Origin of the sequence: Actinophytocola oryzae (assembly GCF_004364325.1) — a bacterium.
Taxonomy (GTDB): Bacteria; Actinomycetota; Actinomycetes; order Mycobacteriales; family Pseudonocardiaceae; genus Actinophytocola; species Actinophytocola oryzae.
In genome coordinates, this window is sequence record NZ_SOCP01000002.1 from 1 (window position 1) to 57,671 (window position 57,671).

Here is a 57,671-nt window from a genome sequence, read left to right on the forward strand (position 1 = left end):
CCGCCGATCAACAGGCACCGCGCCAGCTCCCGACCCTCCATCCGGTGGCGACCTCGTAGTTTTGTAGTACGTGGATGGCTTTGGCGAGGCGGCCGATGCGGCGTGGGCTGACTCGGACTTTGTGCAGGATGCGCCAGTACTTGAGCTGGGCGTTCGCGCGCTCACCCGGCCCGCGGAGCCGAGCGTGGGTCCGGTTGGCGTCCTTCTGGGACTGGGGTTTGTTCTTGCCCTTGCAGGGAGTGATCACTCGTTCCCGAGTCTGGTCGTACCCGTGGTATCCCTTGTCGCTCAACGCGATCAGGTCGACGTCCTCAAGTGCGGCGAGGATGTTCCAGATCCGGGCTGCGGCGGTGTCGTGCGTGCTGCCGGGCAACTCGCCGGAAACCCCGAGGATCGTCCCGTCCGGGGAGGCGATGACCTGCAGGTTTACCCCCGTGGCGCTTGTGTTTGCCGGAATAGAACGGTCGGTCGGCGGCGATCCGATCGATCGGGATCAGCGTGCCGTCGATGATCACGTAAGCCAGCCCGTCACGCTTGGCCTGGCACAGTGCGGTCCGCAGCTTCGGCGCTTGCCTGGCGAGTAGTTCGACGGTCTCGGTCACAAACCGCCAGCACGTCGTGGTCGAGACCCCGAACCCAGCGCCGACCTGCGCGAACGGTTCACCTTTACGCAGGTAGACCAGCGTCAGGAGAGCCTGCTGGCCAGGGTCGAGCGCCCGCCACACCGAACCGATCTCCCGACGGTGGGCACGGACCAGGCCGGACACGAACGTGAGGGTCTGATGTGACAACGGCAGCGCGGCACGGTAGAACAACACCTGAAGCCCCTGGGATCGGCAGAACGATCTTGGTCGAAAGTCCTGCTACCAGGGGCTTCGCCACGTCCGGGCACCGACACGCCGACGATCATCAAGCTGTGATCAACGAGAAGCCCCGCCTGCCAATCCATCCAGACCAGGATGAAAAGGCTCAATGAAGAGATGACCGAGCATCTCGGCCACGAGAAGAACCAGGCTGAGCCCGAGCGCGACTCGACGAATGTGCGGAACGGCAGCCGGTCGAAGACCGTAATTCGGACGCCGCGGGCGAGGTCGAGATCAACGTTCCCCGTGACCGGGAGAGCACGTTCGAGGGCGGCCCGCGGCACGTTGGGCCGCACCATGCATGGGGTTCGACGTGGTGAGCCGAGCACCCTCTCTCGCGCGTGGAGCCTCGACAGAGTATGTTCAGCGCTGTACTACTTGGGTGGTTGCGTTCAGCCTGTGGAGGAGTCGTCGGCATGCGCGGAGAAGCTGGCGAGGATCTTCTCGCAGAGCAACCGCAGCTGGTCCTGTTCGGCGGGCGTCAGTGGGCCGATTACGTGCTCGCGGACGACGCGGGTGAACTCGGGGCGCGCGATCTCCATGGCGTCGACACCCAGGTCGGTGAGTGTGGCGGTGCTGCCGCGCCCGTCGGTGGGGTGGCCGTCTCGGGTGATCCAGCCCGCTCGTTCGAGTCGGTTCACGGCGTGGGTGATGCGGCTGGGCTTGCTGCCGGTCAGTGCTGCGAGCTCGCTCATCCGCAGTTGCCTGCCGGGTGCGTGCCGCAGCCGGCGCAGCAGCTCGAAGTAGCTGGGCGGCATGCCGGAACTGTCCTGCACCCGCCGTTCCAGCGTGTCGCGCACGCGGTCACCCGCGTGGGAGAACGCCTCCCAGACCGCGTGATCGTCCGGGGCGAAGCACGAGCCGTCGGCCGGGGAGGCCGACGGCGGGGCCTGCGACCAGGTGGCCAGGGCGTCGATCGCGGGGCGCAGGCCCTCGCCGTGCGCGGTCAGGGTGTAGTGGCCGTCGGTGCGGGTGACCAGGCCGGCGTCCTGGAGTTCGGTGAGCCGTTCGGTGAGGACGCGGTGCGACAGGCCGGGCAGGGCGGCGACCAGGTGGCCGAACCGTGCGGGTCCCTGGAGAAGCAGGTCGACGATCTGCCCGTTCCACCGCTTGCCCAGCAGCGCGAACACGGTCCCGGTCCGTGGGCCGCACGGGCAGGCGTCCGCGAGATGAGACATGCCGTCAGCCTACGTGCCCGCCGCGCATCGCCCAGCCGCGTCGCGTATCGCCTAATTGAGTTGGAAATAGTAACCCTGACGGAGTTGTTACTCAAGCGTGGACGTAGGGCCGAGCAGACTGGCTTGTCGACGCTGGGCACGCTCGACCGCCTCGTGAACGGGCAACCTGGAAGTGGTGGCGACGCTGGCCGCGCGGCCGGTTGCGACGAGCTGATCCTGTTACCCCGCGACCGGACATCGGGCAGGTCGCGCCGATCGCCCAGGCAGCCGGGCTCCACTGACCACGCGAAAGGACTGTCATGTCGTTCACCGACATCGAGATCGAGTACCTGTCCGGCCAGCGGCTGGGCCGGTTGGCCACCACGCAGCCCGACGGGACGCTGCAGGCCAGTCCGGTCGGCTTCCTCTACAACGAGGAGACCGGCACGATCGACATCGCCGGTCACGGGATGGCGAGGAGCCGGAAGTTCCGCAACGTGGCGGAGAATGGCCGGGCCGCGTTCGTGGTCGACGACCTGGCTTCGATCCAGCCGTGGCGGCCGCGGTGCGTGGAGATCCGCGGTACGGCGGAGGCCATCGCCGCGCCCATCGACTCGGCATGGGCGTCCGCGATCGGGCAGTTGGGGTTCGACGGAGCGATCATCCGCATCCACCCGAAGCGGATCATCAGCTTCGGCATCGGCGAGACCACCGACGACGTCCGCGAATTCAAGATCAACAAGCGGACCGTTGGCTGACACGGGTCCAGGCCGGACGAGTGTGTCGTCCTGGTCACTGCGGGTCGGCCGCCGACCGGTTCGTTCTCGGTGCGCTCAGCCGGGGGAACCCGTCGACCACCCGTTCTCATCGCGGCACACTTCTCCGACAGGAACAACATGAGTTTCAACACCCCCAACGGCACTCGTGGTGCTCGGCAGCCCAAAGCCGGCCGGCTGATGACGTGGCTCAACAACCGGAACGCGAAGAAGATCCGCCGCAGGGGTGGCAAGATCATGGGCTTCGACGCCCTGGTCCTGACGACCACCGGGGCCAGGAGTGGCGCTGAACGCACCACACCGGTCGGCTGGTTCCCCGCGGACGACGACGACAGCTGGCTGGTCGTCGCGTCCGCGGCGGGCGCGGCGAAGAACCCGGCCTGGTACCACAACATCGCCGCCCACCCCGACAAGGTCACCATCGAGATGGCCGGCCGAAGGATTCCCGTCACCGCCGAGCAGTTGCACGGGTCGGAACGCGCGGACGCGTGGCACCGGATCACCGAGGCCGCACCCCGTTTCGGCCAGTACGGGAACAAGACCGACCGCGAACTGCCGATCATCAAACTGACCCGGCGGGTCGGCTGAGGAACGGGCCGCATTCATCTGCATGGTCGGTGTGGCGTGATGCGAATCCCGGCGGGGGCCTTGCGGCGGCGGTGATCGCGATCAGATTCGCGGTGAGGGCCTCGAGCTGATGGGCGCGGGCGGCCGCGGTGGACACCGCGCATGCCGGGGATGGAAGCCGGTCGGCCGGCGACGTCGGCAACTCGTCATGGCCGGCCCACGGCACCGCCACCAGCACGACGGTCGCCGCGGCGCGTGTTCTGGTTGTCCGTGCCGGTGACGCCCAGGTCGGCTGCGGCCGATCGGCGCTCCGGGACCGCGGACCGGCGGGGTGCCGCGGGCGTGCTCAGGTGTCTGCCCTGCTCCCGTCTGCGACGAGCCGGGCGGCGATGTCACGCAGCTTGACGTTGCTCTGCTGGGACCGGGTGACGAGCCGTGCGAACGCCTCGTCGGCGTTGATCTGGTTGACGACCATGAGCATCCCCTTGGCCTGGTTGATCACGGCTCGCGACTCGAGTGCGGTGCGCAGTTGTTCGATCTGTTCCCGGCTCTTCAGATACCGGCGTGCGTTGCCCAGCGCCCCCTCCGCAGCGGTGGTGTACAGCTCGAGCAGGGCGGCGTCCAGCCTGCGGAAGCCGTGGGCCTGGTCACCGTAGAGGCTGAGGGAACCGTGGTACTCCTTGTCCACGTACAACGGCGCCGACAGGTAGCTGGTCACCCCGCGCTGTGCGGCCGCCTCCGCGAAGTCCGGCCATCGGCCGCGCACATCGGTCACTGTCACCCGCACCACCTCGCCCCTCTTGGCGGCTTCCAGACACGGGCCCTCCCCGGCCCGGCACTGCGCGTGGTCGATCTCCGCGGCCAGCTCGTGGGTCGTGGCCGCCGTGTGCGGCTCCTCACCACGCAGCAGCGTCACACTGGCCGCGTCCGCCTCCGGAATCGCGTGCACCGCCTGCAGACAGGCCCGGTGCAAGATCGCACTGAGGTCCTCCTCCTGGCTCATGATCCGGGACAGCTCGTCCAACGCGGCCGTCACGTCATCGAGTTGGCGGATGAGGTCGTCGGTCACGGTGTCGGCTACCTGCTGGCGGCCAGGCTGCTGCTCCATCGAGCCGGGATGCCCTCTGACGTCGGATTCATGCACGCGACGACGAGCAGGCTCGGCTGCGCGCACGTAGGGTGTCGGCGTTCGTGGGGAACTCGGGTGCTGGAGGGCGCGATGCGACGACACCGATACACGACGTGGGGCCTGGGTGCGCTGTCCATAGCGGCGCTGAGCGGCTGGCTCGTGCGTCGGGGTGCGGCACGCGCGCACCTCACGGGTGCCGCGAAACTGGCTCCGCAACCGCCGAGCAGGGATCCGGCGAAGTTCGTTTCCGAGGTCGGCACCCACGCCGGCGCGGCAGGCGTGAACCCGGTCCTGGTGATGGCGATCCTGTACAACGAGTCGTACAAACCGCACGCCCCGCTGCTGGAACGGGCCTGGCAGGCACTCCACCGCGACTCGGCCTTCGGGGTCGCCAACATGCACCGGGTCACCTACGAGCGCACCAGACGCGGACGCTGTTTCGCGGAACGCTCGTGGAAGGAGTTGCCCCACGACCCCGACCTGGCCATCCAGGCAGCGGCATGGCACCTCCACGACCTCCGGACCCGACTGCCTGCCGCCACCACGAACTCCTTCACAACCGACGAGCTCCTCGCCATGGGGTACAACGCGGGTGTGCGCAACATGCTCAGGTTCGCCAGGGGGAGGCAACCCGGTCCCCTGGCCCGTGCCTACGTCGAGCGCCTCCGCGAACACTGGACACCGGCCGAAGACGCCCTTCGCCCGGGCTGAGTGGGACCTCGCTGCGGAACAGTCGAGGACACCAAGGACCGAAGACCCGGGGCTGCAGCGCTTTCGGTGATGGCGTCTGCGGTCGGCGGGGCGCCTCCACCGAGGTCACCGTTAGACTCTGTCGCGATCGAACCACCACCGTGCCGTGCACACCGGGACAACTCGCCGCCGTGTGCCGCGACCACAACGGCTTCGTCCTGGCATGGGGCCGCGCGTCCCTGGCCGGTTTCCTCCTGCCCCGGACGCCGCGCAACTGGCCGTCGCGGCGGAGTCCCATGTCATGCCGTAGCGGCCGCGTCACGAGCGCCGGACGCGGAACACCGGCCGACCCGTCAGCGCCCGGCGGGCAACGGCCGGCCGATGTCGAGTTGGGCGATGTCGGCGAGCAGCCGTGCGGCGAGGCTGGCCGACGCCGTCGTGGTCGCACCGATGGTGTCGGCGGCGAGCCGGGTGACGTCGACGACCCGTGGGTCGGTCTGCCACCGCGGGTCGGACACGCGGCAGTGCCGTGTCCGGTCCGCCTGCCGTATCGACAGGTTCGCGATCTCGCCGTCGAAGATCTGGAGCAGGACGTTGGCGGAGAGGAGCGAACCGCGCACGTTGCGTGACTCGGCGCCGTGCCGGTCGACCGCGGTCACCGCCAGGTCCGGCCAGCCGGCCACGGTGTCGGATCGGATCAGGAACCCGCTGCGTGCCACGGAATCCTCGGCACCGAGGGCGTACCTCGTCCACGGTGCCAACGCGTCGGCGGCGAGCAGGTCGGTGACCAGGCCGCGGTCCAGCTCGAAGTCGCCCGGTGTGCCCCGGCCGATGCTGAGTGCGCCGTCCAGCAGGCACGCGACCCAGCCGCGGTGCAGTGAGAAGAACCGCAGCGACTCGACGGGGAGCATGTCCTCGGCCGGTACCAGGTAGTTGAACGGGACGTCGTGGAGCAGGGCCAGGTCGTCGAGCCAGGACAGCAGCTCCTCCGGCACGGCGAGCCGCGCCGTGTCCCCTGACTTGTGGCGGCGGGCGCGTGCTCGTTTCCACCGGAACAGACCGGCCGCGAACGGCTTGTCACGCAACGCGAGCAGGCGGCCGAGCGTCCACGCGGCGGCGAGGCTCGCGTCGTTCCCGACAGCCAGCTCGGTCGCCGCGCGGGCGGGCAGTGCCGGTCGGTCGGACGTCGGGACCGGCACCAGCGGACCGTGGTAGCCGACCGTGCTGACCGCGCCGTCCTCGGTCGTGTGGCGTGTCGGGCGCGCCCCGCCGATGGGCGCGCTGTTGGTCCTGACCCTGCCGAACAGCCGGGTCAGGTCGTGGTCGGAGTCGATGGCCGTGAACCGCCAGCTCGTCAGGCTGACGAGGCGCACCGGCCCGGTGCCGGTGAACCCGGCGGCGGTGTACCTGCCGCGGACCGAGACCAGGTGTGCGACGTGCCGCGCGCCGGGTCGGGGCAGCCGGTTGCCGACGACCACCGCGCGTTCGGTGCCGTCCGCGTCGCGGCGGACGTGTGCCAGCAGTGCCAGGTCACCTCTGCCGCCGGAGGTCTGCGGTGGGAGGAGCGCCGTGGACGGGAGGTCGATGATCGTGACCTTCTCGTCGTCCGGCTGGCTCTTGTCCAGGGTGTCGGCCGGGAAGCCCACGCCCCGCAGCTCGGCAGGCAGCGTGGCCGGATCACGCAGCTGGCCGACGGTGACCACGTGGGGGACCGGCAGGTCCGGTTCGTCGAACAGCAGCAGCGCCAACCCCGCCACGGTCTCCTGCGCGGGGTCGGCGGTCTCCTGCCACGGCAGCGTGCTGCTGTCGAGGATGATGTGCGGCAGGTCGGTGCGGTAGTCGCCGAGCGCGCCGTCGGGTGGGTAGACGGCGTAGATGTCGCCTGCCGTCAGCGACGCCCGCGCGCCGGAGACCACGAAGTCCCCGGTCGCGGTGAACCGCTGCGCCGGGATCCTCTTCGTGCCACCGGCCTCGTCGGTGGTCACGTCCTGGACGAGGTCGAGCCGGTAGGTGCCACCGGCGAGGCGCGGCAGGTGGTACTGCAGCAGTTCGAGCCCGCCGGAGGCGGCCCGGTCGGTGCCCTCGTCCGGGATGCCGTTCGGCCGGATCTCGAAACCGACCAGCACGTCACGTGCCAGGGCCGGTGCGTTCGGGTCGGGTCGCAGGCTCGTGCCCAGCTCACCCCACATCCCGGCCGGGAGGTGCGCGAGCACCGGCACGAACGCGAAGTGGTGCTCGACCGGCAGCGTGCCGTCCTTCGTGATCGTGATGCGCACGGTCGAGGTCAGGTGCGGTCCGGTGTGCTCGGGCAGCGCGATCGCCATCGGACCGACCGCGACGGCGCCTGCCGGCCGGTGTTGGCCGGTCGGTGTCTGCGCCGGGACGCCGGTGGGCGTGGCCGCGACGAACGGGGCGTAGGTCACCTCGTCGTCCTCGACGGTGTAGTAGAGCGTGCCGACGGGGAGGTCACCCCGGATGTGCGCGCCGGTCGACGGGATCACGGTGTGGGTCGCCAGCGCGAGTCGTTGCGGGTCGAGCACGCCGAGGTCCGTCCTGGCGCCGGTGTTCCTGCGGATGAGCCCGTCCGTGACCGCGACGGCGCAGCGGTCGGCGTCCGGCAGGAACGAGGCGCTGAAGGTCGGCCAGTCCACCGGCGTGGGGCCGGGGTTGCCCTGCGGTCCGAACGTGACGTCGAAGGAGAACACCAGCAGCGTGATGTGTGCGGTGCCGGCGAACTCGGGGCCCCAGATGTGCAGGCTGGCGCCGACGTCCACGGAGATCTGGCAGCCGAGGAACCGGTAGGAGGCGTTGACGTCGACGTAGGCGGACGCGTCGTAGTGGTAGGGCTTCCACGCGACGATGAAGTCCGCGCCGACGACGAACGCCGCACGCACGTCGTCGCTGGACCACACTGCTTCCAGGTGTCCGCCTGCCATCAGCGACACCGGGGTCAGCGCGTAGTAGGCGTTCCCCTTGACCACCAGCTGCGGGTCGACCTGCCAGTTGAAGCCCAGCGCCGGCACCTTCGGGTAGTGCGGCGGCGCGGTGAAGCTCGGGTGGTAGCCGCCGACGGTGAGCGCGAAGTCGCCGTCGTGCTCGCCCGCGAACCACGAGTAGAACGCGAACCCGCCGGTGAGGTGGCAGTCGCGGGAGAACAGGAAGGACGCCGCGGTCAGCTGCGCACTCACGCCGAGGAAGCCGTCGTCGGGCACGAAGCTCGCCTTCACGGCCAGCTGGATCTCGGCGAGCGGGCTGATCTCCCTGCCCACCTCGGGGGTCGGCGCCACCACGGTGGACAGGCCGAGCAGGTTCAGTTCGAAGCGCCTGCCGAAGCTCGCGACCAGCAGGGCGAACGAGTCGATGATCCGGAACGACAGGAACTTCACGCCGACCGCGAGGAAGACGCTCCCCGCCGAGGGTGGCACGGCTGCGCGCATGGTGGCCAGGGTGGTGCCGAGGAGGTCCTTCGGGCTGGCCGTGCCGGTGACGGGTTGCGGGCTCTTGGCCGCGGTGATCAGCGGGAAGTCGGCGACCTTGTCGACGGTCGGCACCACGATCGCGCGGTTGTAGCCGAAACCGGCGGCGAGGCCGGTGACGAAGAAGAACGGCGGACCGCCGATCGCCCTGTCCAGCACGGCGTAGACGAACAGCGACGGCGCGCCGTCCAGGTAGGCGTAGGACCCGAGCGCCGCGATGCTCATGGCCTCGGTCCGGATCAGCGCGGCGCCGTCGTACTCGTCGTAGGCGGTGCCGCCCGCCGGGGTGACGGTGCTGCGCAGCAGTGCGCCGCCGATCTCGACCGGACCGTCGCGGTAGTCGACGCCGACGCCACGCAGGTCGAAGGTCGGTGCGAAGTGGTCGATCGACGAGCCGAACGCGAGCCCGTCCAGCGACAGGGTCAGCCCGGCGACGGACAGCGCTGCGTCCAGCAGGAAGCGCACCGCGCGGTCCTGGTACTCGAACCCGACGCGCTGGAAGTACACCGGGCCGAACGAGCGCTGCACGTCGAACCAGCGCGCGTTGTCCGACGCGCTCGCTGCCGGCCCGCTCACCGTCGCAGGCGCCGAACCCGTGGTGTCACCGGTGGTCCCGGCCGGCAGGCTCAGGGTCTGCGCGGCCGCGTCACCGAGGAACAGCCGCGCGGTGACCGTGAGTCCCGCGGTCAGCGCCACCGCCGTGGACGCGGGCGCGGACTGGCCCTGCGTGGTGTCCCCGGCGACGTCTGGCAGCCCCGGCACGGAGGCGGGCAGCAACGCGTTGACGGGACCGATCTCGGCGACCGCGAAGTCCCGGGTGGCCGCCAGGAGCCGCAGGCTGTCGATGCCGACCTTCCGCTGCGGCGGGAACTCCTTGCCCACCAGGGGGAGCTGGGACAGTCCCAGTTCGAGACCGAGGTCGAGTCCGAGGAGGAAGCCCGGCGAGTCGCCTCGGCTGACGACCAGCAGCACGTCCCGCAGGTCGATCTCCAGGTCCTCGGGCACCAGTTCGGCGAGCGAGGTCGACGCCGCCGCGACGAGGTCCCTGACCTGGAGCGACCGGGCGTCGCCGGTGTGGGTGTAGACGGCGACGAACACCGTCGACGCCGTGCCCTGCGCGAACCGCAGGTCGAACTCCAGGTCACCGACGACGACGGTGCCGCCGAAGGTCTTGCGGTAGGCCGCACCCTCCTGCTCCAACCGGATCGTGACGGTCAGGTCGACCGCCTTGTCGTCGATGGGGAACGTGACCGCGCAGGTGAGGTCGAAGGCTTGGGTCGCGGAGTCGAACCAGATGCGCAGGTCGTTTAGTGCCAGGTCCGCGAGTGACGCCGGGAGGTGGGAGTCCACGCCGAACGCCGTCACCAGCTGGTCGTGGACCGCGCCGAAGGTCAGTGGCGCCCCCGGCACGCTCTGCCCGGTGAACTGCCACCCGCCGGTGGCCTCGGCGTGTTCGGCGAGCACCTCGAACTCCGCGCCGAACAGGGAGAACGCGCCCTCGACGTAGCCGGTGACGTCGTCGTGGTCCTTGTCGATCTCGAAGCTGAACCGTTCGAAGCCGACCGGCACCGGGCCCACGTCGAGCACCCAGGTGGACGTGATGGCCGCGGCGAGGGAGTACCGCTGGGCGTCCGGGATGGCGGTGATGTCCAGCTCGTCGACCTCGACGTCGGGGAACTGGTCCCCGCCGGGGAGGTATCTGCCGACCAACGTGCTCAGGTGGATCGGGGTGGTGGGGGAGATGCCGCCGTGGAAGGTCAGGTTCGGCAGCGCGAGCGCGACGTCGAACCTGGTCCCGTCCAGCGTGACGTGACCGGTGATGACGACCTGCTGGAGCGCGCGAGCGGCGAGGTCGAAGGCGATGCTCACGCCGTCGATGGCCAGTGCCTCGATGCCGAGTCCGGCGAGCCCCCGCTCGACCTGGTCGGCGAGGCCGGCATCGCCCGCCAGTCCGGCGAGCGCGGCCAGCCCGGGCAGCACGTTCCCGTCGGCGGGCTGGATCTCCAGCGCCCAGGCGTACTGGCCGAGCATGGCGAGCCGGACCCGGAAGTCCTGTCCGAGGTGGAGGGTCGCGTGGATGTCCCCGCTGATCCGCTCGACGTAGCGCTCGCCCTGCTGCTCGCCCGTGGTGCCGAGGGTGACGCCGATGTTCTCGAGGTCGGCGAGGCCGTCGACCAGCGGCCAGGTCCCGTCCGCCAACGTCGAGCCCGCCGTCACGTCGATGCTCTGCGCTGACCCGTAGCCGATCGTCATGCGCAGTGCCGAGAGCGGCACGGAGTCGAAGATCGGGACGTCGGGCGGCAGGTAGCCGCTCAGCTTGTTGTCGCTGACGAAGTCGGCGAGCGCGACCAGCGCCACGGTCGGTCGCGTGCCGGCCGCCAGCTCGACGGTGAGCAGGTCGTCGCGTGCGGTGCCGGTGATCGACACGTCCGTGTCGCCGACGCGCACCGAGCCGGTGACCTCCGCCGCCACCGCGAACGCCGCTGGTTGGGTGAACCGGAGCAGGATCCAGGTCAGGTGCAGCGACCGGACGCCGGTCATGCCGGTCGGCCACTGCTCGTCGGTGGCGGCCGCCACGGTCAGCTCGGTCGCGGTGAGCTGGAGGTCCGGTGCGGGCAGCCGCAGCTCGCCGTTCGGCAGGCGGTCCAACAACCCGGCCAGCGCCGGCACCGGGCTGGCGGCCGCCGTGAGCACCAGCACGCCGTTCTGCATCGACTGTTCGAGGTCGGTCCGCAGCTCGGACAACGTCGTGGGACTCGTCATCGGGTGGCCGATCAGTCGGTGTGCGCGATGGTGACGGGTGCGGCGGCCTGGAAGGCCACGGTGAACAGGTCGTTGGCCGCGAGGGTCGCCGCGACCGCCGCGGCGTTGCCCGCCGCCGGGACGCCCGGATCGCCGATCGCGTTCAGCGCCGCGTTCGTGGCGGCCCGCACCTGGTCCGGGCCGCCGAGGCTGCCCGCGCCCGCCACCGCTCCGGCCAGCGCCGCGGTGCCCGGTGCCATCCCGGCGGCCAGCGCGGCACGGGTCGTGAGCCGGGCCAGTGCCGGCGCCGCCGCCTGGCCGTTGAGACCGCCTACCGCCGCGCCGAGTGCCGTGCCCTGCGCGGCGTTCGCACCGACCAGTCCCGCGGCCAGTCCGGCCACCGCCGCGAACCCGGCCCCCGAGGCCGAGGCCAGGTTGGCGCGGAGCGCGAAGCCTGCGAACCCGGCGGCTGTCGCGCCGGGCACCGACACCGCGGGCCCCGCGCCCTGCGCGGCGGCCGTGATGCTCGCGGCGGTGGCGCCGGGTACCACGGCCGCGCCGATCACCTGCGCCGCACCGAGACCGATCGCCGCGGCCCAGCCGGGCCCGGCCGCGGCCACGGCCGCGATGGCGGCGGCCTGTGCGCCCGCTCCCGGGGCGGCCGCCGCCGCGGCGACGGCGACCGACACCAGCCCGGGTACGCCGCCGCCACCTCGGTTGCCCGCGCTCTCCACCGCGTTCCCGACGGCTGTCGCGGTGGCGGGGCCCGCCCCGACCGCGACGGCCGTCGCCGCGATCACCCCCCGCATGACCGCGGCATCGGCGATGGCGTCCAGTTGCGCGGCGGTGAGCCCCAGGTTGGTCACGGTCGAGACGCGGTCGGCGGCGGCACGCACGCCGCGGAACACCTGGCCCCGGCAATCGCGCTGCGACTGCGCCTCGGTCACGGTCAACCGGATGCTGGCACCCGGCGGGCCCGCGGTGCGCCCCGCGTCACCCGCCCTCGTGTGCGCCATGGTCAGGTACCCCGTGAGGTAGTGGAGGATCGGCGGCAGCGGGGGCTTGGGAGGCACGGTGGGATGCCTGTTGAGGGCGTCCCGGCCGATCGGCAGCTCCGGGTAGCCGTCGAGGGAGTTGACTACCTCGGGGTGCGGGTGGCCGTAACTGTTGTTGTAGCCGCACGAGACGACCGCGGCGCTCGGCCGCAGCCTGGTGAGGAACTCCCGCGACGAGGACGTGACGGCGCCGTGGTGGCTCGTCTTCATGGCCAGCACGCGCCCGGCCGCGTTGCCGTTCTGGTTGAGGAACGCACCGACACCGGGGTTGAACTGCATCGGGACGGCACGGATCGTGTTGAGCCCGTCCTCCTGCTGGCGGAACAGGTCACCGGCGACGTAGTACCGGAAGCCGTTGAACTCCAACAGGAACCCGAGGCTCTTCGCGTTGTCCTGGGTCTTGGCGCTCTCGTACGCCGCGATCTGGGCGTTCGACATCCGGTTCGGCCCGTTGAAGATGTCCACGGTGGAGATGAACCGGGGCAGGCCCGCGACCTGCCGGACCCACTTGTTGGCCACGACACAGCGCAGAGTGGGGTGAAGAGGTGCGTGGGCGGGCGGGTTCTCGGCCCACGCCGGGAGTCCGTTGCCCCACAGCACGTCCTTGCCGAGCAGCCACGTCGGCGGCTCCGAACCGGCCACGTTGGGCACCGTGGGGAAGTGGTTGGCGTCGTACCGCGCGATGTCGAAGCTGTTCACGTCGGCCGTCGCGTGCAGCATGCCTCTCGCCGCGATCGCGTTGCGGTACACGGAGTACTTGCTCGCCCGCACGTTGGGGACGTTGTGCTGGTCCGTGTAGGTGTCGAACAGTCGCAGGTTGGGCAGCCGGCCGCAGTCGTAGACGATGGCGTTGTGGTAGCGAGGGGTCACCGGCCGCTGCAACAGCTCGGTGATGCCGTAGAAGTGGTCCTTGTCGAAGTGGGTCACCACGATGGCGTCGAGGTTGATCGCCGGTGCGAACGCGTTGATGTAGGCGTTGACGTAGCCGCCGCCGCCCTTGTCGCCGCCGTCGATCAGGACCGCCCGCGCGATCGGGGGGTGGGCGCCGACCGCCGGGTGCCGCGCGATGATCAGGGTGGCGTCGCCGGGTCTGCGCAGGTAGATGTGGTGGATCTCGAGCGTCCACGGCATCGGGTTTCCTCCCTCATTCCCAGGCGATCCAGTCCAGCCAGAGGTCCAGGGTCCAGGCCCCGCCGAGCACGTCCAGCCGCAGGACGTTGAGGCTGAGGGTCTCCGCGTCGATGCGCCGTACGGTCACGGCGAAGATGTCCTGGAAGGAGTCCCCGTTGCGCGGCGTCACCACCGCCTGCGGCACACCGTCGAACTTCTCGGGGAAGCGGAGCTGGAACTCGCGCATCCCGGTGCCACCGTGCGGGCCCGCCAGGAAGTGCCCGGCCTGCACCCGGTTGAACCGGTGGCCGCTGTTGACGCTCAGGCCGAGCACCTTCGTCGTGCCGTTGACGAACAGCCGGTGCCCCTGCGGGTCGGTGCCGCCGATCGCCACGTCGTTGGCGACCGGGTTGAGCGCCAGCGGTGTGCCGCCGTGCGCCTGCACCCAGCTGTAACGGTCGTGGTGGCCGAGGCGCAGGTTGGTTCCCGAGGTCGGGCCGATGATGACCGTGTTGCCGTTGGCGTCCTGGCTGGAGTTCATCACGTGCAGCCTGCCGACCGGTTCGGTCGTGTTCACCCCGATGTTGCCGGACCCCGTCATCAGCGCGATGTGGTCGTTGGAGTCGTTGCTGACCCCGATCTCCAGCGTGGTGTACTCGCCCCTGCGTGCGTAGTAACGGATCCACGCGGAGTCGCCTGCCCCGCCGCCGGGGTCGCTCGGGAACAGGATGCCCGCGGCGGCGGTCTTCCCGGCCGCAGGCATGATCGCGCCGCCGGTCACCTGCAGCTTGGCCTGCGGGTCCGCCGTGCCGATGCCGACCCTGGCGTCCTGCCCGCCGTCCGGCAGCGTCACGTCCCGGCACACCAACGGTCCTTTGTCGACGGTGACGGCCAGGTGGCCGTCCCAGTAGCCGGGCATGTTCTCGTAGTGCACGTACAGGTTCGCGGCACCCGACGGCGGGCTCGCCCTGAGCCCGCCGATGTCCACGACCACCTCCCGGCCTGCGGCGAGCGCGATCTGGGTCGGGGTGGTGAGCCGCCAGGCCATCGTCTGGCCCTGCTCGGTGGGGTCGCCCACGGTCCAGCCGGGCGCGGTGACGGTGAGGCCCCGCAGGGCGTCCGCGGTGCCGATCGCCCAGTCGGACGCGGGGACGCCGGTCTGCTGGACGTCGAACGCGAGCACGAACGCCGACGGCTTGGCCAACGTGCTCGGGGTCAGCGGTATGGGGTCGGCGGACACGTTGGCGATGCGCAGCCGCAACGGGCTCGACGTGGTGCCGTCGGCGATGACCGTGTTGCCGCCGACGAACCCGGCCACCAGCGGGATGTGCTGCTGCCCGCGCCGGTTCACGATGTTCAGGTGCGCGACCCGCCGCCCCAGCAGCGCCGACGGTTCGTCCGGGTAGGACATCGCGGCGTACCTGAGCTGGACCCGCGTGCCCCGGGTGCCGCCCGTCGGGTCCGCCCCGATGTCGTGGAGTGTGAAACGCAGGCTCTCGCCCGCCGCCAGGGTCAACGCGGCGGCGCTGCTCAGCGCGAACGCGACCGTGCCGTCCGGTGTGGACTCGGTGCGCAGGCGCCAGCCGGCCGGTCCGGTCATGGTGATCGCGTCGACGGAACCCTCGGGCAGCGTCCCGGGGCGCAGCCGCAGCTCCAGGTGGTATCCGTCGTCCGCCGGGTCCACCGCCGCCAGCGTGATGGGCTGGCTCGCGTCGTTGGTGACCGTGAGGTGCATGGTGTTGCCGGTCGGGTCGTCCACGATCGCGAGCACGGCCTGGTCGTCGCTGTCGTGCAGGCTGAACGACAGCGGGTGGCTGCGCCGGAAGGCAGCCATCGCGCTGCGGTCGTCGGCGATGATCGCGGCGACGTCGCCGGCGGCCAGGTCCCGTCCGTAGACCCGCACCCCGGCCAGCCGCCCGACGAACCCGGCCTCGTTGAGCTGTGCCCTGGCGAGGGTGAACCCCCACGAGGTGTAGTTGAACCTGGTGGCGATCGGACCGCCGACGGGCTCGCCGTCGAGGTAGCAGCGCAGGCTCGTGCCGTCGTAGGTGGTGGCGACGTGCACCCACCGGCCCAGCGGCAGGGTCGGCTGTGCCGCGCCGGCATTCCAGACCCCGAGCTGCGTGCGCCCGTTCGGGTCGACCAGCCAGTGGTGCGCGCCCGCACCGGCCTGACCGAACAGCAGCACCCACGCCCGCCGGGTCGGGTACGCGTCGAGCCGCACCCAGCCGGTGATGCTGTGTGCCGGGTTCCCGCCACCGGCACCCGGCGCCACCGAGAGCACCGAGACGGCGTCCGTGCCGCCGAACCCGACGCTGGCCCCGAACTCGTCGTCCGGCACGACGGCCGGACGCCCGGTCACCTGGCCGTGTCTGGCGTGGCTGGAGCTGTCCTCGACCTTCCCACCCGCGAGGGCGTCCAGCCGCAGGTGCAGGAGCAACAGGTCGTCAAAGGCGCTCATCAGCCATCCTCGGGTCTGGCTCGGTCGTCGTCGCGGGTGCCGCTCAGCTGCTCGGTCGCCTGCTGCTGCACCTTCTGGATCAGTGCGTGGACCCGCACGTAGGGCAGTTGTCCCAACGCCTCGAGGACCGTGTTGGTCTCCTCGACGTTGAGGGTGAGGGAGATCTGGTGCGGCATCAGGTTCCGTTCCGGTCAGGCCGACTCGTCGGCACGCAGTGTCAGCCGGCCGCCCCGCAGTTCTTGGCCCGCGGCGAAGGTGACCGCCGTGGTCACCGGCCCGATCCTGGTCGCCCCGAGGTCCACGATGGACTCCACGAGCGGCTCGGTGCCGGCGAGTCCCGCGGCGAGCGCCTGCCTGGCGCGACTGTCCTTCGCGACCACCCTCGCCCGCGCGGAGTCGCCGTCGACCGGTGCGAGCCACCCGGTCTCGGGCTCCAGCAGCGCGTCCCACACCGGCCGGCCGACAGTCGCCGCCAGCCGGTCCACGGTCGCCAGGCGTTCGAGGATGGTGTCGCCCAGCGGCGCGAGGACCTGCTCGACACCGGCGGTCATCGCCAGGAACGGGGCGCCCAGTTCCGCACTGACCCGCTGTGCCGGTGGGACCGCCCGAATGCGGCCGGACGCGCCGGGCACCTGACGCAGCCATGCGACGTGTGGGTCGACGAGGTGTGCCCAGAGTCGGGAGGCCAGCGCGTCGACGAAGACGTCCCGGTGGATCGTGGGCGCCTGCGAGGTCTCACGAAGGCCGCCCCCCGTCCAGCCCCACCGGTAGCCCGGCTCGACCGGCAGCGGCAGGTCGAGCTCGGTGGGGTCGGTAAGCACCGGCCCGCACGGGAACGCGACCTCGATCCGGCCCAGCGCGGGGGCGTAGTGGGCCGGCGGGATGGTGATCGCCTTGACCGGCTGGATGCCTGCCGTCACGTGCACCGTGCCGCGCGGGTCGACCAGCATGCGCAGCACCTGCGACGGGTCGTCGACGGCGTGCGCCACGAACAGCGGCCCGTCGGCGTAGGTGCGGATGGCGGGGTGGTCGAACCCGTCGGACTGCGGCGAGTAGAACGTGTCCTCGCCGTCGCGCCAGTAGCCGATCAGGCCGTCGTCGAGCTGCCGGTAGGCGCCCAGCCGCACCGGGAAGGCGACCCGGGTGAAACCGTCGGTGTCCCGCGTGGTGCGGGCCATGTCCTGCCGGAACTGGTTCCACCCCTGGTGTACGGCAGGCATGCCGAGCACCTCGAGGTCCAGCGCCGCACGGACCAGCGCGAGCGGCCGGCCCACCAGCACCGCGAGGTCGACGTGCTGGTCGGCCGCCGCCGGTTCGATGTTGTCCAGCGCACCGTCCACGGCGGACATCAGCTGCGTCAGGAAGTCCGCGCCCAGGCGCAGGATCGCGGCGACCGTACGGCGCAACGTGTCGTTGACGATGCCGGCGACGGTGGCCGCGCCGGTGCCGCCGGGGGCCGGACGCCAGACCGCCGGTGGCTCGATCGTGCCGAGCGCCCGGCCCGAGGCGTCGTGGACCGCGAGGCCGGCGTCGAGGTGGTCGGGTGAGAACCAGCCGCAGATCGGCGAGGTGTCCGGGTGCTCGGTGGTCTCGATGTCGGCGTCCGCGGCCAGCCAACGGAACACCAGCCTGGCCGGTTGGGACAACCGGGGTGCCAGCCTGACCAGCTCCGGGTTCCCCGGTGTGGTCATGGTCTCCGCCGCGAGCGCGTCGTCGACCGGCACGTCCCGCACCTGCCCGAACGTGTCGACGAGGCGCAGCCGCCGCAACCGCAGCACACCGCCGCGGATCGGCGCGAAGTCGTTCAGCGGCAGGGGAGCGCTGCGGTTGCCGGTGCCGACGGCCGCCGCCACGGTCGCGGCGAGCGCGCGGTCGTCGTCGAAGCCGAGCGGGTCGGCGATCGGCAGCTGCCTCGTCGTCCGGTGCATGAGCAGGGCGTCGTTGAACCCGCCGAGAGACTGGGCGAGGTAGTTCATCCCGCGCAGTTCCTGGAGCGCGCGGATGGCCACGTGACCGGCGTCCGCCGCACGTTCGGCGGGGGTGTCCAACTCGGTGCCCCGGGACGACCGGTACCAGACCAGCAGGTCGTCGAGCACCGCGGCGGGGTCGGTGGCCGGGTCCCCGCCGGTGGCGGCGAGGAACTCGGGCAGGATCTCCTCGCGCAGGAAGTCGGTGATGGCCTGGCGGAGCCGCTCACCCGCGTGCCAGGTCAGGTAGGTCGCGCCACTGTAGACGGCCACCGCGCCGGCCACCGCGGGTGACGCACCGGACTCGACCAGGTCCGGGTCCTGCCCCGTGAGGGTGTAGTTGGTCGTGATGAACCCGGGGTCGTAGCTGTCGGTCTCCGGGTGGAGGTTGCCCTGCTCCCGCACGGGGGACACGGCCACCTCCCACTCCAGCTCGATCGGGTTCCACGGCGCGCCGTCCGAGTCGCGGAACGCCACGCTGCCGTCCTGCCCGTCCTCGAACTCCCGCAGGCTGTTGACGAGCAGGTCGAAGGCCCGCTGGTCGTCGGCGAGGACGTCCTTCAGCAGGTCCCAGGGCAGGACGTGACAGGCGAGCCGGTCGTCGGCACGCAGCCGCCCGTCCCTGCCGTGGCGGTCGACCGCCACCGCGTCGTCGCCGGTGAACAGCACCACGGGGTCGGTCGGCTGCCAGAACCGTGGCGCCACCACCGGTTTGAGCTCGTAACGCAGCCCGGCGGCCCGCAGCGGCGCCGAGTCGTTCAGCCGGTCGAGGGCCACCGTCGCGGCGGTGTGGGCGGCCCGCAGCCGGTCCTCCGGTGTACCGGGTCCCGGCTCGACCGCGGCCGCGAGCGCGCTGACCAGGGGCAGGTCCTCGGTTTCCAGGAACGCCCGCGCCTCGTCGACGTCCGGGTAGGCGCCGGTGGCGTCCGGCGGGTAGGCGCAGAGCTGGTACTTGTACCAGTCGGCGAACAGTTGGCGGCGTGCGGACTCCAGCTCGGTGGCGGCCCGGTCCCTGGTCTGCTGGGCGTCGTTGAGCGCGGCGAGCAGGTCGGCCAGCTCCGGCGGGAGCGGCACCTCGGCCTGTGCCTGAGCCCGGCCGACGTCGGCCGGCCGGGGAACCGCCGAGACGCCCGAGGGGCTGATCGTCCACCGCACGTCGCCGCGGTGCGCGGTGAACCCCTTCTCGTGGCGCAACGCGCGGAACCGGGCACCGACGTCCAGGGTGTGCCGCGCCAGCCGCGGCGCGAGCTGGATCCCCTCGAGCTGGTCCTCCACGGCGAACCTGTTGGCCGGGTCCAGCCGGGCGGCGAGCGCCACCGACAACGCCTCGGTGCCCGTGTTGCCGACGCTGACGACCGTCCGCTCACCCGGCGGTGGGGCTGGTGTGGTGAACCCGAGGCTGGCGTAGCAGGTCAGCATCGTCGGGAGGTCCCCGGTCCACGTCGGGGTGATCGTCCACGCGGCCTCGCTCTCGAGAGCGGCGCTGTCGGCCACGGTCCGCAGGAAGTCCTGACCGGCGTCGGCGTACCAACCGAGCAGGTCGTACCGCAGCCCGGCGGGCAGCGGCCCGCTGATCTCCGGGTCGTGGAAGCCGAACACGCTGTGGCAGTTGGGGTACAGCGCGGCGAACACCGGGTCGCTGTACTCGTCGGTGCCCCTCTCGAAACCGACGGCGGTCAGCGGCGACACGTACTCGGCGGCCGGGTCCTCCTCGGTCCACAGCTCCTTGGGCACCGTGCGCCCGAGATACCGGAACGGCCGGTGCCGCCCAGGTCCCGGCGCGACCGGTACGGCGACACCGACCGTGGCGCCGGTGCCGTCGGGATGCAGGTAGTCGCTCTCCACCACCCAGGAACGGGTGGGCAGCGGGGCGTCACCCGCTCCGCTGAACCTCCGGCGGACCAGCCAACGCGTGGGCACGGCGGGAAAGTCGGTGCGGTAGCCGGTGTCCGCGCCGCGGGAGTCCTGGCGGTGGTGGCCGTGTGTGAGCGCGTCGGGCAACGACCAGTGCAGGTGGACCCCCGCGCGCAACACCGCGGTCGCGTCCTGGAACGGCCTGGCGACGATCTCCTCGCTGATCTGCGCCACGTCGCAGTTCACGTCGGCCGTGCCGTCGGTGAACGGCAGTCTGTCGAACTCGACGGAGCCTCCGACGACGGTGCGGTCACATGGACAATAAAGGGCGTCCAGATGGACGGGCACCATTAACACATTACTCATGAATGGCATCAACAATCCGGCAATGCCACTAGTAGAAACACCGTGATTTGATTCCCCGTGAAAGTCTCGCACGACTATAGCGGACTCCAGGTGGGCCGGGCAACAGGCGGAAGTGGCTTACTGCCAACCCTTTTGGGGTGATCTCACCAAGCCCACTCTCGACAGGTGGAAGATTCACGTGGCCCGCAAGGCGGTGTTCCGGAATCGCGTCGCGCCGACGCCGGACTGCTTTTCCGCTCCGTCTCGTCGCGCAATGCGACCGGCCGGTTCTCAATCGACCGTCTGTGGACAGCAATCCGTTTTGACCCGTGACGGAAAAGGGTCCGGCGAAGCCGGATCGCGGGTGTCGGGTCGGGGGCCACGCCCGGTCATCGCTGCCCGTGTCGCTGTCCGGTGTCATCGTGGACCGCCCTGTTCATCACGCGACCTCGGACGTCGACGAGATCTTCACCTCGGACGGTCCACAGTGGTCAGCCGTTGCCGTGGGCGTGTGTTCTGGGCGGGATCTTCGGAGGGACGGGCACGGAGGAACCGGCTACACCGAGACCGGTGAACACCTCCCCGGCCGTCTCGAGGAACGCGGCCAGTGCGCTCTTGCGTTCCCGGCGGCGCAGCCACGTCATCGTCACCGTGGTCCGCGACTCGGCGCCGGCGAGCGGGATCGCGGCGACCTCGCCACGAGCCACGGGTCCGCTGACCGCGATCTCGGGCAGGAGGGCGCACCCCATGCCGGCCGCGACGCAACTGCACAACGCCGCGAAGCTCGTGACCTCCGCGATGACGACCGGTCCGTCCGGGCCGAGTCCGCCGACCGCCCGGTCGTACATCTCGCGAAACCCGCAACCCGGCTCGGTGGCGAGGAACGGCTCCCGGTGCAGGTCGAGCATGCGCACCTCGTCGAGCGAGGACAACCGGTGTGTGGTCGGAGCGACGACCATCAGTCTGTCGTGCGCCAGGGTGCGGCCGGCCAGCGCCTCGTCGGCAGGCGGACTGCCGAAGGTGAGGCCGGCATCGAGCTCACCGCGGCGCACCGCGCCGTACAGTTCGCCGCGGTTGCCCTCCCGAACGATCACCTTCACCCTCGGGCAGGCCGCGCGGTACCTGGCGAGCACCGACGGCAGGCGGTGCGCGCAGAGCGTTTCCAGCGCGCCGATCGTGAGCTCCCCGGACGGTTCGTCCGGATCGTCCACCACGGCGGACCGCGCCTCCTCGACGAGCAACAGCACTCGGTCGGCGTACTCGATGAGGCGCGCTCCGGCCGGTGTGAGTTCGAGTTTGCGTCCGCGCCGGTCGAACAGCCGCGAACCGAGTTCGGTCTCCAGTGCCTGGATCTGCTCGGTCACGCTCGACTGGGCGTAGTGCAGTTCCGTTGCCGCCCTGGTGAAGCTCAACGTCCTCGCCACGGCGCGAAACGCACGCAGGTGCCGCAACTCCATTGAGGGAACTCCTGTCCGATCCATCGGTCGCGCCGATCCCGGCCATCGTAACTGCCTGCTTCTGTCCGCAGCGTTCCGCTGGGAAGGTGACACGTGGAGGTCGGGCACGTCCGGACTGTCCATTTCGCCTCTCGGGAGAAAGCGGGCCATGACAACGCGAAGAACACCGTCGAGTACCAGTGCGACGCCACCACCTGCCGTGGCGGGGAATCGTGACGGGCTTCTCCTGCTCGCGCTCTCTCTCGGTTATTTCCTCGTCATGCTCGACACGACGATCATCACCGTCGCCCTGCCCGCCATCGGCGACGACCTTTCGGGCGGGCTCAGCTCGTTGCAGTGGGTGTCGAACGGGTACACCGTCACCTTCGCCGCGTTGCTCCTCACGGCGGGCGCCCTGTCCGACAAGTTCGGCGGCAGGCGGGTTTTCCTCATCGGGTTGTGGTCGTTCGCGGCGCTTTCCGCGATCAGCGCCGCGGCCACGTCGATGGGCATGCTCATCGCGCTGCGCGCCGTGCTCGGCCTCGCCGGCGCGTTGCTGGTGCCGACCTCTCTCGCGTTGATCGCGAACACCCATGCCGACCCGTCGGCGCGGGCGAGGGCTCTCGGCGTGTGGGCGGCGCTCAGCGGATCGGGTCTGGTGGCCGGGCCGATCGCGGGCGGGTTGCTCACCGACGCGTTCGGCTGGCGCGCGATCTTCGTGGTCAACGTACCGGTCGCACTGGTCTGCGTGTGGATCACCACGCGCCGTGCACCGGAGACCGCGCGGCGACCGGGCCGGGGAATCGACCTGACAGGCCAGGTCGCGGCGGTGGTCGCGCTGGGCGGGCTTGCCTTCGGGCTCATCCAGAGCGGTCCGCTCGGCTGGGACGATCAGCAGGTGCTGGTCGCGCTCGGGCTCTTCGTGGTCGGCGCGGTGGTGTTCGTGGCGGCCGAACGCAGGCCGGCCACCGAGAACGGGGGGCCGGTGCTGCCCGGCGGGCTCTTCCGCGGCCCGGTGTTCGCCGCCGGTCTGGTCGCGGGCGCCGTCGCGAACTTCGGGCTCACCGGTGTGCTCTTCGTCCTGTCGTTGTCCTTCCAGGACACCCACGGCTTCTCCCCGTCCGTCACCGGACTGGCATTGCTTCCCCTGACCGTCCCGACGGCGTTCAACCCGATCCTCACCGGGCGGCTCGTCGCGCGGATCGGCGTCCGCGTACCGGCGACGCTGGGCTTCGTCATGATGGCGGTCGGCACACTGGCCCAGGTGTTGTTCGCAGGCAACTCCCCGGGTGAGGTCGTGATCGCCGTGGTCGGTCTGCTCGTACTCGGTTTCGGCGTGTCCTTCGCGATCCCGTCCCTGTTGGCCGCCGTCGTCGGCTCGGTGCCGACGGAGCTCGCGGGTGTCGGATCCGGCGCGCTGAACTCCGCCCGCCAGACAGGTGCGGTGCTCGGCGTCGCGGTGCTCGGCGCGCTGTTGAGCGACGGTGACGCGCATACCGGCGGCGCGCGGTTCGCGCTCGTCGTCGCGGGCGTGGTCCTGCTGGTGGGTGCGGCGGTCGTGGGCACCTTCCTCGGACGCGGGTCCTGACACGACAGCGGAAGCGACCCGTCACCCGGGGGAGTCCGCGGAGGTCGTCCGCGCGCGTCCCCGGCAGGGTTCACCCGGACAGGGCCCTCGGCCGGATCGGGAGGTCGGCCCGGCCGCGGCCGGGCCGCCGTGCGGCCGACATCACCGCACCGGCGCTGGACTGAGTCCGGCTCCGGCCGTCGTCGACGAAGTGACCGGGAAACCGTGCGGCGAATGCCGTCTGGTGGGCCTGATATGTCGGCTCCGGCAGCGCCGTCCTCGCGGATGTGCAGATTGGCGGGCGTGTTCCTGTCGGCGTGGAAATATCCTTGTCGCGAAATGACTATTTCTGGACCGTGTGACTGTCACCGAATGCGGGGCAGCTCCCCGCATCGGCGGTCGGGCGGTCGGAGAGGAGGTAGAGCACGAAGCTGCCCCCGCGGCGGTCGGCCGCCGGCTCGTGACCGGAATGATCACCGTGGTCCGCGAGCAGGAACCCTGCGGGCATCCAGCCGAAGGTGTCCCTCCTCGCCGCGTTTGCCCCGAAATGACCAGATAGGCTGGCGTCGGTCCAGGCGCACGCCGACCGGCCCGCGGGCCGGTCGAGTCGGCCCGGCGTCATCGGTGCCGCGTGGCGCCGACTCGGCCGGTGAAGCCGCCCTCGAATAGCTCGCGTTGGCTAAGATATTCGCGGCTGTCCGTTTCTTTGGCGTTTTTCCTGTGTTGTCGGACCCGGCAGTTGTCACTGGATGAGTTGTTTTGATTTTCTGGGAAATTGTCGTTAGTTTCTCCGGCGAGAGGGCTCGAGTGGCGGCGCATATGTCGCACCCGGCCACCTGACTGCCCAATGATGGACAGCAGAGGAGACTCGTTGTGAGATTGCAGACCGTCCTCGCCGCCTGTGTGGCCGTGGTATTCCTGGCCGGCGGGTGTGCCCGCAGCGGTCCCGCGGGTCAGGAGGATTCACCGCGGGAACAGGCGAGCTCCGCCGACTTCGGCGACCTGAAGAACGTGTGCCAGAAGGGTGACGCGAAGTCCGCGCCGACGCAGGGGGTCACCGCGGACACGATCCAGGTCGGTGTCTTCACCGATGTCAGCTTCACCAAGCAGTCCCATTTCGTGGATACCGCGACGGTGTTCACGAAGTGGTGCAACGAGCTGGGCGGCATCAATGGCCGCGAGGTCGTCGCCACGACCCGTGACGCCAAGCTGACCGAGGTGCCCCAGCGCATGCTGGAGGCCTGCGGTGAGGACTTCGCACTGGTCGGCGGTGGCGCCGCGCTGGACGCCCTGGGTGTCCAGCAGCGGCTCCAGTGCCTGCTGCCGTCGTTCCCCGCGCAGGTCACGATGGTCGGCAACATCGGCTCCGACCTGCAGGTGGCGAGCCTGGGCGGCGCCTCGTACAACCGGTACGCCGGCTTCTACGGCTGGCTGATGAAGGACGCGTACCCGGACTCGGCGGGTGCGGTGGGCCTGATCTCCGGGGACGCGGCGATCACGAAAGTCCTGGCGGCCCAGACGAAGGAGGTCCTCGTCGGGTCCGGCGGGACACTCAGCTACGACGACCTCTACCCCGTGCAGGGCGTGACGGACTGGACGCCCTACGCGCAGTCCATCAAGAGCAAGGGCGTCAAGGGCCTGGTGTTCCTCGGTGACTTCACGCAGCTCGCCAAGCTGGAGCAGGTGCTCACGAACATCGGCTACAAGCTGGACTGGATCGACGTCAACAGCAACTCCTACGGCCCCGAGTTCATCCAGCTCGCCGGCCCGGCGACGCTGGAACTCCAGAACAACGTGGCCGACCTGAGTGGCGTCTACCCGCTGGAGAAGGCCGACGACAACCCGGCGACGAAGCAGCTTTCCGACCTGTTCGCCAAGTACGCGCCGGACGCCCACGTGTCGATGCCTGCGGTGCGTGCGTTCGCGGCGTGGCTGCTGTTCGCCAAGGCCGCCAAGTCCTGTGGTGACGACCTGACCCGCCGGTGCGTGTACGACGCGGCGATGAAGGAGACCAAGTGGACCGGCGGTGGCCTCACCGCGCCGGCCGACATGTCGAACCAGGACGGTCCGGTCACCTGCTTCAACGTGGAGAAGGCGACCAGGGACGGCTGGGAGCCTGCCGACTTCGAGCCGGACGAGGGTGCCTACCGCTGTGACGCGCCGGAGTACAGGTACCAGGGTCCTTACCCCAAGCCCGCCACGCTCGCCGACGTCGGTAAGAGCTTGAACGACGTCAAGTGATGGAGCAGCTGCTCACGTTCGGGATCGTCGGGCTCTCGACCGCCGCGATCTACGCGGTGATCGGCAGCGGGCTCGTGCTCACCTACACCACCACGGGCGTGTTCAACTTCGGGCACGGCGCGGCCGGGATGTTGGCGGCGTTCGTGTACTGGCAGCTGACCGTCGACTGGGGCTGGCCGGTGCCGCTGGCGCTCGTGGTGGTGCTGGGCCTGCTCGCCCCGGTTTTCGGCCTGTTCGTGGAGCGGATCGTACTGCGGCCGGTCGGGCACCTCGGCGAGGCCGAGCGGCTCGTGATGACCGTGGCACTGCTGAGCGGCTCGATCGTGCTGGCCCAACTGGTGTGGGACCCGACCAAGCCGCGGCCGCTGCCGACGTTCTTCGCCGAGTCGCCGCCGCTGCGGATCGGGCCGACGGTGGTCACCTGGCACCAGGCGACCACGATGGCCGTCGCCGTACTGGTCGCCGTGGGGCTGTGGGTGTTGCTGTACCGGACGCGGGCAGGCACGGAGATGCGCGCCACCGTGGACGACCGGGCGCTGGCCGGGCTCACCGGCGCCGACCCGGTGCGTGCCAACAAGGTCGCGTGGATCCTCGGTACCCAGCTCGCGGCGGTCGGAGGGATTCTCATCGCGCCGACCGTCGCGCTCGACGCCACCCAGCTGTCGTTGTTGATCGTCAGCGCCTACACCGCCGCGATCTTCGGCAGGCTCCGCAGCCTGCCGCTGACCTTCCTCGGTGCGGTCGTGGTCGGCTGCCTGGAGAGCTACCTGACCGGCTACCTGCCGCAGAACCCCTACCTGCCGGGGTTGCGGCTGGCGGCCCCGGCGCTCCTGTTGTTCCTCGCCCTGCTCGTCTTCCACCACGGCAGACTCCGGGGCCGGGACCGCAAGCTCGTCAGGGTGCCGCTGCCGAGCATGCGTGGCACCTGGGTGTTCGCCGGGGTCACCATCGCGTTCGGCGTCGTGCTCGCGACGATGCTGGGGGAGGCCGACCTGATCACCTACGGGCCGGTGTTCTCCCTCGGTGTGGTGGCGTTGTCGTTCGTGCCGCTCGCGGGTTACGCGGGGCAGATCTCGTTGTGTCAGCTGAGCATGGCCGGGATCGGCGCGGTCGTGTGGGGTCATCTCGGTGCGCAGGGCAACCCGGTGGCGCTCCTCGGGGCGGTCCTGGTCGCGGCGCTGGTGGGTGGGTTGGTCGCGATCCCGGCGTTGCGGCTGTCCGGGGTGTACCTGGCGTTGGGCACGGCGGCGTTCGCGGTCGTGCTGGACCGGTGGATCTTCACGCTGCCCTCGTTCGAGGTCCTCGGGGTTCGTGTCGCGTTGTTCGACCAGGGCTCGGTCGCGGTGAGCGGGCCCCGGTTGTTCGGCTGGCAGCTCGACACCGGGGCGGAGCTGACGGTGTTCGCCGCCGTGGTCCTCGCGCTCGCCTCGCTCGGCGTCGCGTGGTTGCGGCGCAGCCGGTCCGGGCGGCGGCTGATCGCGTTGCGGGACAGCGAGGCCGCGTACGCGACCCTCGGCGGCAGCCTACTTCGCGCGCGGGTGGCCGTGTTCGGGCTGTCCGCGGGCATCGCGGGCCTCGGCGGCGCCCTGTACGGCATGCAGCAACGTGCGATCACCGCCGAACAGTTCTCGTTCGTGGCCGGGCTGCCGCTGTTCCTCATCGCGGTGGTCGGCGGTCTCGGCCTGGTCGGCACCGGCCTGTTCACCGGCGCGGCCTACGTCGTGCCTGCGAAGGCACTCGTGGTCGTGGCACCGTGGGCGCAGACCGCCGTCGCGTTGCTGCCCAGCCTCGCAGGCATCGCCCTCGGCCGGCACGCGGACGGGGTCGTCGCGTGGTCGCGGCGTGCGTCGGCGTCGGCCGCGCGGGCCCGCACCAGGCCCGAGGAGGTGCCGGTCGAGTGGCGGGGCGTGCGACGGCCATGGCGTCCGGGCGACGGGGAGGAGCTGGACCGTGCCATCACTGGAAGTTAGCGGGGTGACCGTCGCGTTCGGACGGGCGAAGGCGCTCGACGGCGTGGCACTGGCGGCGGAGGCCGGCCGGGTCACCGGGCTGATCGGCCCGAACGGCGCCGGGAAGAGCACGCTCTTCGACGTCGTCTCCGGGCTGCGCCGGCCGCTGTCGGGCCGGGTTCGCCTCGGTGGCCGCGACGTCACCCGCATGAACCCGGCCCGCCGGTCCCGGCGCGGGCTCGGCAGGACCTTCCAGCGGCTCGAGCTGTTCGGCCGGCTCAGCGTCCGCGACAACCTCCTGGTGGCCGCCGAGCTCGGACCGCAGCGCCGGCACGCGGCCCGTGCCGTGGACGCGCTGCTCGACCGGCTCGCGCTCACCGACGTCGCGGACCTCGCCGCGGACGCGCTGCCGACCGGTCTCGGCCGTCTGGTCGAGGTCGGCCGGGCGCTGGCCGTGCGGCCGTCGGTGCTCCTGCTCGACGAGCCCGCCGCGGGCCAGGACGCCGCCGAGACCGAGCGGTTCGCCGCGCTGCTGCGGTCCGTCGCCGCCGACGGGACAGCTGTCGTCCTCGTCGAACACGACATGTCGCTCGTGATGGCCGTCTGCGACGTCGTGCACGTCCTCGACCTCGGCAAGGTCATCGCCGTCGGTCCGCCCGAGGCCGTCCGGCGCGACAGGACCGTGGTCGCGGCCTACCTGGGGGCGGCATGACGCCACTGCTGGAACTCCGTTCGGCGCACGCGGCATACGATCGCGTCACCGTCGTGCGTGGCGTCGACCTCGCCGTCGACGCCGGGGAGGTCCTGGCGCTGCTCGGACCCAACGGCGCGGGGAAGACGACGGTGCTGCGCACGGCCGCGGGCGTGCATCCGCTCGCGGCCGGGCGGCTGCTGCTCGGTGGTCGGGATGTCACGGGTGCGGCACCTCGGGATCTCGCGCGGGCCGGGGTGTGTCTGATCCCGGAGGGTCGTGGGGTGTTCCCGAACCTGTCCGTGCGGGACAACCTGTGGATGATGACGTTCACCGGTCGCGGCCGCGAGGAGGTCGAGAGCGTGGCCTACGCGCGGTTCCCGGTCCTCGCGCGGCGCGCGTCGCAGGCGGCGGGCACGTTGTCGGGCGGTGAGCAGCAGATGTTGGCCCTCGCCAGGGGGCTTGCCACCGATCCCGCCGTGCTGCTGCTGGACGAGCTGTCGATGGGGCTCGCGCCGAAGGTCGTTGCCGAGCTGTACGAGCAGGTCGCCGAGATCGCCCGGCAGGGACCGGCCGTGGTCGTCGTCGAGCAGTTCGCCACGAGTGTGCTCGGTATCGCCGACCGGGTGGCCGTGCTCGTGCGCGGCCGAATCGAGCGGCAGGGCCGTCCTGACGACGGACTGCGCAAGGACCTGGCCACCCTCTACCTGGGGAGTACGACATGACCACCACCGAGTCGCGTGCCGACCGGTTCGTGCGCGAGCTGGCCGAGCTGAAGATCCCCGACCCCGCGGCGGGACGGTCGACCCTCTGGTTACGCGTGGGCGCCACGCTGATGGTGCTGGGTCTCGTGCTCGCCGGGTCCGCGTACTTCATGACCCACAGCACCTCCGACCCGCTCGCCCAGCGCGACGCCCTCGCCCTCGCGCTCGGCGGCATCGCGGGCTGCGTCGTCGGGAGCGCCCTGTTCCTGCGGTACTCGCTCACCGGCTTCCTCCGGTTCTGGATGGCCCGCCAGTCCTTCGACATCGCCGCGCTCGCCGACCGGCTGAAGGACGGGGACGACCGCATGGCGGAGTGACCGCCTACGCTCCCGCGGTACGGCCGACCGGTCGGCGGTCGCGGTGCACGGTGTGGAGCGCGATGCCCAGGCCGCCGACCGTGATCAGCGCGGCCGTGAGGTAGATCGACCTCGGTCCCGGCCCTGCGACGAGCTGCCCGCCGAGCCAACCGGCGAACGCCGCGGAGAGTTGGAACCCGGAGGCGTTGCCCAGCAGGCCGGCCGAGGGGATCGAGACGTCCAGGTCAGCGGCGCCGTCCGGCCCGCCCCGCCGTACTCGAATTCATCACGGAACGACAATCACGGCGCGGATTTGTTATGACGATCTGATGGTGTCGCAAAACATCGATTAACTCTCTTGTCGCATATACTTGGGCGGGGGTTAAGGTTGATGCGCGGGCGTACTCGAGCCCTTTCCCGGATGTGACCGGAGCTGATCGATGCAATTCCCGTGGGGGCGCCGTGGTGGGCGGTCCATCAAAGCGCGTGTTCTGACCATCGCGCTCATTCCCAGTGGCACTCTGTTGCTGCTGGGCGGTGGTGCCACGGGTTATCTGGTCCACGAGGGAATCAGCCAGCGCACCCAGGCGACCGCGATGCAGCGGACGGCGAGCCCCGGGGTGTTGTTCTTCGGCCAGGTCATCGAGGAACGCAGGCTCAGCATGCTCTGGCTGGGCGGTGACGCCTCCGTCGCCGCGGGGCTCACCGCGCAACGGCCCCTGCTCGACAGGGCACTGCGGGAGATCACCGCCGTCGGTGACCTCGACCTGGAGGACGAGCGGGTCAGAGGCGCCTCCGACTCGCTGATGACGGCGTGGGCCGGGCTCGATGCCCTGCGCGGGGCGGTCGATGCCCGCTCGGTGTCCCCGGCACAGGCCTACGCCGCCTACAACCAGCTCACCGACGCGATCGGCGCCGGTCAGCGGGGCGCGGCCGCGCACGCGCCCGACCTGACCAGCTCGTCGCGGCTCGCCGTGGCCGGCGGGGTTTACGAGGTGCTGGAGGCGATGTCCCGGGCCAACGCGCTGGCCGCGTGCGCGGTCGCGGCAGGCGGCTTCGACCGGTCCGGGCTGCGCGAGTACTCCGACCTGGTCGGGGCCTACCGGACGGGGCTCGCCCGCCTGGCGCCCGCGCTGGGCGAGCACGGCCGGGACCGGTACGAACGGCTCGTCGCCTCCGGCTCGTGGCGCCTGCTCGGCGAGCAGGCGAACGCCCTGCTCGACCGTGCCGGCCCGCTCCCGCTCGACATGGCCGCCTGGCAGCACGCCGCCACCGCCGTCACCGACGAGCTGGTCGCGATGCTGGTCGACCAGGTCCACTTCGGCGAGGGCGCCGCACTCGACAACGCGCGGAGCACGCTCGTCAGCTCGCTCGTCGCCGGCATCGCCATCCTGCTGATCGCCGTCGCGGCGTTCCTCGTCGCGCTGCGCCTGGCGAACCGGCTCGTGGGCCGCATGGACCGGCTGCGCGAGCACACCCTCGCGATCGCCGACGAGCACCTGCCGGTGGTCGTCCAGCGGCTGCGTGCCGGCGAGCTGGACGCCGCGGTGGCGGAGGTGCCGAGGCTGGAGCTCGGCACCGACGAGCTGGGGCAGGTCGCGGAGGCGTTCACCAAGGCCCAGGAGACGGCCGTCCTCGCGGCGGCACGTGAGGCGGAGACCCGCGCGGGCCTGAACGCGGTGTTCCTGAACATCGCGCACCGCGGCCAGGTCATCGTCCACCGCCAGCTGGAGGTCCTGGACGAGGCCGAACGGCGCCAACAGGACCCCGCGCACCTCGAGCTGCTGTTCCGCCTCGACCACCTGGCGACCAGGGCCCGGCGCCACGCCGAGAACCTGGTCATCCTCGGCGGTGGCCGGCCGGGCCGCAGGTGGCGTGAACCGGTGCGCCTGGACCAGGTCTGCCAGTCCGCCGTCGCCGAGACCGAGCACTACACGCGGGTGACCACGATCCGGGTGCCGGACGTCTCGATCGACGGCGGCGCGGTCGCCGACCTCGTGCACCTGCTCGCCGAGCTGGTCGACAACGCCACCTCCTTCTCGCCGCCGCACGAACCGGTCGACGTGCGGGGGAGCGTGATCGGCGAGGCGGTGGTGCTCGAGATCGAGGACCGGGGTCTCGGCATCCCGGCGGACCGGCTGGCGCGGTTCAACGCGGTGCTGCACGAGCCACCCGACTTCCACGTCATGGCGCTGACCGAGCGGATGCGCCTCGGGCTGTTCGTCGTGGCGCGGCTCGCCGGCCGCCAGGGCGTCGCCGTCACGCTCAGCCCGTCGCAGGGTGGTGGCACCCGGGCGGTCGTGCTCGTCCCGTCCTCACTCGTGGCCGCGAGCCGGCCACATCGGGGACAGCCGGCGCCGGAACCGGTGCCGGGCCGGCACCGGCGCACCGAGGCCGGCCGGGAGCGTACGGCGGAACGGTCCCGTGACCGGACGGCGGAACTGTTGCGGGGCACCAGGTTGGGTCGCCAGGCCCGCCGTCAGGGACTCGGTACGTGATCACTCATCTCCACGAAGGCGGAAGACATGCTCGACCCGAACACCCACCGGCTCGACTGGCTGCTCGACGACCTCGTCGACCGCCTGCCCGGCGTCGAACAGGTGGTCGTGCTGTCGGCCGACGGGCTGTTGATGGCGCGGTCCAAGAGCGTCTCGCGGGACAACGCCGAGCACCTCGCGGCGATCGCGGCGGGCATGCACAGCCTCGCCCGTGGGGCGGGCAACCAGTTCGGCAAGGGCACGGCGCGGCAGACCCTCGCGGAGCTGGACACGGCGTTCCTGATCGTGACGTCGACGGGCAGCGGTGCCTGCCTCGCACTGCTCGCCGAGGAGGACGCCGACATGGCGATGGTCGCCTTCGAGGTGAACGTGCTCGTGGAACAGGTCGGGGTCGCGCTCTCCGCCGAGCCGCGGCAGCGGGCGGGCGATCCGTGGTTCGGCGCGCCGAGGTGAGTCGTGACCGACCCGCAGACGTGGTTCGAACAACCGGACGGCGGGCTCGTCCGGCCGTTCGCCCTGGTCCGGGGCCGGACGGAGACCGGGCGCCGGGACCTGGACGTCATCAGCCTGGTCCAGGCCGCCCAGCCGGAGACACCGCCCGGCGGCGAGTACGGGCGGATCGTCGGGCTCTGCCGGTGGCAGCCGCTGTCGGTCGCCGAGATAGCCGCACATCTGGACCTGCCCCTGTTGGTCGCCAAGGTGCTGGTCGGCGACCTGCTGGACGAGGGGGACCTGGTGCTCTGCGGGAACTCGATCTCCGACGCCGGTCCGGACATGGTCCTGCTGCAGGCGGTGCTCGAAGGTGTCCGCCGGTTGTGACTGGAGGAGCGCGCGTACATGGAACCGCTGATCGCGACCACCGGGCTCGGCAAGACCTTCGGCGCGGTCCAGGCGCTCGCCGACGTGACGCTGGCGGTGGGCGCGGGCCGGATCCTGGGGCTGCTCGGGCACAACGGCGCCGGCAAGACGACGCTGATCGACATCCTCTCGACGCGGATCCCCGCCGACACCGGCACGGCGCTGGTGTGCGGCTGGGACGTCCGGGAGCACGGTGCGCGGGTGCGGCGCCGGATCGCCGTGGCGAGCCAGTTCACGACGCTCGACGACGACCTGTCCGGCAGGGACAACCTCGTGCTCTTCGCGCGCCTGCTCGGCGCCACCGTGCGGCAGGCCCGCCGGCGGGCGGGTGAGCTGCTCGACGTGTTCGGGCTCGCCGACGCGGCCGACCTGCCGGTGCGCGGCTACTCGGGTGGCATGCGGCGCCGAACGGACCTCGCCGTGTGCCTGCTCGGCAGACCGGACGTGCTGTTCCTGGACGAGCCGAGCACCGGGCTCGACCCGGTGGCGTGCCGCCAGCTGTGGGACATGGTGAAGGGCCTGGCGAACACCGGGATCACCGTGGTGCTCACGACCCAGTACCTCGCCGAGGCCGAGCACCTCGCCGACGAGGTCGCCGTGCTCGCGTTGGGCCGGGTCGTGGCGGCCGGCACGCCGGCGGAGCTGAAACGCCGCATCGGGACCCAGACGCTCACCCTGACCTTCGCCGACGCGTGGCAGGGTGACCGGGCCGCCGGTTGGTTGCGGCAGGCGGGACACCCCGGGGTCGCCGACCCGCTCCGCGCCACCGTCGTGGTGCCGGTGGCGGGCGGCGCGGACGTCGTCTCGATCATCCGGCTCGTCGGCACGGCGGGCTTCGACGTGGCCGACGTCCGGGTCACCGAGCCCACCCTCGAGGACGTGTACCTGAGCCTCCACACGGGACAGAGCCCCGCGGTCAGGGTCGGGTGAGTGCCGACGCGTCGACCACGTCCTGGCGGCGGAGCCGGAGCTGCTTCGGCATGTTCCAGCCGAGCACGCCGGTGACGCGGCCGTCGCGCAGGTACTGGACGACGAACCGGCGCGCGTCGAGGTCACCGTCCACGACGCGCACGTCGGCGTCGGGCGGCAGGACGCCGTGCGTCTGCAGCTTGACGTCGTACTGGTCGGTCCAGAAGTAGGGCACGGGGGAGTAGGGGCGGTCCGCGCCGAGGACGTTGTCGGCGACCGCGATCGCCTGCTCGACGGCGTTCGTGCGGTTCTCCAGCCGCGTCAGCACCCCGAGCCCCTCGTGCTGCCAGCGCGCCACGTCGCCTGCCGCGTGGATCCCGGGTGCCGCGAGGCACCGGGAGTCGCACACGACACCGTCCGCGAGGGTGAGCCCGCTGCCGGCGAGCCAGTCGGTGACGGGGACGGCGCCGATCGCGACCACGACCACGTCGGCCGCCAGCACCTCGCCGGTCGCGAGGCGGACACCGGTCACCCGGCCGTGCTCGCCGGTCATGCCGGCGACCGGGGCGCCAAGCCGCAGCGTCACGCCGTTGGCGGTGTGCAGGTCCCCGAGCAGCTCCCCGACGACCGGACCGACCTGCATGGCCAGCGGAGTCCGCAGCGGCCCCGCCACGGTCACGGCGAGGCCCATGCCCCGTGCGGTCGCGGCGATCTCGGCGCCGAGCACGCCCTCGCCGACGACCACGAGCCGTGCCGAGGCGAGCAGGTCGGCACGCAGTGCGGTCACGTCCTCGATGGTCCGCACGACGTGGACCCCGGCCAGCTCGTCCTGGCCGGGCAGCGTCCTCGGCCGCGCACCGGTGGCGATGACCACCGCGTCGGCACGCAGTTCGCGTCCGGCCGCCGTGCGCACCGTGCGCGTGGCAGTGTCGAGACCGACGGCGGGGTCGTCCAGGACGAGGTCGACCCGCAGGGCGGAAAGCGCCGGTCCGGTCCGCAGCGTGGTGCGGTCGGCCGGCCGGGCGCCCGAGAGGACCTGCTTGGACAGTGGCGGCCGGTCGTAGGGCAGGTGCCGCTCGCCCCCGAGCAGCGTGACGTGACCGGCATAACCCCTGCGTCGCAACGCCTCCACGGTGGACAGTCCAGCGACCGACGCGCCGACCACGAGAACGCTTCCTGGCACGAGGCCGACACTCATCGCCGTTCCTTCGCAATTGTGGGTCGGGAGTATTTCTTCTACCGTAGCAGAGTGCGAGAGTGATTCGGGACTTATCACTTTCTGCTATTGTCGGCACTCCATTGTTGTGGTGAATTTCGGATTGCTCGGCCACGTTCTCGCTCGGTATTCTCGGGTGTATTCAGTGGGCAGGAATCCGTACGCTCGTTCGCGACAGAACGGAAGACGATGGAGTCGACCATGTCCGAAAACTCCTCCACACCCGACGGGCAGGCCGCGGGGGTCAGCCGCAGGAAGCTGCTCGGCGCCGCCGCGCTCGGCGCGGCTGCCCTCGGCGGCATCGTGGGCGGCGCCGGTCAGGCGAGTGCTCAGACGAGCGGGTCCAGGGTCAGGGTGACCGAACAGCGCGAGCGGGCGGTCGTCGTCGGCAGCGGCTTCGGCAGCGGCTTCGGCGGCGGCGTCTCGGCGCTGCGGCTCGTGATGCCGCGCGGCCTCTCATCGCCGAAGCGGAGCGCGAGCGCCGCGCCGATTCCCCGCGCACCGCCGGTCACCACGATTACTTTCTCGGCCAAATTCACGTTTGGTTCCTGGCGGTGCGGTGGTGGTTTCGGGAAACAAATTCGCTGACAGCCTGAATGTAGGATGGCCGTCAATTGTCTGTCAAGTTCCGGGAAATGCTTTGTCAGTCGCTCACCGGAATTAGTTGGAGCTATTGTCACCGACTGAGTAACGGCGTTACCCGGATTCCGTTTCGAAGAGCATCCTGGCGCGCAGCGCCAGCTCCATGGCGAGCCTGGCGTCGGGGTCGGCGAGCTTGTCGCCGAGCAGTTCCTGCAGCTGGTGCACGCGGTAGCGGAACGTCTGCGGATGCACGTCGAGGCGGGCGGCGATCTCGTTGTGCGTGCCACAACGCTGCAGCCAGGCGAGCAGGGTGGTGGCCATCCGGTCGCGCTGTTTGTGGGTGAGCCCGGCGAACGCGGTCTCGATGTGCTCCTGGAGCTGGGCCGTCAGGAACGGATCCACGAGCAACAGCAGTGTCGTGAGGTTGTCCTGGCACCACGAGATCCTCTGGGTCGGCTCGTCCCTCGCCCTGCTCAGCCCGAGCAGCCGCCGCGCGAGCAGCAGGGAGCGGTGGGCTTCGGCCAGTCCGACGGCGGGGCCGACGGCGGCCCGTCTCCCGGCGAGCAGGTCCGCGACGCCGTCCCGCTCCTGTCCGGGATCCGGCATCACGACACAGGGTGACGCGCTGTCCACCCGGTCGACGAGCACCTCGCGCAGCGCGGCGATCTCGTCCAGGTCGTCGTTCTCGCCGCGCGGCTCCACCGCGATCGTCACGACGCGGTCCGGCAGCGGCCAGTCCGCCGCCTGTGCCAGCGTCCGGACCCACTCCTGGTCCGCCGGACCTCCCGAGAGGATGATCCGGGCCAGCTGCTGTCTGGCCTGCTCCCGCACGTCGAGGTGGCTGACCCGTTCCCGCGCCCTGGCCTGTGCGTCGTGGTGCCCGGCGATGGCCTCGCGGCTCAGCTCGTCCACCCAGGCGAAGACGGCCTCGGCCATGTCGGACAGGGACTCCGGCGACGCGCCCAGCTCAGCGGCGTTGAGGCTGACGTGCCGCCACACCACACGTGCGCCGATCCGCAGTGCCGCCTGCAGCGGCTCGGTGGTCCTGCCGCGCAGGAACTCGCCCTCGCCGACGGCCCGGATCACGGGCCGCCAGTCGGCGCGCCCGCCGCCCGTGCGGAAGACGGCGTCGAAGCACAGGTCGATGCCCGTCTCGATGACGTGCACGAACCCGGCGTGCAACCGGGTCGGCAGCGGCGGCGCGTACGCGTCGACGTTGTCCTGGATCTCCCGCAGCACCTCCTTCACCAGGAGGTCGGACAGCTGGCGCAGTCTCGTGGCCGATTCCGACGGCACCCTCGTACGAGTGTGCATGATCACCCCCAGACGACGGGTTCCGTTGGTGCTCACCGACATAGCGTGGCCACGACGTCCCGTCGCCGCACCTTGCCGGTGTCCGTGCGCGGCAGCTCGGCCCACACCGTGACCCGGTCCGGTGTCCTGGAACCACGCAGCACCAGCCGGACCGCCTCGCGGAGCAGCTCCGGGTCGGGCTCGGCGCCGCGTTCCGGGGTGACGACGGCCTCGATCCGCTGGCCCCACTCGTCGTCGGGGACACCGACGACCACGGCGTCCGCGACGCCGTCCTGGCGGCGCAGCACGTCCTCGATCTCGGCGGGCGAGATGTTCTCCGCGCCCTTGATGATCGTGTCGTCCACCCGGCCCTCGACGAAGAGGTAGCCGTCCGCGTCGAGGTGCCCGAGGTCGCGCGTGTCGAACCAGCCGCCCGCGGCGACCTGCGCGCCACGGACCCAGATCAGCCCGGACTCGCCGGCCGGCAGCACGTCGGTGTCCCGGATCTCGATCTCGACGCCGGGGACGGGCCGGCCCACCGAGTGCAGCCGCGCCCGCACCTTCGGATCGGTCGAGGCGAGGGCGTCGCGGTGGTCGTCCGGGCCGAGCACGGAGATCGTCGAGCTGGTCTCGGTCAGCCCGTAGGCGTTGACGAACCCGACCGACGGCCACTCCCGCAGCGCGCGTTCGATCACGCGCGGCGGCATCGCGGCGCCGCCGTAGGCCAGCGTGCGCAGGCTCGGCACCGGGCCCGGGTCCTCCATGACCCTCGCCAGCATGGTCGGCACCACCATGGCACCGGTGATCTGCTCGGCGTTGACGAGGTCCAGCCATCCCCTGGGGGTGAACGGGTCGAGGAAGACGAGCCGGCGCCCGGCGTAGAGGTTGCTGAGCACGCCCGCCACCCCGGCGACGTGGTAGGGCGGCACGCACGACAGTGACGCCTCGTCCGGCCCGGCGCTGCCGAACTCCACCGTGCCGATGACGTAGGACACGAGGTTGTCGTGCCGCAGCGACACGGGCTTCGGCGTCGAGGTGGTGCCGCTGGTGTAGATGACGACCGCGGTGGCGTCGGGCGCCGGCTCGCGCACGGGGCGCCCCGGCACCTTCTTCGCCGTCCTGGCCAGCCACGCCTCGGGCGTCGTCAGCCCCGAGGCGACCGGTCTCGCGACGGCGTCGTGCTGCTCGTCGGCGACCACGTAGGCGCGGGGGTGGTTGGCGAGCAACGCACTCAGCGGTTCCGCACCGAGGCGGTAGTTGAGCGGCACGAACGGCACCCCGGCGACCGCGGCGGCGAACAACGCCACGGGGAAGGCCGGTCCGTTCTTCGCGAGGTACACGAGGGCCGGTGCGCCGGACTGCATGAGCACGGCCGCGCCATGGCGTGCGGCCGCACGCAGGTCCGCCGCGGTGACGCCGTCGCCGCCGTTCGTCAGCGCGGCACGTCCGTCGCCGCCGTCCGCTGCCATGTCGAGCAGGGTCGTGAGGTTCATGTCATCAGTCCGATGCGGGTAGTGGCTTGGCGGTCTTCGTCTCGAGCGGCACGCCGTCCAGGGCGAGCGAGCCCTGCCCCGGCTTCACGCACAGCAGCTCCACGGCGCCGTCCGGTGTGGCGTACCGCTTGCCCAGCAGCGTCCCGGACGCGTGGCCGGCCTCGACCCGCGCGCCGGACGGCCCGAGGTAGTCGGCCTTGGCGACCATCGGCACGCCGCCACACGTCAGCGCGGCCGCGTCGGCGGACCAGCGCACGACCACCACGGCCGTCTCGTCCACCGTGCTCAGGAGCGTCACCCCGACGCTGACTGCCATTGAGGAGTCCCTTCCTAGTCGTTCCGTCACCACGAGGGCCGGTCGCCGATCACGCCGTCCGCCCGCAGCGCGGCGATCTCGTCGGCGGACAGGCCGAGCCGGGTCAGTACTTCCTCGTTGTGCTCGCCGAGCAGCGGCGCTGGCGACCGGTGTGCCTGCCACGTCCCGTCGGAGAACCGGAACGGCAGCGTGCTGTAGCTGGCCGCACCGCCGACGGGATGTCCCACGGTCTCGAAGAAGCCGCGTTCCCGCAGCTGGGGCAGCTCGGTCTGCCGGTGCGGCTGAAGCACCTTCGCCACCGGGACACCGGCCGCCCAGAGCGCCGTCACGACCTCGTCCCCGGTGCGTGTCGAGCACCACCGGCCCAACGCCTCGTCGAGCGCGTCGTGCGCGGCCCTGCGACCGGCCACGGTGGACAGTCCGGGGTCCTCGGCCCAGTCGGGCCGGTCGACCGCCGCGCACAGCGCCGCCCACTGCTCGTCCGTCGCGACCGCGATCGCGACCCACGAGTCGTTCCCGCCGAACTCGTCCGGCTCGCTCGTGCGGTACAGGTTCTGCGGTGCGGAGACCGGCCCCCGGTTGCCCACCCGGTTCAGCTCGACGCCGTACGCGGAGTGCTCGATGACCTGCTCGGCGGCGATGTTGACCGCCGCCTCCGCCATCGCCGCCTCGACGAGCATGCCCTCCCCGGTCCGCCGCCGGTGCTCCAGCGCGAGCAGCAGGCCCGTGACGGCGTGCAGCCCGGCGTTCGGGTCGCCGAGCGAGTACGGCTCGACGGGGTTCTGGTCGGGGTGGCCGGTCAGCCACGTCAGCCCGGACACGTCCTCGATGACGTAGGCGAAGGCGGCGTTGTCCCGGTACGGGCCGTCGAGGCCGAACCCGGGCATCCGGACCATGATCACGTCCGGCCGGATGGCGCGGACCGCCTCGTAGTCGAGGCCGACCTGGTCCAGCACGCGGGGCGTGAAGTTCTCGACGACCACGCCGCAGTCGGCGATGAGCCCGCGCAGCACGTCGAGACCGCGTTCCGACCGGAAGTCGACGGTGACGCTCTTCTTGTTGGTGTTGAGCCCGCAGAAGATCGGCGACCGCTCCCACCACTGGTCCTCGGTGGCCGGCACGCCCGCGATGAGCCTCGTGCCGTCGGGACGGCCGGTGGACTCGAGGTGGATGACCTCGGCGCCGAGCATGGCCAGCAGGTGTGTGCTGGAGGGGCCGGCCCAGAAGGCGGTCATGTCGAGGACGCGCAGCCCGGCCAGTGGCAGCCGGGCGTCCTCGGCGGCGCCGTCGCCGTCACGCGGCCGGGTCTTCCCGAGGTCGGCGGAGTGCTCGCCGAGCCGGGGTGCGGGTGCGGGTTCGCGCAGCACGTCGGGGTGCAGCCGGTAGGGCGGCCCCGGTTCGGTGAAGCCGTCCCGGGGGTTGGTCCGGAACGTGCCGCGGAACCGGAACTGGGCGTCGTCCGCGATGGTCGAGCCCTGGTTGACGGGTGCGTTGGGGATCCGGAACGCCGTGGCCAGCTCCCGGACCTCCGCGACGGTGCGTTCGGCGACCCACGCGTACAGCTCGGGCGCCGCCTTCGCGGCCAGTTCCATCAGCGCGAGCGGCTGGTCGGGGTCGATCCACTCGGGGTGGCCGACCATCGCGCACAGGTCGAACCACTGCTGTGCGGTGGCGCAGCCGATCGCGACGAGCCCGTCCTTCGCCGTCGACACCCCTGGCACGAACAGCGACCGCACCGAGCGGAACGGCCGGCCGAGCAGCTCGAAGAAGGTCACCGGGTAGTAGGTGAGGCACAGGACCTGGGCCTCCAGCACCGACAGGTCCACGAGCCGGCCGCGCCCGGCGGCCTGGGAGACCAGCGTCGCGGCGGCGGCGTAGGTGCCGGCGAGCCACTCACCGACCTGGCCGCCGACGTGCACCGGTGCCCGGTCCGGCGCCCCGCGGCCCAGCCCGACGATCCCGCCCGACCACGCCTGGAGCGTGAACTCCGTGGCCGGCCTGTCCCGCCACGGACCGGTCAGCCCGAACGGGGTGATGGCGGTGACGGTGAGGTGTGGGTGGCGCCGGAGAATCTCCTCCGGCAGCAGGCTCGGGTGCTCCGCGAGCGGGGTGCCCCGCGACCAGACGACGGCGTCGACCCCGGCGAGCAGCGCGTCCAGCCGTGCCAGCGCCTCCTGGTCGTCGGGGTCGACGACCACGCTCCGCTTGGCACCGGCGAGGAAGCTGAACAGGGCGCCGTCGCCGTCCGGTGGGATCGGCGCGCCGGACGCCGACCAGGTTCGCAGCGGGTCACCCTCCGGCGGCTCGGCCTTGGTCACCCCGGCCCCGCCGTCGGCGAGGAGCTTGGTGGCGTAGGCACCCGCGATCCCGGAGGACAGGTCGACGACCGCGTACCCGGTGAGCGGGCTGGGAGGTCCCATTCCTGGTGTACCGCCTTCGCACATCGTTGTGGTGGCTTGGTGCCGGGCCTACTCCGGCTTGCGGCGACCCGACCTGCTCAACCGGAAGTCCGGTGGGAACTGGTCGTCGTTGTCCTTGACCGCGCTCGCGAGGCCCTGACCGAGCATCTCGTCGAGTGACGCGTCACCCGCGTCCGGGCGGGAGTAGTTGCCCAGGCTCTCGAACAGGCCGGTGAGCATGCTGCCCATGTACTCGCCCTGGTGCTGCTTCATCATCGCGAAGAACAGCTTCTGCTGGAACACGACATCCGTCGGGCGGGTGCGGGAGCAGGCGAGGGCGTACTTGGCGACCTCGTCCTCGAGCTGGTCGCGGGGGACGACCTTGTTGAGGAAGTTGCAGTCGTACATCTCCGCCGCGGTGAACGGTCGCCCGGTGAACACCATCTCCTGGAACTTGCGGATGCCCATGGTGCTCGCCCACGCCCACATCCGGGGACCCCAGCCCGCGTACCGGAACGCGGCGTGGCCGAAGAGGGCGTCGTCGGAGGAGATGACGAGGTCCGCGTCCGCGGCCTGGTAGAAGTGCCAGCCGTAGCAGTAGCCCTTGACCTCCAGGATGCTGATCTTCCGGAAGTCCTGGAGGGTCCGGCAGCCAGACCGCGGGTCGGCGAACCACTGCCCGATCTGCGCGCCGCCGCGGAAGGAACCGGGCGGCGGCATGCGCACGTCGTCCTCAGTGGACAGTCCGAACTCGCCGAGCTTCGGCTCGTCGTCCTCGGCCGCGTACACCTCCATGAACTCGGGCAGGTCCACCCCGCTCCCGAGGTCGTTGCCGGCACCTCGGATGACGAGCACCTTGACCTCGTCGTCGATGTTGGCCCGGTGCAACAGCCGCGCGTACCGCAGCCGCGCGCCGATCGTGGGCGCGTTGAGCCGGTCCGGCCGGTTGAACGTGATGGTGGCGATCCGCGTCTTGGGGTCCTTCTCGTAGAGGATGATCTCCTCTGGCGACGGCCGGGCGGAGTCAGACATGCGGTGTTCCCTTCAGCTGCTGGGGACTGCGGTGTCCTCGGAGAGCGGTTCCGGTCCGTTCTCGGTGATCGCGACCGAGTCCCGGTGGAACACCGCGCCGACACCGCTCTCCCAGACGTAGGCGGTCACGGCGAGCACGCTGCCCACGTCGAGCCGTTCCTTCGCCGCGGTCGCGGGCAGGCCCGAGGTGATCACCGGCGTGTCGAAACCCAACCCGAGGCCCCGGGCCACCGCCATCGGTGGGAGCGGTTCGCCCGCCGACTCGTAGACGTCCAGGAGCCGTTGCCCCGGCGCACCCGGTTCGCACGCGTCGAGCAGGTTCGCCCACAACGTGTCGCAGCGGGCGTACAGGGCCGCGACCGGCTCGGTGAGCGCGGCCTCGCCACCCACCAGGTGCGTTCGGCCGACCTCGCCGATGTACCCGTGCGCCACCACGCCCGAGGTGAACGCCACCAGGTCCCCGGTCGCCAGATCGCGTTCGCCTGCCACCCGCCGCCACGGGTGCTCGGGGTTGGTGAGCCACGCGGCGTCCTGGACCGCGGGGGTCGTGACCCCACCGGCCGCCGACGCCTCGAGGAGGACACCGGCCAGCTCCTTCTCGGTGACCCCCGGCCGCAGCTCGGCGACCGCCTTCGCCAGGCTCTCGCCCGCCACCGCGACGGACTCGCGGATGGCGACCAGCTCCTCGGCGGTCTTGGTCCGCCGCGCCGCCCGCATGGCCACCTCGCCGTCCACGATCTCGGCGGCGGGGAACGCCATCGGCAGCAGTTGGGCGAACATCGGGGACAGGGTGTCCGTCCCGACCCGGAGCGCGCCCGCCGCGCCGTCGATCCCCTGCAGCACCGTGATGGTGTTCATCGGGTTCCACGTCAGGCCGAAGAGGTTCTCCCGGGGGATGTCCTCGGGAATCCCGTCGTCCCAGGTGGACAGCAGGTGGATCGCGCCGGTGGCGCGGACCAGGATGCACGCCGGTCCGAACGGCTGGGTCCCGGCCAGCCACAGCAGGGTAGCGCCGGTCACGTACCGCACGTTCGCGGTACGGCCCAGCACCAGGACGTCGAGGTCGTGGGCTGCCATCTGTGCCAGGGCACGCTCCCGCCGCCCGGAGCGGAGAGCGTGGTCGTCCGGCAGGACCTCAGTTGCCATAGGGATCGTAGGTGTAGTCGGTGAGCCGGTCGTAGCCGTCGTCCGTGATCACGATGATCTCCTCGCCGCGATATCCTCCGGTGCCGTCCTCCCACGCGATGGGTTCGAGGACGAGCACGCTTCCGTGCTGCAGCACCAGGTTCTCGTCGAACTCCTGGCCGAGGTCGGTGCCGACGAACGGCATCTCGGCCGCGTCGACGCCGAGCCCGTGACCCAGGTAGAAGTGCTTGACCCAGGGGCGGGTCCCGTCGCCGTTGGCCTCGACGGCCGCCGTCGTGAGGTCGGCTGCCGTGACGCCGGCCCTGGTCACCGACAGGACCGCCTCGACGATGTCGTGCCACCGCCGGAACTGCGCCTCCTGCCGGGGTGAGGGGTCCTGCCCGACGCACCACGTGCGGCCGAAGTCCGAGCAGTAGCCGGCGTAGTTGATGCTGACGTCGGTCCAGAGCACGTCGCCGCGCTCCAGCTCGCGCTCGGTGGACAGCAGCGGCAGCGCGAGGTCGCCGTGCGTGGTCCACACGCCCTCGGCCCGGCTGGCCGGCATGATCTGCCAGATCGGGTCGAGGAGGTTGGCCGTGGCACCCAGCTCGAACGCGCGGCGCACGAACTTCGCGGAGAGGTCGATCTGGCGGACACCGGGTGCGACGGCCGCGTCGATGTCGACCATCGCCTCCTCGGTGATGCGCAGAGCCCTCCGCATGCAGGACAGCTCGTCCGGCGTCTTCACGACCTTCGCCGTCGCGAGCACGAACGCCGCGTCCGACGGTGTGCGGTCGCCGAAGAGGCGTTTGTGCCCCCGGCGCATGGCACCCGTCAGCTCGTCGACGCCGACCGACGCGCCGGCCGGCACCAGCCCGGAAAGCGTCGCGGCGAACTCCTCGACGCCCTCGTCGAACTCGAGGTATACCGGGCCGTGCACGTGGTCGGCCGGCAGCCCCGAGTCGGGCGCGACGCCCTCGCGGAAGGGCATGAACAGGTGCGGCCACTCGTCGCCGGCGAGCACGACCGCCACCGGACGGTCCACATGGGCCAGTCCGGAGTCCCCGAGCGGCCAGCTGGCGCCGGTGGCGTAGCTGACGTTGCTGTTGCCGATGAGCACCAGCGCGTCCACGCCCTGCTCCGCCATCGCGCCACGCAGGCGGGCGCCGGTCTCCCGGCGCATCCGGGGAATGTCGGGTGTCTCGGGGATCGCGATCGTCGCCACGGCTACAGGCCCAGGAACTTCTGGATGTTGCCGCTGACGATCTTGACCGCGTTCTCGGGCCCGACGGCGTCGACGACCGCGGCGAGGGACTTCTCCGAGTAGCCGTAGGAACTCTCGTTGTGCGGGTAGTCCGAGGACCACATCACCCGGTCGACGCCGATCTTGTCGATCATCTGCAGGCCCAGCGGGTCGACGATGAACGACGCGTACATGTTGTTGTCCCAGTAGTACCTGGGGTCGTGCTCGACCTGGTGGTTGAGCATGTGCTTGAAGGACGCGTGCATGTGCTCGGCGTCCTGCAGCGCGGACAGCACCCAGTTGATGCCGCCCTCGAACCAGCCGACCCGCAGGCCGGGGTGGCGGTCGAGGATGCCGCCGAGCACGTAGCGGCCGAACATCTCGCGGAACGGCGCGACGTTGTGGACCATGCCCACCGCGATGCCGTTCACCTCGCAGGGCGCGGACAGCGGCGCCTCACCGATGTGGTGCGCGATCGGCACCTCGGACTCGGCGATCGCCTCCCACACGGGGTTCATGTAGTCGGCCGAGTAGTCGAGCTGGGTGCCCTCGTTGTTCTGGCCGCCGTTCAGCGGGAGCAGGAACGTGCGCAGCCCCAACGACTTCAGCTCGGCGAGCGTGCGACGGGCGCCGTCGCCGTCCCACCAGTTGATCAGCCCGACGCCGTAGAACCGGCCAGGCGAGCGCTCCTGCAGCTCCGCGACGTAGGAGTTGTAGATCCGGAAGCAGCGCTCCTTGAGGTCCTTGTCCGGGAAGAACAGCAGTGCCAGCAACGCGTTCGGGAAGGCCAGCTCCCTGGTGACGCCGTCCGCGGCGAGCTGGTCCCTGCGTGCCTCCGGGTTGCCCGAGCCCGCGCCGAGCAGCGGGTCGTACTGCATGAGCACCTGGGTGAACTCGCCGGGCAGGAACGACATGCCGTTGAGGCCCAGTTCGAAGGCGCCGTCCTCGTACCACACACGAGGCGCCTTCTCCTTGAACTCCTCGGGCAGCCGCTCGTAGAAGATGTCGTCGGCGAGGGAGATGTGGTTGTCGGCCGAGAAGACCTCGGTACCGGTCGGCAGGCCCGTGACGTTCTCGGCCGCGTGGCCGCGACGGTCCTTGGGTGCGCCGAGGCCGCCGGGTGGGTAGAAGGACACCGGCGGGGTTGCTTGGACGGTCATCGTTGATCCTCCTGAGTTCGAGACACCGGCGGCCGTCCGCTGGAAGTGCCGGCGGGAATACGGACCCGGTACCGCGCGGAACCTGCGCCTCTTCGCTGTGGAGTTCACCGCGCGTGGGCCGCTTTCCGGTCTGGTCAAAGGAAAACCGTCGCGGCCCGAGTGACGCCTGCCACCGGTTGAAGTGAACACCCAGCCAAGTTTTGAGTCAACCGGTTGAGTGAAAAGTGTCAATTTTGAGTCAACCGGTTGACTCAAACGAACGGGGCGGTGTTGACTCCGAGGCATCCCGGAAGGAATCCCCATGCAGATCAGCATCGACGAGGACAGGTGTGTCGCGGCCGGTCAGTGCGCGGCCAGCGCGCCCGAGGTCTTCGACCAGCGGGACGAGGACGGGATCGTCGTACTGCTCGCGTCCGTCGCCCCGCAGGGGTCGGAGGACGGCGTCCGCAGCGCCGCGGCCCTCTGCCCGGCGCAGGCGATCCATCTCAGGGCCTGAGCGCACCGCCGGACCGAGGTCCGCCCGGCACCGAGCGGAGCGAGGCAGGCGAACGCCGAATGGCCGAACCGCAGCGAAGGAGCGCGGAAACGATATGTCCGACACCTTGACCTCGGCCGCACGCGAGGAAACCCCCACCTTCCCGATGGCTCGGGAGGCGGGCTGTCCCTTCGACCCGCCGCGCGAGCTGCGTGCGTCGGTCGTCGAGCGGCCCGTCGCGCGGGTGCGGATCTGGGACGGCAGCACGCCGTGGCTCGTGACCGGGCACGCCGAGCAGCGGGCGCTCCTGTCCGACCCGAGGGTCAGCGTGGACGACCGGGTCCCCGGGTTCCCGCACTGGAACGAGAGCATCCGCACGATGGCCCCGCAGCGGTCGGACTCCGTGTTCAACACGGACCCGCCGACGCACACCCGGTACCGCCGGATGATGACCTCACCGTTCACGTTCAAGCGCGTGCAGGCCATGCGCCCGGTCGTCCAGCGGCTCACCGAGGAGCTGCTCGACGCCATGACCGCGGGCCCGGCGCCCGCCGACCTGGTCGAGGCGCTGGCGATGCCGCTGCCGTCGCTGATGATCTGCGACATCCTCGGCGTGCCCTACGAGGACCGTGACTTCTTCCAGCACCACGCGTCGGTGGGCGTCGACCGGACCGCGACCGTCGAGCAGGGCATGCAGTCCTTCGCCGCACAGGTGCAGTACCTCGCGGAGCTGGTCGGCAAGCGCATCGAGAACCCGGCCGACGACGTGCTCTCGGACCTGGCCGCGCGGGTCGTCGCGGAGGAGATCTCGGTGCCCGAGGCGGCACAGATGGGTCTCGGCATGTTGGTCGCGGGCCACGAGACCAGCGCGAACATGATCGGCCTCGGCACGCTCGCGCTGCTGCAGAACCCCGACCAGCTGGCTCTGCTGCGCGACACGGAGGACGAGACGGTCGTCGCGGGCGCCGTCGAGGAGCTGCTGCGCTACCTCGGCATCATCCACAACGGACAGCGGCGCATCGCCAAGGAGGACATCGAGATCGGCGATGTCCACATCCGGGCCGGCGAGGGCATCATCATCGAGCTGGCGACCGCCAACCGCGACCCGAGGACGTTCGCCGAGCCGGAGCGGCTCGACCTGACCCGTCCCGCGCGGGAGCACCACGCCTTCGGGTTCGGCATCCACCAGTGCGTCGGCCAGCAGCTGGCCCGCGTCGAGCTGCAGGTGGTCTTCGACACCCTGTTCAAGCGGGTGCCGACGCTCCGGCTCGCCACCACCCTGGACCGGATCGAGTTCAAGCACGACCGGCTCGCCTTCGGCGTGTACTCGCTCCCGGTGGCCTGGTGACGGCGTCCATGACCAACGAGCTGGCGGGACGGGTCGCCGTCGTGACCGGGGCGGCCGGGGGACTGGGCCGGGGTATCGCCGAGCGGTTCGCCGAGGCCGGTGCGCGGGTCGTGCTGGCCGACGTGAACGCGGCGGCCGGTACGGCGGTCGCGAACGCGATCGGGCCGAACGCCGTCTTCCGCGAGGTGGACGTCGCGGAGCCGGAGCAGGTCAGGGACCTCGTCCGGTTCGCGGTGGACACCATGGGCGGGCTCGACGTGATGGTGAACAACGCCGGGGTGTCCGGTGCCATGCACCAGAACTTCCTCGACGACGACTTCGCCGACTTCAGCAGGGTCATGGCGATCAACCTGCTGGGCATCATGGTCGGCACCCAGGAGGCCGCCAGGCACATGGCCGCGCACGGCGGCGGGTCGATCGTCAACCTGGCATCGATCGGCGGGATCACGGCAGGCCGGGGTGTCATCACCTACCGCGCGTCGAAGGCCGGGCTCATCCAGATGACCAAGTCGGTCGCGATCGACCTGGCCGAGCACGGTGTGCGGGTCAACTGCATCGCGCCGGGCAACATCCCGACCGGGCTACTGGCCAGTTCGTTCTCCGACGGAGACGGCGACGCCAGGGTGGCGGCCTTCCGCGCCATCATGGCGGCGTCCACGCCCCTGCCGCGCGAAGGGGCGGCGGCGGACGTGGCCGAGGCCGCGCTGTACCTGGCGAGCGACCGTTCGTCGTTCCTCACCGGGGTCGTCCTCCCGGTCGACGGCGGCGGGTCGGCGGGCAACCCGTACAAGCCGGAGCACATGGCCAGGATCGCCGGGAACGGTGGCGGGACGCTCGCGAAGGAGGCGGCTCGGTGAGAGATCGGCGCCATCCCCTCCCATCGGTACCCCTGGCACGGCCGAGAGGCGTGCCCGGGGTACCGGGCCGCCGGGCGAAGGGCCGCCCGGTGCCGCGGGTGTCCAACCTGGACACCGCGGAACGACTCTTCGTCCAGCAGGGCGCGACGGCACTGTCGAACCGGCGCTTCGGATCGGTCCTGGACGTGGCGGACGGTACGGTGTCCGGCCACCACTTCGAGACGAAGGCCGACCTCGTGCGGGCGATCACGCGGCGGTTCACCGTCGGCGTGGAGTCGACGCGCGCCGGACTGCTCGCGCAGATGGACTCCTCGGCCGGCATCCGCGACTGGCTGGGTTGCCTGCTCCACCCCTGGACGGACCACTTCGCGCAGCGGAGCACGACGTACTTCGCCAGGGTGTGCGCCCAGGCGATGGCCGACCCGACGCTGCGGGCCGTCATCTTCGAGGAGGCGCGGCAGTCCCCGACGCTGCGTGCCACCTGCGACGCACTGGACGGTTACCTGCCGCCGATGCCGGAGGAGACCGCCGCGCAGCGGGGGGACGTCGTGTCGCAGGTCATCGTGCAGGTGTGCGCCGAGCGGGAGGCCGCGGTGGCGGCCGGCACGGCGGGGACCGGCGCGAGCTGGCGGAACATGACCGTCGGTCTCATCGACATGGTCGCCGGCATCTGGACCGCGCCGTGCACGGCGGTACGGCTCGCCGAGCGGAGCGCGCATCGTGGCGCCGGCCTCGGAGAACGGACATGAGGTCATCATCGGCTAAGGTCGGACCGGCCACCTCGTGGCTTGACCACGGACAACGAAGGACACGCGGGTATGCAGACCGGTGAGACATCGCGGGTCGGCAGCTGGGACGCCACGGGCGAGGCTGCCCGCGCGCCGCGTGCCGGGGTCACCAGTGTGGACAGCCGCGGCGAGGCGACCCGCAACACGATCATCGAGGTGGCGGTCCGGCTCTTCGCCGAGCAGGGCGTCCTGGCCGTGTCGAACCGGCAGATCGGGGCCGCCGCGGGCCGGGGCAACACCTCCGTCGTCGGGTACTACTTCGCGAACAAGGCCGACCTCGTGCGCGCCGTGATGCGCCGGTTCATGGAGCGGGTCAGCGTGGGGCGGGAGCGGCGGATCGCGCAGCTCGGCGACGCACCCGACCTCCGCGGCTGGGTCACCTGCCTCGTGTTCCCCTACACCGAGCTGCTGGACGCCGAGGGGCCGCCCACCTGGCACGCGCGGTTCATCGCGCAGGTGCTGACCGACCCCGGCCTGCGGGAGACCGCCGTCGAGGAGGCGACCTCGCAGCCGATACAGCGGATCCTCGACGGCCTGCGCGAGTGCCTGCCGGACCTGCCGGACCGGGTGCTCGAGGACCGCTCGCGGATCGCGAGCCACGTCATCGTGCAGATGTGCGCCGAGCGTGAGCGATCGCTGGCCGACGGCCAGCCGGTCCACCCGCCGACCTGGGACGAAGCGGCCACCGGGCTGGTGGACGTCCTCGTCGGCATGTGGACCGCACCGGTCACGACGACCGAGGACTAGCTGGTCCGCTCCCGGATTTCCACGTGTGGGTCGCGTCCCGGCGAACGTGCGGCTATCGAGGTGGATCGTGGCTGAGTTCCGCCACGTTCCCCCGAGGTGGCTGTTGGTCGGGCGCGGGCCGTCGCACGTCGAACACCCATCGCTACCTGATTTCGGAGACAACGATGTCCGAATGGGATTGTGCGTACGACTTCGTCAGCGTCGGCAGTGGCGGTGGTGGCCTGGTCGGCGCCCTGCGGGCGGCGGCACAGGGCCGCTCCGCTCTCGTGATCGAGAAACAGCCCCTCGTCGGGGGCTCCACCGCGATGTCCGGTGGGATGGTGTGGGTCCCGGCCAACCCGCTGATGCTGGCCGACGGGATCAGCGACTCCTACGACGAGGGCATGGCGTACTTCGACTCGGTGGTCGGGGACGCGGGTCCCGGCTCGTCGACGGCCCGGCGGCACGCCTACCTGACCGACGGGCCGAGGATGATCTCGTTCCTGTCCGACGCCGGTGTGCGGTTCAAGCGGTGCGCGGGCTACCCGGACTACTACGACCTCTCACCCGGCGGCAACGCCGAGGGCCGGTCCGTCGAGGGGGTCCCCTACGACGCGCGGCGCCTGGGGGAGTGGCGGGACAAGCTCCAACCGGGTCTGGCGGCGTCGATCGGGTTCTCGGCGATGACCGAGGAGATCCCGGCGATGATGCACTTCAACCGGTCGCGGCGCAGCTTCGCCGTCGCGGGCCGGATCGCGATGCGCACGCTGTGGGCGAAGCTCCGGCGTCGTCCGCTGCTCACCAACGGTTCGTCGCTCATGGGGCAGATCCTCGAACAGCTCGTCGCCCGCGGCATCCCGGTCTGGCTGGACTCCGCCGTCGAGGAGCTGGTGGTCGAGGACGGCCGGGTGACCGGCGTCCGCGTGACCAGGGGCGGTGTGACGACCCGTGTCCGGGCCCGTGCCGGCGTGCTGCTCGCGGCAGGCGGGTTCGCCCGCAACGAGGAGATGCGGCAGAAGCACGGCGGCGACCAGAAGACCACCGGCGAGTGGACGATGGCGAACCCCGGCGACACCGGCGAGGTGCTGTCGATGGCCGTCGCGCTCGGCGCCAGGACGGACCTGATGGACGAGGCGTGGTGGCTGCCGAGCCCGTCCCCGTACTTCGGGATGTCCGCGATGAACAGCGCGCGCCAGCGGGCGCACACGGTCTTCGTCGACACCGGGGGGAAGCGCTTCTGCAACGAGGCGAACTCCTACGTGGAGGTCGGCAAGGCCATGTTCGCGCTCGGCACGGTGCCGTGCTGGCTCGTGTTCGACGACAACTACCGGCGGAGCTACACGCACTCCCAGACCAGCGTCGGCCGGCTGCCGAAGGAGTGGGTGGCGAGTGGGGAGATCAAGAAGGCGGACACGCTCGGTGAGCTGGCGGACTCGTGCGGCATCGACCCGTCCGGTCTGGTCGACACGATCGAGGCATTCAACCGTCATGCCGCGACGGGCAGCGACCCGGCGTACGGGCGCGGCGAGTCGCGGTACAACCGGCACCTCGGCGACCCGGGGCACAAGCCGAACCCGGCACTCGGGCCGCTGGACCGCGCCCCGTTCTACGCGCTGCCGATCTTCCCGGGCGACGTCGGCACGTGCGGTGGTCTGGTCACCGACGAGCACGCCAGGGTCCTGGGCGAGGACGACGAACCGCTGCCGGGCCTGTACGCCACCGGCAACATCACGGCGACCGTCATGGGCCGCGCGTACCTCGGTGCCGGCGGGAGCATCGGCAACACCATGGTGTTCGGCTTCGTGGCCGCGGAGCACGCGTGCACCCGGGACACCTGACTGCCCGGCCGCCGTCAGCGGGCGGCCCAGCTGACGCTCTTGGTCTGGAGGTACTCCGCCAGCCCGAACTCACCCCACTCGCGGCCGAGACCGCTCTGCTTGTAGCCGCCGAAGGCGGCCCGGGGGTTGACGCCGCCACCGACGTTGACCGACACACTGCCCGTGCGCAGGCGGCTCGCGATCCCGTGCGCCGTCACGGTGTCCGCGCTCCAGACCGCACCGGACAGCCCGTACGGACTGTCGTTGGCGATCCGGACCGCCTCGTCGTCGGTCCGGAACGGGATGACGACGCCCACCGGGCCGAAGATCTCCGTCCGCGCGATCGTCATCCCGTTGTGCACCCCGGTGAACAGGGTCGGTTCCAGGAAGTGTCCCTTGTCCAGGCCCGCGGGGCGGCCGCCGCCTGCCACGAGGGTCGCGCCCTCCTCCTCGCCGGTGCGGATCAGCTTCTCCACCCTGTCCCGCTGTGCGGCGCTGATCAGCGGGCCCATCGTGGTGCCGGCCCGCGCGGGGTCGCCGACCTGGACGTGGGCGAGGCCCGCCTGGATCCGGTCGACCAGCTCGTCGTGGACGGACTCGTGGACGATCGTGCGGGTCAGCAGGGAGCAGCCCTGGCCCGCGTGGACGGTGATGCCGGCGAGCGCGGACCGGGCGGCGCCGTCGAGGTCGGCGTCCGCGCGGACGATGCTCGCCGACTTGCCGCCCAGCTCCAGGACGACCTTCTTGACCGACGCGGCGGCCTGCGCGTACACCGTGCGCCCCACGGTGTCGGACCCGGTGAAGCTGACCAGGTCGACCATGGGGTTCGTGGTCAGCTCCTGGCCTGCCTCCACACCGCCCGTGACCACGTTCAGCACGCCGGGCGGCAGGTCCACCGCGTCCGCGAAGTCGCCGATCAGCAACGACTCCAGCGGTGTTGCCGGCGCGGGCTTCAGCACGGCCGTGCAGCCGGCCGCCAGTGCCGGGATCAGCTTCATCATGCTGAGGAAGAACGGGAAGTTGTAGGCCGCGACCAGTGCGCACACGCCGTACGGTTCGCGCCGCAGCTGGCCCTGGGTGATGCCGGGGCCGGCGATCGTGGGTTCCATCGGACGTTCCCACGCGAACGCGGGCATCACGCGTTCCGCCATGTCCCGCAGGTGTGCCACCGGGATGCCCGTCTGGATGCTCTCCGCGATCGGCCGCACCGAGCCGGCCTCGGCCATGTTCACCGCGACCAGCTCGGACATCCGGCGCTCCATGGCCTCGGCCATGCGCAGCAGGACCGCCGCCCGCTCGGCGGGCCGCAGCCGCGGCCAGGGGCCGTCGTCGAACGCCCGGCGCGCCGAGGCGACCGCCGCGCGGACGTCGTCGACCGACGCCGAGGGCACCTCCGCGATCACCTCCTCCGTCGCGGGGTTGGTCACGACCGTCCGCGAGCCCGAGGTGCCGTCGGTCCAGCCGCCGTCGATGTAGAGCTGCGAGGAGAACGAGTAGTCCGTCGGCATCGCCGAGCCTCCCGGGCGTTGAGGTCTTGTCCAATATTGAGGATACTTATTTGTGTCAAGCCACGGCCGTAGTGTGAGTGAGGCTCAAGCTTGCTGTCCGGTACTGTCGATCGCGGCAAATATAAGGTTACTCTTCCCGGGGTTGGTCGGCAGAGTCGATCCCTGGCGCCATCAGGTCGGTCGCCGCGCCCGCGAGGCGGGCGGCGCCCGCTGGGTGCTCCGTGCCGGCGACCCCGACTCCTCGTCGGCGCTACAGTGGAGATCCGTTCGGAGTCTGGTACCCCCGTCCTCACCTGGACCCGCATGATCGATCCCGTCCCCCAGGCCCCGGTCCCGGGCGGTCGCCGCGTCCGAGGGCCGCACCGGACGGCGCCGTCGCCGTCGTGGGGCGTGTTCGCGGCGCCGGAGGCGAGTTCCACGCAGGAGATCGGGTGACTGTCCACGACGAGACCGGGAACGACACCGTGGGGCGCGTGCGGGACTGGGCGCGCAGCGGGGTGGCCGAGCTGACCGGTTCGGCCGCCGGACCACCGCTGGTGCCGCCGGGCCGGGCCGCCACGCTCGCGCGTGAGGTCGCCCTGCGGTGCGGGTTTCCCGTCGACGGCGCCCGGCTGCTGTCGGAGCGTGCCGCGTTCACCGGCGGCCGTCGCCTCGGTCCGGTCTCGGTCGGCGGGAGCTGCCGGATCCTGCCGACCGGGGACGGCTGGGCGGCGGTCTCCTGTGCCCGGCCCGACGACCCGGCGCTGTTGGGCGCGCTGGTCGGCGCGGAGCTGCCCACCGATCCGTGGCCGGCGGTCGCCGCGTGGCTGAGCGGCCGGTCGGGGGACGAACTCGTCGCCCGAGCCACCATGCTCGGGGTCGCCGCGGGCGTGGTCCGCGCCCCCGCGGCGACGACCCCGCCCTCGCCGGGAACGCCGCGTTCGGTCGCCGGTCTGCGCGTGGTGGACTTCACCGCGCTCTGGGCCGGTCCGTTGTGCGCGCACCTGCTGGGGCTCCTCGGTGCCGACGTGGTCAAGGTCGAGACGCCCCGACGCCCGGACGGCGCCCGGCTCGGCAACCCGGCCTTCTACCGCCTACTGCACGGCGGACACCGGTCGGTCGTCCTCGACCCGGACATCCCCGAGGAGCGCCGCGCGCTGGCCCGGCTCGTCGACTCGGCGGACATCGTGCTGGAGGCGTCGCGCCCGCGAGCGCTGGCGCGCTTCGGCCTCGACGCCGCCGCGTCGGCCGCCTCGGGAACGGTCTGGGTGTCGATCACCGCGTACGGCCGGGACTCCGACCGGGTGGGTTTCGGCGACGACGTGGCCGCGGCGAACGGCCTCGTGGTCCATGGCGAGGACGGCACGCCGTACTTCTGCGGCGACGCGATAGCCGATCCGCTGACCGGCCTCGTCGCGGCCGAACTCGCCATGACCGCGCCGAGAGACGGCGCCGGCGTGCTGTACGACCTCGCGATGGCCGACGTGGTCGCGTCCACGGTGGACGCGACCGGCCGCGGGGCACCCGTGCCCGCAGGCGTGCCGGTCGCTTCGCCGACGCCGAGGGCCTCCCGCGTCCCCGCCGCGCCGGGCGGCGCGCACACGGCGGAAGTGTTGCGGGAGCTGGGGTGCGCGTGACCGGCCCGCGCGCGACCCCCGTCCGGGGCGAGGTGGTGGCCGGCGGCTGATCCCGACAGACGACCACTTCCGAGGACACATGGAGAGACGGGACATGAACGAGTACGAACAGATCCGCTACGAGCTCGACGACGGCGTCCTCACCGTCACGTTGCACCGGCCGGACCGGCTCAACGCCTTCACGGTGACGATGGCCGACGAGCTGATCAGCGCCTTCGACCACGCCGACAACGACGACGACGTGCGTGCCGTCGTGCTGACCGGCGCCGGCCGTGGCTTCTGCGCCGGCGCGGACCTGGGCTCCGGGGCCACCACCTTCGACTACGAGGACGGCGCCGCCCATCGCGACGACGGCGGGCGCGTCTCGCTGCGGATCCTCGACTCGATGAAGCCCGTGATCGTGGCGTTCAACGGCCCGGCGGTCGGCATCGGCGTCACCATGACCCTGGCCGCGGACATCCGGCTGGCGTCGGCGGACGCGCGGTTCGGCTTCGTCTTCGCCCGTCGCGGCATCGTGCTCGAGGCGGCGTCGAGCTGGTTCCTGCCCCGGCTCGTCGGGATCAGCCAGGCGCTGGAGTGGGCGGCGACCGGCCGGGTCTTCGACGCGGAGGAGGCGTGCCGCGGCGGCCTGGTCCGGTCGGTGCACCCACCCGAGGAGCTGCTGCCCGCCGCCTACGCGCTGGCCCGCGAGATCGCCGACAACACCGCCCCGGTCTCCGTCGCGCTCAACCGCCAGATGCTGTGGCGCATGCTCGCCGCCGACCACCCGATGACGGCCCACATGCTGGACTCCCGCGTGATGCAGTCCCGTGGCGCCTCGCCGGACGCGAAGGAGGGCGTCACGGCGTTCCTCGAGAAGCGGCCGGCCCGGTTCCCCGACCGCGTGTCGGCGGACATGCCCCGGTTCTACCCGTGGTGGCCCGCCCGGCCGTTCCAGCCCTGGGGCTCCTGAGCGGGAAAGGCGGAAAGGCCGGGGCCCTCACCACCGGCCTTTCCGCGTCCTGGTCAGAACTGCGGCTGCTGCGGGCGGCGCTTGACGATCGCCCCCGCGTCGATGCGCAGCTGCGCGCCCGTGATGAAGCGCGACTCGTCCGACACGAGGAACAGCACCGCGTCCGCGACGTCGGTCGGCTCGACGTAGGGCAGCCCCATCGCCGTCATGACCTCGAACGCCTCCAGGACGTCCTCGCGCGCCGGGTTGTCGAGGTCCGGGCGGAACTCCCGGTACATCGGGTCGCTGTTGAGCATCGGCGTGTTGGTGTTCGTCGGGTGCACGGCGTTCGCCCGGATCCGGCGTGGCGCGAGGGTGGCGGCCAGGTCGTTGACGAACGACGCCACCGTGCGCTTCGCGAACGAGTAGCCGAGCTTGCCGAAGTCCTGGCTCCCGGTGCTCGACGGCGGCATCAGCGCCGCGACGGAGCCGGTCGCCACGATCGAGCCGCCGTCCGCCAGGTGCGGCAGCGCCGCGTCGACCGTGTGCACGATGCCGTTGAAGTTCACCGTGACCGCGTCGAGGAAGGCCTGCGCGTTCCCCACGGCGCCGATCGGCGCGATGCCCGCCTGCGCCACCACGGCGTCGAGCCTGCCCAGCTCCGCGACGCCGTCGGCCACCGCGGCCTTCAGCGCCGCCGGGTCGCGCACGTCCAGTGTCCGCGTCACGACCCGGCGGTCCAGCTTCTCGATCTGGCGGGCGGTCTCGTCGAGGTCCTCCGGCACGGCCAGGGGATAGCCCACGCTGTCGATCTGCGCGCAGAGATCGACGGCGATGACGTTCGCGCCCTCCTCGGCGAGCCGCAGCGCGTGAGCACGTCCCTGACCGCGTGCCGCACCCGTGATGAGGACGACCTTGTCCTGTACCCGACCCATCCGGGTCTCCTTTCTGGTGGCTAGAAACCGGCGAGCCGATCCAGCAGCAGCGCCGTGGTGGAGAAGTAGTCGCCGTACCCGCCGCGGAAGAACAGCAGCGGGGTCTTGGGTGAGGAGACCCGGAGGTCGCGCACGCGGCCGACGGCGAGGTGGTGGTCGCCCAGCTCGACGATCTTCTCGACGTCGCAGTCGACCCACGCGACGATGCCGGCGAGCACCGGGTTGCCCATCGGGGACCGCGTCCACTCCACCCCGTCGAACTTGGCCGGCCCGCCGGTGGCCATCTTCCGGCTCAGCACCTCCTGGTCGGCCGCGAGCACGTTGGCGCAGTAGCGGCCCGACTCGCGGATGTGCCCGAAGCTGAACGAGGAACGGTCGGCGAGGAACGACACGAGGGGTGGTTCGAGGGAGACGGAGGTGAAGGTGCCCACGATCATCCCGGCCGGGCTGCCGTCCGGCCGGGTGGTCGTCACCGCGACCACGCTCGTCGGCAGGTTCCCCAGCACGTCGCGGAAGTGCCTGCCGTCGAAGGTGCCGTCCAGCGAGTCCATCTCCCGCCCCCTCACACCAGGATCCGCATCGGCGGTGGCAGCTCCAGGTCCATCTGCGTCAGCGCGTTGGCGTGATAGGCGACGCCGGGCACGTGGATCATGTGCTGCAGACCGACGTGCGCGTCCCGCCAGAACCGCTGGAGCGGGTTGTCGCGGCGGATCACGTTGCCGCCGGAACGGGCGAAGATCTCGTCGACGGCGGAGACCGCGCGCCACGCGCAGCGGACCTGGTTGCGCCGCACGTCCGACCGGTCCGAGAGCGTCACCTCCCGGCCCGCCTCCAGCAGGTCGTGGAGCCTGCTGATGCCGTCGACCAGCTGCACCCGGGAGGCCTGGATCTCCGCCGCGGCCTCGCCGGTCGCGGACAGCACGTACGGGTCGTCGCGGATCTGGACACCGGTCACCGCGACCCGGTCACGTTGCTGGCTCACGTGCGCGGCGAGGGCACCCTCGCAGATCCCGACGACGGCCGCGGTGATGCCGAGCGGGAACATCGCCGCGAACGGCAGGCGGTACAACGACCCCGTCACGCCGTGCCTGCCGGCGGCCTGGCCCTCCTGGATGTCCTCCTGCCGGATCGTCCGGTACTCGGGGACGAACGCGTCCCTGACGACCACGTCCTTGCTGCCGGTGCCGGACAGGCCGATCACGTCCCAGGTGCCGTCGAGGATCTCGTAGTCCGAGCGGGGCAGCACCACGTGCAGCACGGACGGCGGCATCTTCGGCTTGCCCTTGCCGTCACCGACCATGGCACCGAGGAAGTCCCACTCGCAGTGGTCGGCCCCGGAGGAGAACGGCCACCGTCCGTTGAGGACGTAACCGCCGTCGACGGGCTCGGCGATGCCGTTCGGCATGTAGG

43 protein-coding genes and 2 pseudogenes (1 of these 45 running past the window's edge) are annotated in these 57,671 nt (G+C 71.3%); 23 read left to right on the forward strand and 22 right to left on the reverse strand.

All coding sequences use genetic code 11. The features are described 5' to 3' along the window. Window positions 1-7: 7 nt before the first annotated feature. Window positions 8-818: pseudogene (locus tag CLV71_RS04040) on the reverse strand (transposase family protein). 150 nt (window positions 819-968) lie between these two features. Between CLV71_RS04040 and CLV71_RS50585 the strand changes: the two are divergent. Further along, window positions 969-1,132: pseudogene (locus CLV71_RS50585) on the forward strand (transposase); the annotation flags it as partial. A gap of 123 nt (window positions 1,133-1,255) precedes the next feature. Here the strand turns inward: CLV71_RS50585 and CLV71_RS04050 are convergent. Beyond that, window positions 1,256-2,041 carry a winged helix-turn-helix transcriptional regulator gene (locus CLV71_RS04050; RefSeq protein ID WP_133901252.1) on the reverse strand — a complete coding sequence of 262 codons (786 nt, stop codon included), beginning with the start codon at window positions 2,039-2,041 and terminating at the stop codon, window positions 1,256-1,258. 299 nt (window positions 2,042-2,340) lie between these two features. Here CLV71_RS04050 and CLV71_RS04055 point away from each other — a divergent pair, with 299 nt between their 5' ends. Together CLV71_RS04055 and CLV71_RS04060 are read left to right on the forward strand one after the other, a co-directional pair. Beyond that, window positions 2,341-2,778 carry a PPOX class F420-dependent oxidoreductase gene (locus CLV71_RS04055; RefSeq protein WP_133901253.1) on the forward strand — a complete coding sequence of 146 codons (438 nt, stop codon included), beginning with the start codon at window positions 2,341-2,343 and terminating at the stop codon, window positions 2,776-2,778. A gap of 138 nt (window positions 2,779-2,916) precedes the next feature. Beyond that, window positions 2,917-3,384 (forward strand): nitroreductase/quinone reductase family protein, encoded by a 468-nt coding sequence (locus CLV71_RS04060; RefSeq protein WP_133901254.1) that lies wholly within the window; start codon window positions 2,917-2,919, stop codon window positions 3,382-3,384. Between the two features lie 325 nt (window positions 3,385-3,709). Here CLV71_RS04060 and CLV71_RS04065 read toward each other — a convergent pair whose 3' ends face one another. Then, on the reverse strand, window positions 3,710-4,471 hold the full coding sequence (locus tag CLV71_RS04065; RefSeq protein ID WP_133901255.1) for an ANTAR domain-containing protein: 762 nt from the start codon (window positions 4,469-4,471) through the stop codon (window positions 3,710-3,712). Window positions 4,472-4,582: 111 nt separating this feature from the next. Between CLV71_RS04065 and CLV71_RS04070 the strand changes: the two genes are divergently transcribed. Then, window positions 4,583-5,203, forward strand: coding sequence for a transglycosylase SLT domain-containing protein (locus tag CLV71_RS04070; protein ID WP_133901256.1), 621 nt, complete (start codon window positions 4,583-4,585; stop codon window positions 5,201-5,203). A gap of 332 nt (window positions 5,204-5,535) precedes the next feature. Here CLV71_RS04070 and CLV71_RS04075 read toward each other — a convergent pair whose 3' ends face one another. The 6 genes from CLV71_RS04075 to CLV71_RS04095 all read right to left on the reverse strand — a co-directional run bounded on the left by CLV71_RS04075 (window position 5,536) and on the right by CLV71_RS04095 (window position 21,649). After that, complete coding sequence (locus CLV71_RS04075; protein ID WP_133901257.1) at window positions 5,536-11,421, reverse strand: DUF6603 domain-containing protein; 5,886 nt, start codon at window positions 11,419-11,421, stop codon at window positions 5,536-5,538. An 11-nt stretch (window positions 11,422-11,432) separates the two neighbouring features. Next, entirely contained in the window at window positions 11,433-13,586 is a 2,154-nt protein-coding gene (locus tag CLV71_RS04080; protein ID WP_133901258.1) for a ComEC/Rec2 family competence protein, read from the reverse strand. Window positions 13,587-13,599: 13 nt separating this feature from the next. After that, complete coding sequence (locus CLV71_RS04085; protein ID WP_133901259.1) at window positions 13,600-16,026, reverse strand: LamG domain-containing protein; 2,427 nt, start codon at window positions 16,024-16,026, stop codon at window positions 13,600-13,602. After that, entirely contained in the window at window positions 16,026-16,202 is a 177-nt protein-coding gene (locus CLV71_RS47470) for a hypothetical protein (RefSeq protein ID WP_166663922.1), read from the reverse strand. The genes CLV71_RS04085 and CLV71_RS47470 overlap by 1 nt, the downstream gene beginning before the upstream one ends. Before the next feature lie 15 nt (window positions 16,203-16,217). Next, on the reverse strand, window positions 16,218-20,213 hold the full coding sequence (locus tag CLV71_RS47475) for a hypothetical protein (RefSeq protein ID WP_166663923.1): 3,996 nt from the start codon (window positions 20,211-20,213) through the stop codon (window positions 16,218-16,220). Window positions 20,214-20,683: 470 nt separating this feature from the next. After that, on the reverse strand, window positions 20,684-21,649 hold the full coding sequence (locus CLV71_RS04095) for a LysR family transcriptional regulator (protein ID WP_133901260.1): 966 nt from the start codon (window positions 21,647-21,649) through the stop codon (window positions 20,684-20,686). Window positions 21,650-21,797: 148 nt separating this feature from the next. On the opposite strand from CLV71_RS04095, the gene CLV71_RS04100 reads away from it, so the two are divergent. From CLV71_RS04100 to CLV71_RS04145, 10 genes are all read left to right on the forward strand, one after another. Next, complete coding sequence (locus CLV71_RS04100; protein WP_133901261.1) at window positions 21,798-23,216, forward strand: MFS transporter; 1,419 nt, start codon at window positions 21,798-21,800, stop codon at window positions 23,214-23,216. 852 nt (window positions 23,217-24,068) lie between these two features. Beyond that, window positions 24,069-25,436: an ABC transporter substrate-binding protein gene (locus CLV71_RS04105; protein ID WP_133901262.1), complete on the forward strand. Its 1,368-nt coding sequence runs from the start codon at window positions 24,069-24,071 to the stop codon at window positions 25,434-25,436. Beyond that, the gene (locus tag CLV71_RS04110) at window positions 25,436-27,406 is read left to right on the forward strand and encodes a branched-chain amino acid ABC transporter permease (RefSeq protein WP_133901263.1); all 1,971 of its coding nucleotides are present in this window, start codon (window positions 25,436-25,438) and stop codon (window positions 27,404-27,406) included. The genes CLV71_RS04105 and CLV71_RS04110 overlap by 1 nt, the downstream gene beginning before the upstream one ends. Continuing rightward, window positions 27,387-28,097, forward strand: a complete 711-nt coding sequence (locus CLV71_RS04115) for an ABC transporter ATP-binding protein (RefSeq protein WP_133901264.1) — start codon at window positions 27,387-27,389, stop codon at window positions 28,095-28,097. The genes CLV71_RS04110 and CLV71_RS04115 overlap by 20 nt, the downstream gene beginning before the upstream one ends. Beyond that, complete coding sequence (locus CLV71_RS04120) at window positions 28,094-28,801, forward strand: ABC transporter ATP-binding protein (RefSeq protein ID WP_133901265.1); 708 nt, start codon at window positions 28,094-28,096, stop codon at window positions 28,799-28,801. Before CLV71_RS04115 ends, CLV71_RS04120 begins: the two co-directional genes overlap by 4 nt. Then, window positions 28,798-29,157: a hypothetical protein gene (locus CLV71_RS04125; RefSeq protein ID WP_133901266.1), complete on the forward strand. Its 360-nt coding sequence runs from the start codon at window positions 28,798-28,800 to the stop codon at window positions 29,155-29,157. The genes CLV71_RS04120 and CLV71_RS04125 overlap by 4 nt, the downstream gene beginning before the upstream one ends. Before the next feature lie 419 nt (window positions 29,158-29,576). After that, the gene (locus CLV71_RS04130) at window positions 29,577-31,634 is read left to right on the forward strand and encodes a sensor histidine kinase (RefSeq protein WP_133901267.1); all 2,058 of its coding nucleotides are present in this window, start codon (window positions 29,577-29,579) and stop codon (window positions 31,632-31,634) included. 27 nt (window positions 31,635-31,661) lie between these two features. Further along, window positions 31,662-32,087 carry a roadblock/LC7 domain-containing protein gene (locus CLV71_RS04135; RefSeq protein ID WP_133901268.1) on the forward strand — a complete coding sequence of 142 codons (426 nt, stop codon included), beginning with the start codon at window positions 31,662-31,664 and terminating at the stop codon, window positions 32,085-32,087. 3 nt (window positions 32,088-32,090) lie between these two features. Further along, window positions 32,091-32,453 carry a DUF742 domain-containing protein gene (locus tag CLV71_RS04140; protein WP_133901269.1) on the forward strand — a complete coding sequence of 121 codons (363 nt, stop codon included), beginning with the start codon at window positions 32,091-32,093 and terminating at the stop codon, window positions 32,451-32,453. Window positions 32,454-32,471: 18 nt separating this feature from the next. After that, window positions 32,472-33,422 (forward strand): ABC transporter ATP-binding protein, encoded by a 951-nt coding sequence (locus CLV71_RS04145; RefSeq protein ID WP_133901270.1) that lies wholly within the window; start codon window positions 32,472-32,474, stop codon window positions 33,420-33,422. Here the strand turns inward: CLV71_RS04145 and CLV71_RS04150 are convergent. Next, on the reverse strand, window positions 33,409-34,599 hold the full coding sequence (locus CLV71_RS04150) for an NAD(P)/FAD-dependent oxidoreductase (protein WP_133901271.1): 1,191 nt from the start codon (window positions 34,597-34,599) through the stop codon (window positions 33,409-33,411). The genes CLV71_RS04145 and CLV71_RS04150 overlap by 14 nt on opposite strands. 219 nt (window positions 34,600-34,818) lie before the next feature. Here CLV71_RS04150 and CLV71_RS04155 point away from each other — a divergent pair, with 219 nt between their 5' ends. Continuing rightward, entirely contained in the window at window positions 34,819-35,205 is a 387-nt protein-coding gene (locus CLV71_RS04155; RefSeq protein WP_133901272.1) for a hypothetical protein, read from the forward strand. Window positions 35,206-35,313: 108 nt separating this feature from the next. Here CLV71_RS04155 and CLV71_RS04160 read toward each other — a convergent pair whose 3' ends face one another. Genes CLV71_RS04160 through CLV71_RS04195 form a run of 8 tightly spaced genes read right to left on the reverse strand, consistent with a single transcriptional unit; the run spans window position 35,314 to window position 45,260 of the window. Beyond that, entirely contained in the window at window positions 35,314-36,549 is a 1,236-nt protein-coding gene (locus CLV71_RS04160) for a PucR-like N-terminal domain-containing protein (protein WP_166663924.1), read from the reverse strand. Next, window positions 36,546-37,985: a class I adenylate-forming enzyme family protein gene (locus CLV71_RS04165; protein WP_133901274.1), complete on the reverse strand. Its 1,440-nt coding sequence runs from the start codon at window positions 37,983-37,985 to the stop codon at window positions 36,546-36,548. The genes CLV71_RS04160 and CLV71_RS04165 overlap by 4 nt, the downstream gene beginning before the upstream one ends. A gap of 4 nt (window positions 37,986-37,989) precedes the next feature. Further along, entirely contained in the window at window positions 37,990-38,301 is a 312-nt protein-coding gene (locus CLV71_RS04170; RefSeq protein ID WP_133901275.1) for a hypothetical protein, read from the reverse strand. Window positions 38,302-38,327: 26 nt separating this feature from the next. Further along, the gene (locus CLV71_RS04175) at window positions 38,328-40,721 is read right to left on the reverse strand and encodes a CaiB/BaiF CoA-transferase family protein (protein ID WP_133901276.1); all 2,394 of its coding nucleotides are present in this window, start codon (window positions 40,719-40,721) and stop codon (window positions 38,328-38,330) included. 48 nt (window positions 40,722-40,769) lie between these two features. Further along, on the reverse strand, window positions 40,770-41,732 hold the full coding sequence (locus tag CLV71_RS04180) for an enoyl-CoA hydratase/isomerase family protein (protein WP_133901277.1): 963 nt from the start codon (window positions 41,730-41,732) through the stop codon (window positions 40,770-40,772). Between the two features lie 12 nt (window positions 41,733-41,744). Then, on the reverse strand, window positions 41,745-42,878 hold the full coding sequence (locus CLV71_RS04185; RefSeq protein WP_133901278.1) for a M24 family metallopeptidase: 1,134 nt from the start codon (window positions 42,876-42,878) through the stop codon (window positions 41,745-41,747). Next, a complete protein-coding gene (locus CLV71_RS04190) occupies window positions 42,868-44,082 on the reverse strand; it encodes a M24 family metallopeptidase (RefSeq protein ID WP_208297383.1) in 1,215 nt (404 codons plus the stop codon). Before CLV71_RS04190 ends, CLV71_RS04185 begins: the two co-directional genes overlap by 11 nt. 2 nt (window positions 44,083-44,084) lie before the next feature. Continuing rightward, window positions 44,085-45,260, reverse strand: a complete 1,176-nt coding sequence (locus tag CLV71_RS04195; protein WP_133901279.1) for an amidohydrolase family protein — start codon at window positions 45,258-45,260, stop codon at window positions 44,085-44,087. Window positions 45,261-45,561: 301 nt separating this feature from the next. Here CLV71_RS04195 and CLV71_RS04200 point away from each other — a divergent pair, with 301 nt between their 5' ends. The 6 genes from CLV71_RS04200 (at window position 45,562) to CLV71_RS04225 (ending at window position 51,292) form a co-directional block, all read left to right on the forward strand. Further along, the gene (locus CLV71_RS04200) at window positions 45,562-45,756 is read left to right on the forward strand and encodes a ferredoxin (protein WP_133901280.1); all 195 of its coding nucleotides are present in this window, start codon (window positions 45,562-45,564) and stop codon (window positions 45,754-45,756) included. A gap of 94 nt (window positions 45,757-45,850) precedes the next feature. Then, entirely contained in the window at window positions 45,851-47,083 is a 1,233-nt protein-coding gene (locus CLV71_RS04205; RefSeq protein WP_133901281.1) for a cytochrome P450, read from the forward strand. Beyond that, window positions 47,080-47,940 carry an SDR family NAD(P)-dependent oxidoreductase gene (locus CLV71_RS04210; protein ID WP_243866215.1) on the forward strand — a complete coding sequence of 287 codons (861 nt, stop codon included), beginning with the start codon at window positions 47,080-47,082 and terminating at the stop codon, window positions 47,938-47,940. Before CLV71_RS04205 ends, CLV71_RS04210 begins: the two co-directional genes overlap by 4 nt. A 50-nt stretch (window positions 47,941-47,990) precedes the next feature. Next, entirely contained in the window at window positions 47,991-48,689 is a 699-nt protein-coding gene (locus CLV71_RS04215; protein ID WP_133901282.1) for a TetR/AcrR family transcriptional regulator, read from the forward strand. Window positions 48,690-48,758: 69 nt separating this feature from the next. Continuing rightward, a complete protein-coding gene (locus CLV71_RS04220) occupies window positions 48,759-49,475 on the forward strand; it encodes a TetR/AcrR family transcriptional regulator (RefSeq protein ID WP_133901283.1) in 717 nt (238 codons plus the stop codon). 164 nt (window positions 49,476-49,639) lie between these two features. Continuing rightward, on the forward strand, window positions 49,640-51,292 hold the full coding sequence (locus CLV71_RS04225) for an FAD-binding protein (RefSeq protein WP_133901284.1): 1,653 nt from the start codon (window positions 49,640-49,642) through the stop codon (window positions 51,290-51,292). Window positions 51,293-51,306: 14 nt separating this feature from the next. Here CLV71_RS04225 and CLV71_RS04230 read toward each other — a convergent pair whose 3' ends face one another. Next, complete coding sequence (locus CLV71_RS04230; protein ID WP_133901285.1) at window positions 51,307-52,779, reverse strand: aldehyde dehydrogenase family protein; 1,473 nt, start codon at window positions 52,777-52,779, stop codon at window positions 51,307-51,309. 431 nt (window positions 52,780-53,210) lie between these two features. On the opposite strand from CLV71_RS04230, the gene CLV71_RS04235 reads away from it, so the two are divergent. Beyond that, a complete protein-coding gene (locus tag CLV71_RS04235; protein ID WP_243866216.1) occupies window positions 53,211-54,395 on the forward strand; it encodes a CoA transferase in 1,185 nt (394 codons plus the stop codon). 94 nt (window positions 54,396-54,489) lie between these two features. After that, complete coding sequence (locus CLV71_RS04240) at window positions 54,490-55,347, forward strand: crotonase/enoyl-CoA hydratase family protein (RefSeq protein WP_133901286.1); 858 nt, start codon at window positions 54,490-54,492, stop codon at window positions 55,345-55,347. Between the two features lie 53 nt (window positions 55,348-55,400). On the opposite strand, the gene CLV71_RS04245 is transcribed toward CLV71_RS04240, so the two are convergent. The 3 genes in view from CLV71_RS04245 to CLV71_RS04255 are tightly spaced (at most 20 nt apart) and all read right to left on the reverse strand, a layout consistent with a single transcriptional unit that may run on beyond the window. Next, window positions 55,401-56,261, reverse strand: a complete 861-nt coding sequence (locus CLV71_RS04245; RefSeq protein WP_133901287.1) for a mycofactocin-coupled SDR family oxidoreductase — start codon at window positions 56,259-56,261, stop codon at window positions 55,401-55,403. 20 nt (window positions 56,262-56,281) lie between these two features. Next, window positions 56,282-56,812, reverse strand: coding sequence for a flavin reductase family protein (locus CLV71_RS04250; protein ID WP_133901288.1), 531 nt, complete (start codon window positions 56,810-56,812; stop codon window positions 56,282-56,284). 11 nt (window positions 56,813-56,823) lie between these two features. Further along, window positions 56,824-57,671, reverse strand: partial view of an acyl-CoA dehydrogenase family protein gene (locus CLV71_RS04255; RefSeq protein ID WP_133901289.1) — the 3' portion only. The gene runs 334 nt beyond the window's last position; only the last 848 of its 1,182 coding nucleotides appear in the window; the start codon falls outside the window, past its right edge — the gene reads right to left on this strand; it ends in the stop codon at window positions 56,824-56,826.

What these genes read in the sequence shown, in the direction of transcription:
- CLV71_RS04195 (WP_133901279.1), bottom strand. Translation starts at nt 45,260, where the DNA reads ATGACCGTCCAAGCAACCCCGCCGGTGTCCTTCTACCCACCCGGCGGC.
- CLV71_RS04200 (WP_133901280.1), top strand. Translation starts at nt 45,562, where the DNA reads ATGCAGATCAGCATCGACGAGGACAGGTGTGTCGCGGCCGGTCAGTGC.
- CLV71_RS04130 (WP_133901267.1), top strand. Translation starts at nt 29,577, where the DNA reads ATGCAATTCCCGTGGGGGCGCCGTGGTGGGCGGTCCATCAAAGCGCGT.
- CLV71_RS04110 (WP_133901263.1), top strand. Translation starts at nt 25,436, where the DNA reads ATGGAGCAGCTGCTCACGTTCGGGATCGTCGGGCTCTCGACCGCCGCG.
- CLV71_RS04205 (WP_133901281.1), top strand. Translation starts at nt 45,851, where the DNA reads ATGTCCGACACCTTGACCTCGGCCGCACGCGAGGAAACCCCCACCTTC.
- CLV71_RS04220 (WP_133901283.1), top strand. Translation starts at nt 48,759, where the DNA reads ATGCAGACCGGTGAGACATCGCGGGTCGGCAGCTGGGACGCCACGGGC.
- CLV71_RS04230 (WP_133901285.1), bottom strand. Translation starts at nt 52,779, where the DNA reads ATGCCGACGGACTACTCGTTCTCCTCGCAGCTCTACATCGACGGCGGC.
- CLV71_RS04175 (WP_133901276.1), bottom strand. Translation starts at nt 40,721, where the DNA reads ATGGGACCTCCCAGCCCGCTCACCGGGTACGCGGTCGTCGACCTGTCC.
- CLV71_RS04165 (WP_133901274.1), bottom strand. Translation starts at nt 37,985, where the DNA reads ATGAACCTCACGACCCTGCTCGACATGGCAGCGGACGGCGGCGACGGA.
- CLV71_RS04055 (WP_133901253.1), top strand. Translation starts at nt 2,341, where the DNA reads ATGTCGTTCACCGACATCGAGATCGAGTACCTGTCCGGCCAGCGGCTG.
- CLV71_RS04135 (WP_133901268.1), top strand. Translation starts at nt 31,662, where the DNA reads ATGCTCGACCCGAACACCCACCGGCTCGACTGGCTGCTCGACGACCTC.
- CLV71_RS04145 (WP_133901270.1), top strand. Translation starts at nt 32,472, where the DNA reads ATGGAACCGCTGATCGCGACCACCGGGCTCGGCAAGACCTTCGGCGCG.
- CLV71_RS04170 (WP_133901275.1), bottom strand. Translation starts at nt 38,301, where the DNA reads ATGGCAGTCAGCGTCGGGGTGACGCTCCTGAGCACGGTGGACGAGACG.
- CLV71_RS04050 (WP_133901252.1), bottom strand. Translation starts at nt 2,041, where the DNA reads ATGTCTCATCTCGCGGACGCCTGCCCGTGCGGCCCACGGACCGGGACC.
- CLV71_RS04180 (WP_133901277.1), bottom strand. Translation starts at nt 41,732, where the DNA reads ATGTCTGACTCCGCCCGGCCGTCGCCAGAGGAGATCATCCTCTACGAG.
- CLV71_RS04070 (WP_133901256.1), top strand. Translation starts at nt 4,583, where the DNA reads ATGCGACGACACCGATACACGACGTGGGGCCTGGGTGCGCTGTCCATA.
- CLV71_RS04080 (WP_133901258.1), bottom strand. Translation starts at nt 13,586, where the DNA reads ATGCCGTGGACGCTCGAGATCCACCACATCTACCTGCGCAGACCCGGC.
- CLV71_RS04155 (WP_133901272.1), top strand. Translation starts at nt 34,819, where the DNA reads ATGTCCGAAAACTCCTCCACACCCGACGGGCAGGCCGCGGGGGTCAGC.
- CLV71_RS04120 (WP_133901265.1), top strand. Translation starts at nt 28,094, where the DNA reads ATGACGCCACTGCTGGAACTCCGTTCGGCGCACGCGGCATACGATCGC.
- CLV71_RS04150 (WP_133901271.1), bottom strand. Translation starts at nt 34,599, where the DNA reads ATGAGTGTCGGCCTCGTGCCAGGAAGCGTTCTCGTGGTCGGCGCGTCG.
- CLV71_RS04100 (WP_133901261.1), top strand. Translation starts at nt 21,798, where the DNA reads ATGACAACGCGAAGAACACCGTCGAGTACCAGTGCGACGCCACCACCT.
- CLV71_RS04060 (WP_133901254.1), top strand. Translation starts at nt 2,917, where the DNA reads ATGAGTTTCAACACCCCCAACGGCACTCGTGGTGCTCGGCAGCCCAAA.
- CLV71_RS04075 (WP_133901257.1), bottom strand. Translation starts at nt 11,421, where the DNA reads ATGACGAGTCCCACGACGTTGTCCGAGCTGCGGACCGACCTCGAACAG.
- CLV71_RS47475 (WP_166663923.1), bottom strand. Translation starts at nt 20,213, where the DNA reads ATGAGTAATGTGTTAATGGTGCCCGTCCATCTGGACGCCCTTTATTGT.
- CLV71_RS04240 (WP_133901286.1), top strand. Translation starts at nt 54,490, where the DNA reads ATGAACGAGTACGAACAGATCCGCTACGAGCTCGACGACGGCGTCCTC.
- CLV71_RS04065 (WP_133901255.1), bottom strand. Translation starts at nt 4,471, where the DNA reads ATGGAGCAGCAGCCTGGCCGCCAGCAGGTAGCCGACACCGTGACCGAC.
- CLV71_RS47470 (WP_166663922.1), bottom strand. Translation starts at nt 16,202, where the DNA reads ATGCCGCACCAGATCTCCCTCACCCTCAACGTCGAGGAGACCAACACG.
- CLV71_RS04245 (WP_133901287.1), bottom strand. Translation starts at nt 56,261, where the DNA reads ATGGGTCGGGTACAGGACAAGGTCGTCCTCATCACGGGTGCGGCACGC.
- CLV71_RS04125 (WP_133901266.1), top strand. Translation starts at nt 28,798, where the DNA reads ATGACCACCACCGAGTCGCGTGCCGACCGGTTCGTGCGCGAGCTGGCC.
- CLV71_RS04085 (WP_133901259.1), bottom strand. Translation starts at nt 16,026, where the DNA reads ATGAGCGCCTTTGACGACCTGTTGCTCCTGCACCTGCGGCTGGACGCC.
- CLV71_RS04095 (WP_133901260.1), bottom strand. Translation starts at nt 21,649, where the DNA reads ATGGAGTTGCGGCACCTGCGTGCGTTTCGCGCCGTGGCGAGGACGTTG.
- CLV71_RS04225 (WP_133901284.1), top strand. Translation starts at nt 49,640, where the DNA reads ATGTCCGAATGGGATTGTGCGTACGACTTCGTCAGCGTCGGCAGTGGC.
- CLV71_RS04250 (WP_133901288.1), bottom strand. Translation starts at nt 56,812, where the DNA reads ATGGACTCGCTGGACGGCACCTTCGACGGCAGGCACTTCCGCGACGTG.
- CLV71_RS04185 (WP_133901278.1), bottom strand. Translation starts at nt 42,878, where the DNA reads ATGGCAACTGAGGTCCTGCCGGACGACCACGCTCTCCGCTCCGGGCGG.